General features: G+C 69.6%; 40 protein-coding genes and 5 pseudogenes (2 of these 45 only partly in view). 19 read left to right on the top strand and 26 right to left on the bottom strand.

Annotation, left to right across the window (positions count from 1 at the left end):
• Positions 1 to 127, top strand: partial view of a ricin-type beta-trefoil lectin domain protein gene (locus ACO0M4_RS30165; RefSeq protein WP_430374247.1) — the end only. The gene continues 1550 nt to the left of window position 1, outside the view; only the last 127 of its 1677 coding nucleotides appear in the window; its start codon lies off the left edge, out of view; it ends in the stop codon at positions 125 to 127.
• Between the two features lie 216 nt (positions 128 to 343).
• On the opposite strand, the gene ACO0M4_RS30160 is transcribed toward ACO0M4_RS30165, so the two are convergent.
• Positions 344 to 1246, bottom strand: a complete 903-nt coding sequence (locus tag ACO0M4_RS30160; protein WP_430374246.1) for a phosphotransferase family protein — start codon at positions 1244 to 1246, stop codon at positions 344 to 346.
• 52 nt (positions 1247 to 1298) lie between these two features.
• Between ACO0M4_RS30160 and ACO0M4_RS30155 the strand changes: the two genes are divergently transcribed.
• Positions 1299 to 1466: a hypothetical protein gene (locus ACO0M4_RS30155; RefSeq protein WP_430374245.1), complete on the top strand. Its 168-nt coding sequence runs from the start codon at positions 1299 to 1301 to the stop codon at positions 1464 to 1466.
• Between the two features lie 373 nt (positions 1467 to 1839).
• On the opposite strand, the gene ACO0M4_RS30150 is transcribed toward ACO0M4_RS30155, so the two are convergent.
• Positions 1840 to 2412: a HutD/Ves family protein gene (locus ACO0M4_RS30150; protein WP_430374244.1), complete on the bottom strand. Its 573-nt coding sequence runs from the start codon at positions 2410 to 2412 to the stop codon at positions 1840 to 1842.
• 487 nt (positions 2413 to 2899) lie between these two features.
• Here ACO0M4_RS30150 and ACO0M4_RS30145 point away from each other — a divergent pair, with 487 nt between their 5' ends.
• Genes ACO0M4_RS30145 through ACO0M4_RS30135 form a run of 3 tightly spaced genes read left to right on the top strand, consistent with a single transcriptional unit; the run spans position 2900 to position 7919 of the window.
• Entirely contained in the window at positions 2900 to 3631 is a 732-nt protein-coding gene (locus tag ACO0M4_RS30145) for a WXG100 family type VII secretion target (RefSeq protein ID WP_430374243.1), read from the top strand.
• Complete coding sequence (locus ACO0M4_RS30140) at positions 3628 to 7461, top strand: RHS repeat-associated core domain-containing protein (protein ID WP_430374242.1); 3834 nt, start codon at positions 3628 to 3630, stop codon at positions 7459 to 7461. Before ACO0M4_RS30145 ends, ACO0M4_RS30140 begins: the two co-directional genes overlap by 4 nt.
• A complete protein-coding gene (locus tag ACO0M4_RS30135; protein ID WP_430374241.1) occupies positions 7458 to 7919 on the top strand; it encodes an SUKH-3 domain-containing protein in 462 nt (153 codons plus the stop codon). Before ACO0M4_RS30140 ends, ACO0M4_RS30135 begins: the two co-directional genes overlap by 4 nt.
• A gap of 136 nt (positions 7920 to 8055) precedes the next feature.
• Here ACO0M4_RS30135 and tatC read toward each other — a convergent pair whose 3' ends face one another.
• The 7 genes from tatC to ACO0M4_RS30100 all read right to left on the bottom strand — a co-directional run bounded on the left by tatC (position 8056) and on the right by ACO0M4_RS30100 (position 13682).
• Entirely contained in the window at positions 8056 to 8958 is a 903-nt protein-coding gene (gene tatC, locus ACO0M4_RS30130) for a twin-arginine translocase subunit TatC (protein WP_430374240.1), read from the bottom strand.
• Between the two features lie 246 nt (positions 8959 to 9204).
• Positions 9205 to 9486, bottom strand: a complete 282-nt coding sequence (gene tatA, locus ACO0M4_RS30125) for a Sec-independent protein translocase subunit TatA (protein WP_430374239.1) — start codon at positions 9484 to 9486, stop codon at positions 9205 to 9207.
• 2 nt (positions 9487 to 9488) lie between these two features.
• Positions 9489 to 9812 (bottom strand): hypothetical protein, encoded by a 324-nt coding sequence (locus tag ACO0M4_RS30120; protein ID WP_430374238.1) that lies wholly within the window; start codon positions 9810 to 9812, stop codon positions 9489 to 9491.
• Positions 9813 to 10343: 531 nt separating this feature from the next.
• A complete protein-coding gene (locus ACO0M4_RS30115; RefSeq protein WP_430374237.1) occupies positions 10344 to 10760 on the bottom strand; it encodes a hypothetical protein in 417 nt (138 codons plus the stop codon).
• Between the two features lie 286 nt (positions 10761 to 11046).
• Positions 11047 to 11469: an ATP-binding protein gene (locus ACO0M4_RS30110; protein WP_430374236.1), complete on the bottom strand. Its 423-nt coding sequence runs from the start codon at positions 11467 to 11469 to the stop codon at positions 11047 to 11049.
• A 796-nt stretch (positions 11470 to 12265) separates the two neighbouring features.
• On the bottom strand, positions 12266 to 13054 hold the full coding sequence (locus ACO0M4_RS30105; RefSeq protein ID WP_430374235.1) for a zf-HC2 domain-containing protein: 789 nt from the start codon (positions 13052 to 13054) through the stop codon (positions 12266 to 12268).
• A gap of 25 nt (positions 13055 to 13079) precedes the next feature.
• Positions 13080 to 13682, bottom strand: a complete 603-nt coding sequence (locus ACO0M4_RS30100; RefSeq protein ID WP_430374234.1) for a sigma-70 family RNA polymerase sigma factor — start codon at positions 13680 to 13682, stop codon at positions 13080 to 13082.
• A 736-nt stretch (positions 13683 to 14418) separates the two neighbouring features.
• Here ACO0M4_RS30100 and ACO0M4_RS30095 point away from each other — a divergent pair.
• The 4 genes from ACO0M4_RS30095 to ACO0M4_RS30080 all read left to right on the top strand — a co-directional run bounded on the left by ACO0M4_RS30095 (position 14419) and on the right by ACO0M4_RS30080 (position 16958).
• Entirely contained in the window at positions 14419 to 14733 is a 315-nt protein-coding gene (locus tag ACO0M4_RS30095; RefSeq protein WP_430375318.1) for a plastocyanin/azurin family copper-binding protein, read from the top strand.
• Positions 14733 to 15734, top strand: a complete 1002-nt coding sequence (locus ACO0M4_RS30090) for a metallophosphoesterase family protein (RefSeq protein ID WP_430374233.1) — start codon at positions 14733 to 14735, stop codon at positions 15732 to 15734. The genes ACO0M4_RS30095 and ACO0M4_RS30090 overlap by 1 nt, the downstream gene beginning before the upstream one ends.
• A complete protein-coding gene (locus tag ACO0M4_RS30085) occupies positions 15731 to 16189 on the top strand; it encodes a hypothetical protein (RefSeq protein ID WP_430374232.1) in 459 nt (152 codons plus the stop codon). Before ACO0M4_RS30090 ends, ACO0M4_RS30085 begins: the two co-directional genes overlap by 4 nt.
• Positions 16190 to 16685: 496 nt before the next feature.
• Complete coding sequence (locus tag ACO0M4_RS30080) at positions 16686 to 16958, top strand: hypothetical protein (protein ID WP_430374231.1); 273 nt, start codon at positions 16686 to 16688, stop codon at positions 16956 to 16958.
• Between the two features lie 354 nt (positions 16959 to 17312).
• On the opposite strand, the gene ACO0M4_RS30075 is transcribed toward ACO0M4_RS30080, so the two are convergent.
• Together ACO0M4_RS30075 and ACO0M4_RS30070 are read right to left on the bottom strand one after the other, a co-directional pair.
• The gene (locus ACO0M4_RS30075; protein ID WP_430374230.1) at positions 17313 to 18518 is read right to left on the bottom strand and encodes an MFS transporter; all 1206 of its coding nucleotides are present in this window, start codon (positions 18516 to 18518) and stop codon (positions 17313 to 17315) included.
• A 531-nt stretch (positions 18519 to 19049) separates the two neighbouring features.
• The gene (locus ACO0M4_RS30070; protein WP_430374229.1) at positions 19050 to 19619 is read right to left on the bottom strand and encodes a TetR/AcrR family transcriptional regulator C-terminal domain-containing protein; all 570 of its coding nucleotides are present in this window, start codon (positions 19617 to 19619) and stop codon (positions 19050 to 19052) included.
• Here ACO0M4_RS30070 and ACO0M4_RS30065 point away from each other — a divergent pair.
• Positions 19618 to 20451: pseudogene (locus ACO0M4_RS30065) on the top strand (alpha/beta fold hydrolase); the annotation flags it as partial. The gene ACO0M4_RS30070 and the pseudogene ACO0M4_RS30065 sit on opposite strands and share 2 nt — an antisense overlap.
• A 53-nt stretch (positions 20452 to 20504) precedes the next feature.
• Here ACO0M4_RS30065 and ACO0M4_RS30060 read toward each other — a convergent pair.
• Complete coding sequence (locus tag ACO0M4_RS30060) at positions 20505 to 22379, bottom strand: right-handed parallel beta-helix repeat-containing protein (protein WP_430374228.1); 1875 nt, start codon at positions 22377 to 22379, stop codon at positions 20505 to 20507.
• A gap of 98 nt (positions 22380 to 22477) precedes the next feature.
• Here ACO0M4_RS30060 and ACO0M4_RS30055 point away from each other — a divergent pair, with 98 nt between their 5' ends.
• Positions 22478 to 23422: a TetR/AcrR family transcriptional regulator gene (locus ACO0M4_RS30055; protein WP_430374227.1), complete on the top strand. Its 945-nt coding sequence runs from the start codon at positions 22478 to 22480 to the stop codon at positions 23420 to 23422.
• A gap of 23 nt (positions 23423 to 23445) precedes the next feature.
• Here the strand turns inward: ACO0M4_RS30055 and ACO0M4_RS30050 are convergent.
• A pseudogene (locus ACO0M4_RS30050) lies at positions 23446 to 23593 on the bottom strand (IS5/IS1182 family transposase); the annotation flags it as partial.
• A 424-nt stretch (positions 23594 to 24017) separates the two neighbouring features.
• Between ACO0M4_RS30050 and ACO0M4_RS30045 the strand changes: the two are divergent.
• The 4 genes from ACO0M4_RS30045 to ACO0M4_RS30030 all read left to right on the top strand — a co-directional run bounded on the left by ACO0M4_RS30045 (position 24018) and on the right by ACO0M4_RS30030 (position 33536).
• Positions 24018 to 25634 carry a beta-ketoacyl synthase N-terminal-like domain-containing protein gene (locus tag ACO0M4_RS30045; RefSeq protein ID WP_430374226.1) on the top strand — a complete coding sequence of 539 codons (1617 nt, stop codon included), beginning with the start codon at positions 24018 to 24020 and terminating at the stop codon, positions 25632 to 25634.
• 28 nt (positions 25635 to 25662) lie between these two features.
• The gene (locus ACO0M4_RS30040) at positions 25663 to 31584 is read left to right on the top strand and encodes an SDR family NAD(P)-dependent oxidoreductase (protein ID WP_430374225.1); all 5922 of its coding nucleotides are present in this window, start codon (positions 25663 to 25665) and stop codon (positions 31582 to 31584) included.
• 13 nt (positions 31585 to 31597) lie between these two features.
• Positions 31598 to 32947, top strand: a complete 1350-nt coding sequence (locus ACO0M4_RS30035) for a cytochrome P450 (RefSeq protein ID WP_430374224.1) — start codon at positions 31598 to 31600, stop codon at positions 32945 to 32947.
• 433 nt (positions 32948 to 33380) lie between these two features.
• On the top strand, positions 33381 to 33536 hold the full coding sequence (locus tag ACO0M4_RS30030; protein ID WP_430374223.1) for a hypothetical protein: 156 nt from the start codon (positions 33381 to 33383) through the stop codon (positions 33534 to 33536).
• Positions 33537 to 33704: 168 nt separating this feature from the next.
• Here the strand turns inward: ACO0M4_RS30030 and ACO0M4_RS30025 are convergent, their stop codons facing one another.
• The 7 genes and pseudogenes from ACO0M4_RS30025 to ACO0M4_RS29995 form a co-directional block, all read right to left on the bottom strand.
• On the bottom strand, positions 33705 to 34091 hold the full coding sequence (locus tag ACO0M4_RS30025) for a hypothetical protein (RefSeq protein ID WP_430374222.1): 387 nt from the start codon (positions 34089 to 34091) through the stop codon (positions 33705 to 33707).
• On the bottom strand, positions 34081 to 34293 hold the full coding sequence (locus ACO0M4_RS30020) for a helix-turn-helix transcriptional regulator (RefSeq protein WP_430374221.1): 213 nt from the start codon (positions 34291 to 34293) through the stop codon (positions 34081 to 34083). Before ACO0M4_RS30020 ends, ACO0M4_RS30025 begins: the two co-directional genes overlap by 11 nt.
• A gap of 388 nt (positions 34294 to 34681) precedes the next feature.
• Entirely contained in the window at positions 34682 to 35554 is an 873-nt protein-coding gene (locus tag ACO0M4_RS30015) for a GNAT family N-acetyltransferase (protein WP_430374220.1), read from the bottom strand.
• A 300-nt stretch (positions 35555 to 35854) separates the two neighbouring features.
• Entirely contained in the window at positions 35855 to 44278 is an 8424-nt protein-coding gene (locus ACO0M4_RS30010; RefSeq protein WP_430374219.1) for a type I polyketide synthase, read from the bottom strand.
• Between the two features lie 326 nt (positions 44279 to 44604).
• On the bottom strand, positions 44605 to 45432 hold the full coding sequence (locus ACO0M4_RS30005) for an SDR family oxidoreductase (RefSeq protein WP_430375317.1): 828 nt from the start codon (positions 45430 to 45432) through the stop codon (positions 44605 to 44607).
• A 135-nt stretch (positions 45433 to 45567) separates the two neighbouring features.
• Positions 45568 to 45891, bottom strand: a pseudogene (locus ACO0M4_RS30000) (transposase); the annotation flags it as partial.
• Positions 45892 to 46061: 170 nt separating this feature from the next.
• A pseudogene (locus tag ACO0M4_RS29995) lies at positions 46062 to 47057 on the bottom strand (amidase); the annotation flags it as partial.
• Positions 47058 to 47100: 43 nt separating this feature from the next.
• Here ACO0M4_RS29995 and ACO0M4_RS29990 point away from each other — a divergent pair.
• Positions 47101 to 47379 carry a hypothetical protein gene (locus ACO0M4_RS29990; RefSeq protein ID WP_430374218.1) on the top strand — a complete coding sequence of 93 codons (279 nt, stop codon included), beginning with the start codon at positions 47101 to 47103 and terminating at the stop codon, positions 47377 to 47379.
• A 363-nt stretch (positions 47380 to 47742) separates the two neighbouring features.
• On the opposite strand, the gene ACO0M4_RS29985 is transcribed toward ACO0M4_RS29990, so the two are convergent.
• From ACO0M4_RS29985 to ACO0M4_RS29975, 3 genes are read right to left on the bottom strand one after another with little or no spacing between them, the layout of a single operon-like run.
• Positions 47743 to 50502: an alkaline phosphatase family protein gene (locus tag ACO0M4_RS29985; RefSeq protein WP_430374217.1), complete on the bottom strand. Its 2760-nt coding sequence runs from the start codon at positions 50500 to 50502 to the stop codon at positions 47743 to 47745.
• A gap of 4 nt (positions 50503 to 50506) precedes the next feature.
• Positions 50507 to 51874, bottom strand: coding sequence for an ABC transporter permease (locus ACO0M4_RS29980; RefSeq protein ID WP_430374216.1), 1368 nt, complete (start codon positions 51872 to 51874; stop codon positions 50507 to 50509).
• On the bottom strand, positions 51871 to 52812 hold the full coding sequence (locus tag ACO0M4_RS29975; protein ID WP_430374215.1) for an ABC transporter ATP-binding protein: 942 nt from the start codon (positions 52810 to 52812) through the stop codon (positions 51871 to 51873). The genes ACO0M4_RS29980 and ACO0M4_RS29975 overlap by 4 nt, the downstream gene beginning before the upstream one ends.
• Before the next feature lie 319 nt (positions 52813 to 53131).
• On the opposite strand from ACO0M4_RS29975, the pseudogene ACO0M4_RS29970 reads away from it, so the two are divergent.
• A pseudogene (locus ACO0M4_RS29970) lies at positions 53132 to 53749 on the top strand (serine hydrolase domain-containing protein); the annotation flags it as partial.
• 68 nt (positions 53750 to 53817) lie between these two features.
• Here ACO0M4_RS29970 and ACO0M4_RS29965 read toward each other — a convergent pair.
• Positions 53818 to 54207 (bottom strand): TetR-like C-terminal domain-containing protein, encoded by a 390-nt coding sequence (locus ACO0M4_RS29965; protein WP_430375316.1) that lies wholly within the window; start codon positions 54205 to 54207, stop codon positions 53818 to 53820.
• Positions 54208 to 54254: 47 nt separating this feature from the next.
• Here ACO0M4_RS29965 and ACO0M4_RS29960 point away from each other — a divergent pair, with 47 nt between their 5' ends.
• Positions 54255 to 55070 (top strand): hypothetical protein, encoded by an 816-nt coding sequence (locus ACO0M4_RS29960; protein ID WP_430374214.1) that lies wholly within the window; start codon positions 54255 to 54257, stop codon positions 55068 to 55070.
• 228 nt (positions 55071 to 55298) lie between these two features.
• On the opposite strand, the gene ACO0M4_RS29955 is transcribed toward ACO0M4_RS29960, so the two are convergent.
• On the bottom strand, positions 55299 to 55751 hold the full coding sequence (locus ACO0M4_RS29955) for a VOC family protein (RefSeq protein ID WP_430374213.1): 453 nt from the start codon (positions 55749 to 55751) through the stop codon (positions 55299 to 55301).
• 239 nt (positions 55752 to 55990) lie between these two features.
• Positions 55991 to 56896, bottom strand: a complete 906-nt coding sequence (locus tag ACO0M4_RS29950; protein WP_430374212.1) for a LysR family transcriptional regulator — start codon at positions 56894 to 56896, stop codon at positions 55991 to 55993.
• 195 nt (positions 56897 to 57091) lie between these two features.
• Between ACO0M4_RS29950 and ACO0M4_RS29945 the strand changes: the two genes are divergently transcribed.
• Positions 57092 to 57671 carry the 5' portion of an alpha/beta fold hydrolase gene (locus ACO0M4_RS29945; RefSeq protein WP_430374211.1) on the top strand. Its footprint extends 209 nt past the window's final position, so the window shows 580 of its 789 coding nt (coding positions 1-580); its start codon is at positions 57092 to 57094; its stop codon lies off the right edge, out of view.

Here is a 57671-nt window from a genome sequence, read left to right as displayed (position 1 = left end):
CACCGTGCGCTACCGCAACGAGGCCAACCACCTCTGTCTGCTGGCCCCCGACGCCGACCGCGGCAGCGTCCGCCTCGCCCCGTGCAACGACATCCTGGCCCAGCGCTGGAGCGTGGTGAACCCCTGAACCTGTGAACCCCACCAAGCCGCCCGAGCCGACATACAGCCGGCCCGGGCGGCCCGGTTCCCCCACGGCCCCGGCCCACGCGAGACCTACCACGCCTTCGCCGGCAGCACCGCCTCCAGCACCCCACCCGCTCGAAGCCCCACCCAGCCTCGGCACAGGCCCGGCGCGTCACCTCAACGCTTCGGAATCGCGCGGCGCGCCCCGGACCGCCTTGCCTCAGCCAAGCGCGTCCATCAGGGCGGTGACATAGGCATCCAGTCGCTCCTCCACGGCTCGCGTCGTCAGCTCTGTCCTCCCTGCCTCCCGCCATGGCCGCGCCACCAACTGCACTTCTTCTGAGCACGCCAGTCCGTCCCGCACCTGCCAGTACAGCCGCTCGCTCGCGGCCGCGGCCAGCACCCCGCCGGCCTCCTCATACGCCTCAGCGAACCGCAGACCCCACGCCGGACCGTGCAGTAGCGCGAGATTGGTGGAGCAGTGCGCCACATCGAGATCCGCCGGGCCCCAGGAGGTCGCGGCCCAGTCGACGACGCCGGTGATCCGGGCGCCTGCCGGCCTTTGGGGTGGCACGTCGAACAGCACGTTGCCAGGTTGGAAGTCCCGGTGCAGGAATCGCCCTTCATAGGGCGGCGCGGGCTTGCGGATCACCTCGATCGCCGCGGCCCATGCCGTCGCGTCGGCGCCTTTCGGAGTCACGACCGTGTCGGCGGTCGTCAACGCCACATACTCCCGGGGCCGCTCGGCGGGTCGCAACGCGTGGATCGCCACGAGTTGACGCGCCAGCAGAGGGACGCGCGTCTCCAACCCTTCATCGTCGAGGACCGTCCGGCCCGCCAGATGTGTCATAAGGAGCGAGGGAAACTCGCAATGCGCGGCGGTCGGATCAACCGCGACCAGTCCAGGAGCCGGCACGCCGGTCCCCGTGAGCAGGGTCAGGGCACCGGTCTCCCTGCTCAGCCAGTCCTCGGCGTGCTCCACGTTGACGAAGGTCCGCAGCACCAGGTCACGGGTGCCTCCGTCCCGCGTGCCGATGGTCAGCCGCCGCATTTCGGCAGTGATGCCGCCGTGTAGCGCCTCGGTTCTGACGATCCGTTCGCCGACCTCCAGGTGCCGGCTCACCCAAGCCAGCGTCAACGGTCGGACGGCCCCCGCCTCATCGTGGTCTATCACCGTGCCACCTCATCATCCGGCCGGCAGCACGCGCAAAAGCTTTCAGCGGCATGACCAGCACCTGGCCAAGACGCTGAGTATCGACCCCTACGGCCACGGCTCCACCACGGTCAAAGGCGGCGGCCGTGCCTACCGTGAGGTCACCGTCGCCGGCACCTTCGTCGTCTAGTACGTCAGCGCCCCGATCCTCGTCGTCACCACGGTCCGCATCGTCCACTGAGGCCGGCTGTGAGCGCGGTCAGGGCCATGGGGAACACGGTGATCAGCACCAGGGCTGGCATGCCCATCTTCGGCATCCGCACCGCCCACCCCCGACAACGCCGCCTCCCGGGTGTATTGGGCGGCCACCGCGAACATGAACCGCCAGCTCACCGCTCTCCCCGACCTGGCGCGACCTGGGGCTGGCCGTGTGAACGTCGCCGAACTCCTGCGGCAGCGCAGGCCGAACACGCCGGGCCGGTCGCGCTCGGAGCGGTGGACGGGCTGCATCGCGGCCTCGGTGGCCAGGCGATGAGCACCGGTGGGGCAACCGGCCCGCCGGGTCAGTCCGAACCGCGGTCGGTGATGGTGACCAGTGCGAGATGCCCGTCGACGTCGATGTCGTCGGCGTCCCCCTCGGCGAGCAGTGCGGCGTCCAGGCGGTCGAGGCGGATGGACTCCCGGCCGAGGGCGGCCGACCCTTTCAGGACCACTGCGAGCACGCACGTTCCGGCTTCCGGCCGCACCGCGACGCGGTCGCGCACGATCCGGACCCGCGCCGTCGCATCGGCGCGCCGCACCATGACGTTGAAGTCGACGATCGGGCCGCCGAGCAGCTCGCACTGCGTGTCGGAGTCACCGGAGAAGGCGAACGGCTCGTACGGGGCGGCCATCACGTGCGGGGTGCCGTCGACCGTCAGAGCCATGCCGGGGCCGTCGACGACGGTGATGGTCCTGTCCACGCCCTCGAAGACGGAGAACGGTCCGCTCTGCGCGACATCGGCGATGCTGACACGCCAGAGGAAATCGCCGGTCCCCGTTCCCTCGGGACGGGCGGCCACCTCGGTGGTGACACCTCCGCCGTTCTTCCACGGCGCGGGTGTTCTCTCCTGTGCCCGCAGAACCTGTAGTGCCATGTGCTTTCCTTCCGGATCGGCCGGCCGCAGAGCCGTTCCTCACGGCTCGGCGGCCCGGACAACAGGAGAGGGCCCCGCGGGTCGGGCTGCGAACCCGGACCTTGAGGCCCTCGCCCCCGCACCCTACGCGACGGCCTCGTCGAGGTCCGTGTCGAGCTTTTGGAGATCAGGGTGGCCGAGGAGTTCAGCCATCTCGTGCTCGCGCATCTTGGTCCGTACACGGCCCGCAGCTCCTCCGGGGGCACCCCGAACATCTCGGCCGGGTGGGCGGACTGCGGCGCTACGAGACCTCCTGCCGTAATGGGCTGACCGAGGGCATATAGGAAGGCGGTGGCAACGTCGACGGGCGAATAGTCCTGGGCGGAACAGAAGGCCATTCCCGGTAGGTGCATTTATGGCCGTTTCTGGGGTTCATTTTTGCATTCCTATTGCGCATTCTTGAATGACGCCTGATGTGCTGTCACGGCAATGACCAGGGGGGAGCCGCATGGCGATCGAGCTGCCGGATGAAGTGGTGACGTTCCTTCAGTTCATCGGGGTGAACTGGCCGAGCGTCAATGAGGACAAGGTCCGTGAATTCGCGTCCCATGTGCGGGACTTCGCGCAGAAGCTGGATGAGACGCACAAGGACTCGACGTCGACGATCCATCAGCTGGCCGAGGTGTATCAGGGGGCGTCGTACGAGGCGTTGCTGGCCAAGTGGGGGCAGTTGTCGGACGGGCATATGACGGAGCTGGTCAATGCCTGTCACACGGTGGCCACCGCGTTGGATGTCGCGGCGGACACGATCGTGGCGATGAAGGTGGAGGCGATCGGCGAGCTCATCGTGCTGGCCATTACGTTTGTGGCCGATCAGGCCGCTGCGGTGGCCACGTTGGGGATCGCGGAGGCGGCCGAGGTGTTGGTCATCGCGGCGGGTAAGAAGCTCATCAAATTCCTTGAGGATCAGCTGGAGCAGTACATCATCGGTCAGGTCATCGAGGCGGCGATCAATCCGTTGGTGGAGGTGGTCGGCAAGGCGGTGAGCGGCATGGTCTTCCAGGCCGCCGAGTCCGCGCTGGGTGTTTCCGGTGGGGGTGGGGGTGGTGCGGGGGAGAGTTTCTCCATCCATCCCGAGGAGTTGCACAAGCGTGCCGAGGTGTTGCGTGGGCATGCGCGGACGGTGGCGTCGCACGCCGCTGACTTCGAGTCGAAGGCTGCGGGAGTGAGCTTCGAATGAGCAACCGGATCGTCAAGGCGCTGGAGGACGGTGCCCAGAAGGTCGGCAAGACCATCGCCAAGGATGCGAGCAAGGCCGTCCAGGACCTGTACCACGATGCCGGGGGCCGGCTGAAGAAGGTCGCCACCAACCACGCCGAGAACGACGCCAAGCACGCCGGGGAGCTCGACAAGCTCCTCAAGGGCGGCAAGGGGGACATGCCGCGCGCCCCGCACGCCATGGGGGGCGGCGGACGTCGCGGACACGGTACGCCGACCCGCGGCCGTGGCCGCGATCAGGTGGGAAACCCACGCGAGGCCGGCCGGCCGCAGGAGTCCGTCTGTCCCGGTGGTGAGCCGGTTGACATGGCGACCGGGCGGATGTTCATCGACCAGATGGACGTGTCGCTGCCCGGCGCGCTGCCGCCGCTCTTCAGGCGGTCGTTCGAGTCCGGTTACCAGGCCGGGCGCTGGATGGGCCCGCGCTGGGTCTGCACCTTCGACGAGCGACTGGAATTCGACGGCGACGGTGTCGTCTACCTCAGCGCGGAGCGGACCGCGCAGGCATACCCGCACCCGACGCCCGACGAACCAGCCCAGGCGACGGCCGGCGCTCGTCTGGACCTGGAGTGCGACGGCCCGACGGGCGACTACACCCTCACCGACGTCACCACTGGCCTGGTCCGGGAATTCACCCGCCAGCCCGATGGCGAGACGGCCCTCCTGACCGGAATACGTGACCGGGCAGGCCACCGCGTCGAGTTCGCCTACGCTGCCGACGGCGCACCGCTGAGCATGACGCACTCCGGTGGCTACCGCATCCTGGTCAGCGTGGACGCCGGCCGCATCAGCGCGCTGCATCTGGCCGGAGCGGACGAGGACGGCCGCGATCTGCTGCTCACCAGGTACGGCTACACCGACGGGCACCTGACCGCCGTCTACAACTCCTCCGGGCGCCCACTGCTCTTCGCCAACGACGCCCAGGGCCGGATCCTTTCCTGGACGGACCGGAACGGCACCCGCTACCTCTATACCTACGACGATTCCAACCGGGTCGTGGAGGAAGGGTGCGCCGACGGCACGCTCAAGTTCCACTTCGAGTACGGCGACCCGGATCCGGACACCGGCGTCAAGGTCCACTCCGAGACCAACGCGCTCGGCCACACCACCCGGTACCAGGTCAACGAACACGCCCAGATCGTCGCTCAGACCGACCCGCTCGGGAACACCACGTATTTCGAACGGGACGAGTACGACAACCTGCTCTCCCAGACCGACCCCCTCGGCCGTACCACCAGGTTCGCCTACGACGACACCGGCAGCCTCATCTCCGTCACGCGCCCGGACGGCGAGCAGGCCACGGCTGCCTACTTCGGTGATGCGAGCCTGCCCACGCTGATCACACGTCCCGGCGGGCTGACCTGGCGGCAGACCTACGACGAGGCGGGCCGCCGCACCTCGCTCACCGACCCCACCGGGGCCACCACCCGCTACGGCTACGACGAGTCCGGGCATCTGGCCTTCGTGACCGACGCCCTCGGCCACTCCACGCGCATCCGGTGCAACGCCGCCGGCCTGCCCATCGAGGTCACCGACCGGGCCGGAGCCACCAGCAGGTACGAGCGCGACGCCTTCGGCCGGGTCGTCGCCATCACCGACCAACTGGGCGAGATCACCCGGCTGGCCTGGAGTACCGAGGGCAAGCTGACGTCGTACGCGGCGCCCGACGGAACCGTCGAGACCTGGACGTACGACGCCGAGGGCAATCTGCTCACCCACACCGACCGTCTCGGACAGACCAGCACCTTCGAGTACGCACCCTTCGCGACCCTCGCTGCCCGCACCGACCCGGACGGTACCCGTCTCACCTTCAGCCACGACGCTCATATGCAGCTCGTGGAGGTCACCAACGCCCTGGGACAGACCTGGAATTACACGTACGACCCCGCCGGCCAGCTCATATCGGAGAGCGACTTCAACGGCCGGACCGTTGGCTACCAACTGGACGCCTCCGGCCAGGTCATCTCGCGTACCAACCCGCTGGGACAGCGGATCCAGTACTCCTACGACGTACTCGGTCAGCTCGTGGCGAAGAACTCAGACGGGGCGATCACCAGCTACGCCTACGACAGCGCCGGGCACCTGATTCGGGCCGCCGGCCCGGACGCGGACCTGCTCCGCACGGTCGACGTCCTGGGCAACCTGATCAGCGAGACCGTCAACGGCCTCACCCTCACCCACACCCTCGATGCCCTCGGCCGGAGCACCGGACGCACCACCCCCAGCGGTCACACCAGCGCCTGGACCTACGACCGGGTCGGTCGCCGCACCTCCCTGGCCACCCCCGGTGGCAGGCTCGACTTCGCCTACGACGCGGCCGGGCGTGAAAAAGAGCGAAGCATCGGCGAACGTCTCACCCTGGCCAGCGCCTGGGACGCCGAGCATCGCCTCACCGGCCAGATCCTGAAGTCCGAGCAGTCGGTACTGCAACGCCGCGACTACACCTACCGGGCCGACGGTGCCCTCACCGGTGTGGAGGACCAGCTCAGCGGTGCCCGTACCTTCGCTCTCGACGCCGCCGGACGCGTCACCGCCGTCCACGCCGCCACCTGGACCGAGAACTACGCCTACGACCCGGCCGGCAACCTCACCTCCGCTGACTGGCCCGCCACCAGTGCCACCCAGGGTGCGGTCGGCACCCGCACGTACAGCGGCACCCAGCTCAGCACCGCCGGCCGCGTGCGCTACGAGTACGACACCACAGGCCGCATCACCCTGCGCCAGGTCACCCGCCTCTCGAAAAAGCCCGCAAGCTGGCACTACGCCTGGGACGCCGAAGACCGTCTCACCCACGTCATCACGCCCGACGGAACACACTGGCGCTACCTCTACGACCCCTTCGGCCGCCGGATCGCCAAGCACCGCCTGGCCGCGGACGGCGTCACCGTCGAAGAGCGGACCGACTTCACCTGGGACGGTTCAAAGCTCGTCGAGCAGACCACACACGCCCCGTACCTTCCCGGGCCCTACACCATGAGCTGGGACCACCGAGGACTTCATCCGCTCGCCCAGACCGAGACCATCACGACCCCCGCGACGGCCGACACCCCGCAGGACCAGATCGACCGCCGTTTCTTCGCGATCGTCACCGACCTCGTCGGCACCCCGACCGAACTCGTCGACACGGCCACCGACACCATCGCCTGGCGGGCCACGACGACCCTCTGGGGCGACACCACCTGGGCCACCGGCAACACCACCCAGACGCCGCTGCGCTTCCCCGGCCAGTACTTCGATCCCGAGACGGGCCTCCACTACAACCTCAACCGCTACTACGACCCCCAAACCGCCCGGTACACCAGCCCCGACCCGCTCGGCCTCAGTCCCGCGCCCAACCCCGACGCCTACGTCCACAACCCGCACACCTGGTGCGACCCCCTCGGCCTCATGGCGCAAAACCAGGTGAACCCGCTCAAAAAAGAGCTGATGGACCTGGCGAAACAGCGGAAGCAAAAGGTCATGGATGACCTCGCCGAGGACCAGAAGCCCCCCGGCGCCTACTCTGCGGGCAAGGACCGGACCACCGGTAAGGTCTATTACGGGGAGAGCGGCCCGGGCACCGGGCACGAGAAGGCCGTGAACGACGCACTGCCCGAGGAATCGCACCACAAAGATGGCCGCCCGGCGAATGTCTGTGCCGAACCGCGGATGTTCACCAACGCGATCAAGGACGGCGCAGACCCGAAGAACATCGACCTGGTGACCATCAACACAAAGGGAAAGAAATTCGGGATGTGCGACAACTGCAAGACATGGGTGCCCGGTTTCGGAGGAGAGGTCCTGACAGGATGAACAACACCCCTGACCGTCCAGCGGTGCAGCGGCTGCGAGCTGTCGTTGCGGACGAGGCGCGACTTGAGGCCGGTCCGCTGGACATCGAGGATGTCTGCCGTCAATACGCCGAAGAGGGCTATGAAGTCACCTCCCGCCTCCGGGACTTCCTGGCCGACTACGGGGAGCTCACCGTGACTTGGATGTGGCGGCAGCGCGAAGTCGAGCTCACGACCTCGGTGGAGAGGACCCTGGAAGCCACGCACGCCATCCCAAGGAACGTGCGCATCGACGCGAAGCGCATCGGCCAGTCCCTCGTGCTGATCGGTACGGCCTGGGATACCGAAGACGTGGTGCTGCTGGCCGAGAACGATGACATCTTCATCTCCGGCGACGCCGGGATCCAGCGGATCGCCAACGGCTTCGAGAACGCCATCCGCGCCATCGGAACAGACAGCTGGGACAAAACCTTCTTCTGAGTCACATGTCGTCGCATCCAGCGCCGGCGAGCCGGACGGCCTGGACGTCATGACGGCGAAGCCGCTGGCGATGCGGATCAGCCTGACTACGCGACTTCGCTGATGTGCCGTCAGCTCTACTGAAGGCCCCCTCAGGTCACGTCGTCTCACCGTCGGCGCGGTCGTCGTCAGCGTCCGGCTGCGCGGGCAGGGCCTGGCTGGCGGACACCGATTCCACTTCGCCGATGTCGTGCGGCGTGAGGTCGAGGTCGGAGATCTCGCCGTCGCCGGGCCCCTCTGCTTCTCTTCGGGTCTTGCGCCGGTCATTGAGAAGCGAAAAGACAACGGCGGCGAAATAGAACCCCCAGATCGGCGCGGCCAGCGCCAGCATGGTCAGCGGGTCCGTGCTCGGCGTCGCCGCAGCCGAAAAGACTGTGATCCCCATGATCATGCCGCGCCACCAACCGAGCATCCGCCGGCCGGACAGCACTCCGGTGAGGTTCAGCATCACCAGCAGCAGCGGCATCTCGAAGGAGAGACCAAAGACGACGACCATGCGGGTAATGAGGTCGAGCAGATCGTCCAACGGCAGCAGGTTGTCCACCCCGTGCGGGGTGAAGCCGATCAACACCTTTGCGGTCGTGGGCAGCAGCTTGTAGGCGACGAAGGCGCCGCCGAAGAACAGCGGGACGCCGGCGCCGACGAACGCGTAGGCGTATCTCTGCTCGTGCTTGTGCAGGCCGGGGGCAACGAACGCCCACAGCTGGTACAGCCATACTGGCGAGGCCAGCACGACGCCGGCCATCAGGGACACCTTCAGCGTCAGGGTGAAGGGCGCGAGCAGACCGCTGATCGTGATCCGCGCGCAGGTGGTGTCCGCGGTCTGCTTGGCCAGATCGGCGAAGGACGTCGGGCAGCCGACCGAGTCCAGTACCGGCCTGGTGAAGAAGTTGACGATTCCCTTGTAGTAGAAGGCCGCGGCGATCGTGACGACCAGGATGGCAAGGACGGCCTTGGCGAGCCGGTTGCGGAGCTCACGAAGATGCTCCGCGAGCGGCATCCGCCCCTCGGGATCCTTCTCCTTGTTGCAGGCCGACTGGGACACGCCACGTCCTCATCTCGTGCGGCGGACCGGAGACTACCGGCCCTGCGTTAGTACTTGATCGTCTCCGTCACCCGGTGGGGCGCGGGCTCGCCACGGCGCCGGTTGCGGCCGGTAGCGCGTCCAGGAGGCAGTTGGTCCAGTTCGGCACCACTTACTGCGAGCTGATCTGCGGCGATGGGACAGGAGCGCGCAGGACCGGGCTCAGCCTCCGTGGCTGGTAGTGCTGTCCGTGGGCGCGGTGCGGGCGGTGGCGGTGTCTCCGGGAGCGCCCGAGATCGTCCGCTGTTCCGGTGCAGGCTCGGGCTCGGGGCGTGGCTCGTTTGCGGCGCCGTCGTCCTTCATGGCCTTGGTCTCGCTTTTGAGGATCCGCATGGACTTGCCCAGTGCCCGGGCCGCGTCGGGGAGTTTCTTCGAGCCGAAGATCAAAACCACCACCGCGACCAGGATCAGCAGGTGCCAGGGCTCCAGCGCATTGTGGAACATCGTCACACCACCTCTTCGAACGCGTCGGCCTTCATACCGGCCTCGGCGATCCGTGCCACTTGTTCCTGCGCGGCAGCGGTGGGAGCGGGAGCGCCCGCGGTGCATCGCGTCTTGCCGCCCCGAGCACGCCCCCATCGCTCTCCGGGCGCGCGCAGAGCCTGGGACGCCGTCCAAAGAGGCGTCCCGCCCACGACCGGGACATCACGCTGCTGGACGCGGTCGATGTCCACGACCCGGCAGGGCTCTGCACCGACGGATGGTCGGCACTCGTCGTCGCAGAGGGGGATCCGCAGGAGGTGGCCGGGCAGGCCGGCGTCCGTGCCCACGCCCGCGGTCTCGTGCGCGGGCGCCTGGGAGGAGGTTTCCCGGTGCACTTGGCACGGCGGTTTCACCGGTGTCCGCCGCCCGCGCCATCGGGAGATTCCCACGGCGTCGTCCAGCCAGGCATTGCCAGTGCATTCGTCGCCCGTCGCCGCCGCAACCGCGGGGAGCTCGACCGGCAACGAGCATACGGCGAGGCGCAGTTCGCCACCTGTGACATGCATGGCCACCTGCGCCGGCTGCCCGGCCCGCGGAGTGTGCGGGGGCGCTTGGGCCGGATGGAGGCCCAGCCGCTGCCCCTGGGAGCAACCACGTTGGGGCACCTGGAACAGTCGATGGGTCTTCGCGTTCGACCACGGTGCGTTCATCGGCTTTCCCCGGAGTGACCGTTCCTGTCGCCGACTGGCGCGATGTTCACGCGTGACTGTCGGGCGTGGAAGGCGAAGCGAGTGGAGTTGGCCGGCTGCTGCGGGGGCGTGCCGGGTGTCGATGTCCTTGCGGGGCATGGCTCCTTCTTCCTGTCGGTCGGGGTCGATTCAGATCCCGGGGCGCCCGGCGGCCGTCCAGGCGGCGTACTCCTGGCGGACGTAGCGGCGGCGGCTGGGGGCGAGCGTGATCGCGTCGGGGTGGTGCGGGCCGGCCACCAGGTCGGGATGGCGGCGGTCGTGCAGGACGAGTTGTTCGGCGGTTTCTGCGGCGGCTGCGACCGGGCCGGGGCCGGGGTCGTCCAGGGCCATCCGGTCCATGAGGGCGGCCTGGCGTAGCCGCCAGGCACGTTCGGCGGCCGTCGCATCGACTGGGGGGCCGGTGACGGATCTGGCCTGGCGGCCGTCGCGTTCAGCCCCGAGAGCGAGCACTTGGTGCATCTCGCGGCGCAGGTCTGGCGCATTCACGTACGCCTCGTGCGGGGGCGGGGCGCTGATGCCCTCGCCGCTGTTCGGGGTGGCGTTCACGCTCACACCTCCGCCGGTACGTAGGGGCTGGCGCCGCAGCGTTGACACAGCACCGTGTCGTGGCCGGGGCCGCCGTGATCAAGGGCCGATGGGTGTGCCGCGGACCGCCTGGGCACCTGGGGCCGGGCTCGGGCAGCCGTCGATGGGGCACGGCTTGTGGGTCGCGCAGGCCCACTCGGCGGGTCGTCGGGGGACCCGGTATCGCAGCCGCCCCCGGTGACCCGTCGCTGTGCGGCAGTGCCGGGCCCGGTAGGGGGTCGCAGCTCATGCGGAACGTCCGGCCCGGTCATGGCGAGCACCTCAGGCAGGCGCGCACCTCGCGGCCGCTGCGTGTCTGGTGGACTTCGGTCGACTGGGCGAGGTACTGGACGATGCCGGTGCCGCGGCCGTGTTCGTCGGGGGCGATGTCGGGGCGATGGTGTTCCACGGTCGTGCCGGAGTCAGTGACCACAATGTGCAGAGTGCCGTGGTCGAGGACGAGCAGCAGGGTCATGCGCTCGTGGCCGTACTGCGCGGCGTTGGCGGCGAGTTCGTCGACGATGAGAACGGCGGAGTCCCGCTCCCTTGCGGGCACTTTCCAGGTCTCCAGCAGATCGGCCGCGAAGTGACGAGCGGCGGAGACGTGCGCCTCCTGCGCGGGCAGGGTGAGCAGCGCCTGGTGGCGGCAGGGCTGGCCGAGCGGTGAACTCGGGCTGGGGGAATCGGTCACATACATGGTCTTCTGGCTCTTCTGTGGATGTGCGAGGGCCGGAGCGGGGGAGACCGCCAACAACTTCGGGACGGTCGGTAGGCGAGATCCTGCATGGGCGCGCTCATTGAGTTCCACGGGCGACGCGCGCCAAACGGTTCGAGTGATTCGCCCCTTTTATTCGACTTCTCGTGAGTCATGTCGATGCCAGCCGCCTGGCTGGACTCACTCGCCTCTGCCAGAGCTCGATGCCGTACTCGGCCGGACCAGGCACCGACAGCCCGGTCTCCTCGCCCGTGGTCTTCCGGACGGCCTTGCGGGAACCTCACGCCGTAGAGCCGGACGAACCTCCCTGCCCTCACCTCGGCTTGGTCGCGACACTCGGCGTGCAGACATCCTGGATCCTCTTCTCCGGGCTGCACGGACTTCGGAGGAAAGGAGAGTTGAGGCCGCCGGTCGATTGACGAACCGCATACCGCTGTTCGCGCGGGGGAGATCGAGGCCGCCGCCGCGCTCATCCGCCGGGTGCCTTGTTGGACGAACTCGCCGATCCTGGAGCCGTGCGGCGTGGTGGCATCGGTCGACGACGGTGATCACGAGCGTGCCTGTGCAGCCGATGTCACGAGCACAAGCCTTCTCGACGGCCATCGGCCGGACGTGCTCAGCGCGCTCCTCCAGCCTGGTCCACCGGTCTTGAGGTGGCGCGCTTCTTGTCGACTGGTCAGCCCCCTCTCCGCCCGCGGCACGGCTCTTCGGTGGCGACGTCTTCTTGGCCTCTTGTGCCGCCGTGCGCTCACACCCGACAGCTGTGGTCGCGTCACGCCCGGATTGTGACCAGCTTCTGACCGTTGCCTGCGTGGATCTCGAAGTGCTCGATGGCTCCCGGGGACATGGCAACCGCCCCTGGGATTGTGGTGCCGGGAGGGTACGTGCCTGCCCGCCAGGTAGCGACGTCCGTCCTGGCTCCGCCGGGCCCGACCGCCTGCAGTCGGCAGGTGATTCCGGCGGGTGCCCCCTTGGCGGAGACCTGCACGACACTGCCCCAGGCGGAGGGCGAGACCTTCACCGAGGCGGAGACGCCGGTGGCGGGATCGCTTCCGGAGAAGGTGCGCCAGGCAGTCGGCGCGGTCGGCCCAGGCGGAGTCGCCTGACTACCCACGGATCCGATAGCCGCCAACCAAGTGCCGCCGACCGCCGCCGCGAGGAACGTCAGCGAGGCGGCAGCGCCGGCCAGTTGCAGACGCCAGGTCCTGCGGCGCCGGGACGCGGCCTGCTGGATGAGCCTCTCCAGCACACCCCCCTCTGGCGCCTGCGACACCGCGGGCGCGGCGGGCCGTTCGGGCAGGGAGCCCTGCGCGCCTTCGGCTGCCCGTGCCACCAGCCGGTCGGCCAGGTCCCCGTCGGCCGTCGGCACTCTCTGGCCTGAGGCTTCGGCTTCGGTCACCGTCGCCATCAGCGCAGACAATCCCGCCAGCTGGGCGTGTTCGGCCTGGCATGCGGCGCATTCCGAGAGGTGGACGCGCACCCGTTCCATTTCCGCCGGGGGCAGCGTGCTCAGGACGTATCCTCCCAGCGCCAGCCTGAGGGCGTCGTGCTCCGCACTCATGGTCGCCACCTCCTGCCCGCCGCGGTCACGGCTCGAGCCCCCGTTCCTGCAGCGCCAGCCGCAGGGCGTGCAGGGCGTAGTACGTCCGCGACTTCACGGTGCCCAGCGGGATGCCCAGCACCTGCGCGGCCTCCACCATGGTCCGGCCACGGTAGTAGGTCTCCAGCAGGACGGCGCGGTGGTCCGGGGACAGCGACCGGACCGCGTCGGCAACCGCCCAGCTCTGCAGTGCCTGCTCGATCTCGTCCTCGCCGGGTTTCTGCTCGGCGGCTCGCTCCAGCACCTCGCCGCTGGCCTCGGTCGGCCTGGCCTGCCGGGCCCGGTGGGCGTCGATGACCAGGTGCCGGGCGACCGTACACAGCCATGCCCGGGCCGGGCCGCGTGCGGGGTCGAACGCGGCGGGATGCTGCCACGCTCGCAGCATGGTCTCCTGCACCACGTCCTCCGCCCATTGCCAATCTCCTGAGGTCAGTCGCAGCACGTAGTGGAACAGGGCTCCTGCGTGCTCCGCGTACAGAGTGCGCAGCAGTTCCTCATCTGCGGTCGAAAGGGTCCCTTTACCAGAGACACGGTGCGCGGAGCGATCCGGATCGGTCCTTGGACCACGCTTTCGGGAACTCCAGGGCATAAGCCGATCATCGCGTAAATGTGCCGCTTTGTCCTGTAACGCATGGCGCAGTACAGGTGACACTCTGCGAGCGCCGTGGGCGATACGTCCCTGCCAGGCATTGCGGCACCACAAGGACCCAGTGTGCGCGGTCCCAGGAGGCCAGCTGATCCGCGGCAATACCAAGAGGTCTCACAAAAACTGCATATCTACCGAACCGTGGGAACCCCGCCGTCCGTGGAGCCGGACAAGAGCCGACTTACGCGCAATTCCTCATCGATTCCCCAAGCGGCAAAGGATGGACCAGGAGGTGACCGAAAAACACCACGCGACGCACGCACTCCTGGCGCCTGCCACGCTCGCCCCGGCCGCGTGCATCGAAGTCGGCGCCTCGGCCGGTGCTCGATCGCTGGGTCTGTAAGGGACCCGCGCCCATGAATACGGCATCCACACACATCCCTGCGGTTGCGTCCGGCCGGACCAGTCCCCGCCTCCGCCTGATCAGTGAGGAACGGACACCATGTACCTGAACTTTCGCACACCAGGCCGTCGATCACGGACTGCGGCCGGGCTGGCCGTCGCCACCATCGCCACTGCCGGCACGCTGGGGCTCCTCAGCTCATGCGGCCAGTCGTTGCATTCCTCGTCCACCGGAGCCGGCGCCATCACACCCGGACCGGGTCAGCACCAGACGGCAGGCATGCCCGGAGCCACGGGGCCGGGGCACACGACAGGCCCCGCGTCCGGCGCCTCGCCGATGCCCGGCATGAGCATGCCCACGACTCCCTCGAGCACGGGCGCGCCAGCCGCACCGGTGACCGGGACCGCCGTGGCGATCAAGAACTTCGCCTTCTCCCCGGCCACGCTGAAGATCAAAGTGGGCACGACGGTGACCTGGACCAATCAGGACACCGACGCCCACACCGTCACCAGCGCCGGATCGGGCGGCCCGTTGCATTCTGCCGCCCTGGCCACCCACGCCACCTACAGCTACACGTTCACCAAGCCCGGCACCTACGCCTACCTCTGCACCATCCATCCGTTCATGACCGGCACCGTGGAGGTGACGTGATGACCGACTACTACGACAGTCACGACGGGGCATCGGCCGGAGACGCGGGTCAGCCCGATGCCGAGCATGGCATGAGTCGGCGTCAACTCCTCCGGCATACAGGATGGTTCGGCGGCGCGGTGGTGCTGACCGTGGTCAGTGGAGAGGTGATCAGCCACATCGCGGACTCCCGGGGCACCAACGCGGGGGCCGCCGCCGGGGCCGTTGCGACTGGAAGCGGCGCGCTGCGGTTCGTGCAGGTCTCCGACAGCCATATCGGATTCCGGGGTCCGGCGAACCTGAACGTGGTCGGCTCGTTCACCGAAGCGATCAACCAGGTCAACTCGCTCGGATTCAGACCGGACTTCGTCATGCACAGCGGCGACCTGACCCACCTGTCCACGGCCGGGCAGTTCGACCAAGTCAAGCAGCTGATGGCCGGAATGAAGACAGACCGCATCTTCACCGTGCCGGGCGAGCACGACTCCATCGGCGATGCAGGCCGCGCCTACCGGCGGACCTTCGGCATGGGCACGCTCGGCGATGGCTGGTACAGCTTCGACACCCACGGCGTGCACTTCATCGCCCTGGTCAACACCCTGAGCCTGGAGAAGCTCGGCCACCTCGGCAACGAACAGATCGACTTCGTTCGCAAGGACATCGCCGGACTGTCGTCGGACACCCCCATCGTGGTCTTCAGCCACATCCCACTGTTCGCCATGTACCCGCAGTGGGGCTGGAGCACCGACGACGCCCTCAAGGTCATCGCCCTCCTGCGCCGCTTCTCCTCCGTCACCTGTCTCAACGGGCACGTCCACCAGCTGTTCACCAAGACAGACGGCAACATCACCTTCCATTCCGCCACCACCACCGCCTACCCCCTGCCCAAACCGGGCCGCGCCCCCGCCCCCACCCCGCAAGTCGTCCCTGCCCGGCAGCTCAAAGACGCACTCGGCATCCGCAGCGTCGGCTACCGCCAAGGCGACCGCGAACTGGCCATCAAGGATCAGAGGTTGGCATGAACTCCCGAAGATTCCTCGCCCCCACCCTGCGGTCGGCGACCGCCGCAACTCTCGCTGCCAGCGGATACATCCACGCCCAGCTCTACATCGACGGGTACCGCTTCATCCACATCATCGGCCCCCTGTTCCTGCTCCAGGCCAGCGCTTCCTTCGCCCTCGCCGCCCTGCTGCTGGTCGGGACACCACCCCTGCTGCTGCGGACCGCCGCGGCAGTTGTCGCCCTCGGCGCCCTCGGCGCCCTCGGCGGCTTCACCGCTTCGCGTACCGTAGGCGTGTTCGGATTCACCGAGCACGGTCTGCAGCCCGAGCCGCAAGCCGTCCTCAGTCTCCTCGCCGAAACCGGCACGCTGCTGCTCCTCGCCATCTGGCAGGTGACCGTGACCAGACAACCCCGCGCTGCCCGACCGCCCGTCAGGACACCCAACTGGGCCACCACCCGCACACCACCCAACTGAACCACCACCACGAAGCCGCCCAGGATGCCTGCGTCCCGGCTCGGGGTGCGGCGGGACCGGCAAAGCCACACATCGCCGCACGGGCTACCACGGCAGAACGAGATGGCAGCGCAGGGCGATCGTGCGGGCGCTCACCGGCTGCCTGGATTTCGTGTCGGCCCAGGCACTGCACGCCCTGCTGCCTGCCGTAGCCGCCTCGCTCGGACTGACCACCGACCACTCGCTACCACGCTGCGCGAGCCGCAGGCGGACAGCGATGTGGATGCGGTACGCGAACAGACAGGCCGGCAGGGCGCACCGGCTGCGTCCCGCCGACCGGCACCGCCACCCCCAGCCGTGCCGCGGCTGCAGCACACCCCGCCCGCGGACACCGACATCGTCGAGAGGCGGGCCAGTCGCAACGCTCGCGACATCGGCTTCGCCGCCGAACACACCGTCGACCGCACCGGCGCTCTCTGCGCCGCCCGCCCTCATTCCGGAACCAAGGAGTACCCCCATGCACCTGGAACCGCGCCCAGGAATCGCCTGGCCGAGCCCGCACCTCCGCGAACTGAAGGATGCCGTACGCGCCCTGCTCGGCCTGGACGACGACACCGCCGTCATCATCCGCCAACTCATCTGTGGCCAAGTCGGCTACCCACGGCTGGAAACCGTCGTCGAGGTGCTGCCCATGGACGGCAAGGCCCATCGCTGGACGCTCCACCGCCCCGCTGAGCAGATCACCGAGAACGAGCTACGGGCCAGCCTGCTTCACCACCGACCGATCTGACCGGAACCTGACCTGACTGCCCCTGAATCCCGAGGCTGCGCGACGAGCGCCTTGCGGTCACCGCACTGACCGGCGTCCGAGGCTTCGGAAACACCACCCCTCAACCTCATGCCCATCAGGACGAGTTCAGCGAGGACGAGGTCGCCGCGAACCCAGTCGCCGTCGTGCTGGACGGCCAACGCCGCCAGGAGGGTCAGACCGGCGGTGGTGCTCAGCCGCCACAGCCGCTCCAGCTCATCCGCCGCGCAGCCCCGCTCTACCGCTGGGACAACCGCCCCACCACGCGCAGGCTCAAGTACCACCCACTGACCCGCCCCCCAGGCTGCAGTACCAGCGATCACGGGGCGCCGATGATCAGGCCGGCCCTGGTGAGGTAGCCATCGATTCGGGTTGGGTCGGTGCTGGATCTCCGGCGGCGTCCACCGCGTGACGCCGAAGTGTGAGCGGCGTGCAGATCAGCGTGCAGACACCGAGCAGTCCAGCTGTCACGGCGAAGGCTGTTGGTGAACCGGAGCGGTCGACGAGGACACCGCCGACGGCCGTCCCCATTGCTGCCCCCAGGTTGTAGGCGGTGTTGATCCACGCGCCGGCTTCGGTGCGTGAGCCCTCGGGGACGAGCCTGTCGACGCGTTGGTAGGCCGTGATCAGGAGGACGTCGGTGCATGCTCCGGCAAGCAGCAGGGCGATGCCTGCGGCTGGTACGGAGTACACCAACGCGGGGAGGGCGTAGCAGACGCTGGAGGAGGCGGCCAGTACCAGTGGTCTGCGTGCGACGGCGCCGCGCCAGCGGCGGCGGCCGTACACCAGGCCGCCGAGTACGCCACCGACTGCGAATAGGGTGGTCAGCACCCCGGCCACCAGCGTTCCCCAGGCAGCGAGAACCGCCACCTCGAAGAGGCTTAGAGCATCTGCGACAGCCAGCGTGAGCAACAGCAGCGGTGCGAACCCTGCGGCTCGCAGGGGGCTTCGAGGACGAGCGGCGGGCGAGCCCACACGCACGCTCGCAGGGGTCCGACGCAAGCCCGTCGCCAGCAGGCCGAAGCCGGTGATGACCAGTGCCGCGCACACCGTGAGCACGGCCGGTGCGGAGGAGGCGGCGATGAGGAGTCCACCGAGGACGGGACCGAGCGCGAAGACGGTGGACTCCGCTGCCGTATCCAGGCTCAACGCACACTGATGCTGCGCCTCGTCCGTCGTCAGCTTGCCCCACAGTGTCCGCATCAGCGGGCCGACCGGGGGCGAGCACGCCCCCGCCAGTACGGCGAGGGAGACCGTGAGTAGGGCTGGCACGTGGGCGGCGCAGGCGGCGGCCAGTGCGGACAGAAGTAGGGCATAGCAGACGGCCAGGAGCATCAGCGCGGCGTCATGACGCTCGACCAGTCGGGCCCTGACGGGTCCGAGTACGGCGGCGACCAGTCCGAACAAACCCGTGGCCGCACCGGCCACGGCGTAGGAGCTGGTGCCCTCCCGCAGCGAGAGCAACAGTGGGAGGCCGAGCAGTCCGTAGCAGAGCCGCGCGAGCATAGCGGCGGCGAACAGGCTGCGGGCATGGGGCAGCATGAGGACGGCGCGATAGGACGCACCGCCCCTGTCAGGGCTTGGCATAAGGCTCTCCGAAGTGGGCGTGCCGGCGCCTGGCCATGGCCTCGTCCGGTCACGCGCGGGCATGACGGATCAGCGTTCCGCCCCTCCGGCCAACACTCGTCACGAGGAGTCGGCGCGGGAGCGGACAGGCGATCTGTCAGTGCGGATCGGAGGTATGCATAAGCGGCAGAGTAACCGTCTCCGACATCCGCACACCAGCCATTTCAGCCCCGCCCAGGACCCAGGTCGACGTCAACTTCCTTCCTGAGCAAGTAACTACTTCGCCCCGACCACAACGGCCGTGACGCTCCGTGAGCTCATCTCCTTTGCGCCCGTTCGCCCGCTGCCTCAACCTCGCCACCACCCGCCGCATCCTGAAACGCCTACTGCCGGGCGGTCTTTGAGGCCGCGCAGAGAGGCGGCGGGCGGGGCCGGCCGCCAGCCGAGACGGGCACAGGTTCCGTGACCACCGTGCTTCATGCTGGAGACCGTCTCTTCCGGTACGCCCTATGCGCGGTCGGCGCGTTCCACGAGTCCCTGGATGCCGTCGAGTACGCAGGTGAGGCCGAAGGCGAGGGGGTCGTCATCGGTGGGGATGAAGGCTCCTTCGGTGACGGCCCGGGTGAGGGCTGGGAATCGGTCGGCGTGCGCGGTGAGTTGGTGGGTGGTGAGGCGGTCCCACTCCTCGTTGCCCTCCTCGGTGGTGTCGAGTGTCTCCTGGGTGAGGTTGCGTACGAGGCTCACGACGAGGATGGCGGCGTCGTGACGCTGGCGGGCGGAGAGCCGGGTCGGTTCGAGGGCAGCCAGGACCGTGTCCAGCCAGGCCACTTGGTGCGGACCCATGGCCTGTCGTCGTAGTCCCGTCGCGGTCAGGATCCAGGGGTGGGCGCGGTAGACATCCCAGCAGGCGCGCGCCCAGGCTTCCAGACGGGTGCGCCAGCCGCCCGGGATGCTGTCCAGGTCGGGTGGATCGCTGAGCACCGTGTCGACCATCAGGTCGATGAGGTCGGGCTTGCCGGGGACGTAGCGGTAGAGGGCCATTGTGGTGACGTCGAGCATCTCGGCCACCCGCTGCATGGAAAGCGCCTCGAGACCTTCGGAGTCGGCGATCTCGATGCCGCGGCGGGCCACTTCGGCGGGCGAGAACTTCGGCTTCGGCCCTCGACGGGGCGCCACCTTCGCCGCCCCTGTCGCCGGGCTCCTCGCGCGCCGCGCGATCGTCCGCTCCCGGAACGCCCACCGGCTGCGCATCACCAACGGCCACGGCATCGACGAGCGGTCCTACGTACGGATTGGCGGACTCGACCAGTGGCTCTCCATCCGAGGCGAGGACCGCACCAACCCCGTCGTGGTGGAAGTGCACGGCGGCCCCGGCTCGTCCAACTCGATCCTGGCCAACGTCTCCCGCGACTGGGAACGGCACGTCACCCTGGTGCGCTGGGACATGCGCGGCACCGGAAAGACCCTGCGCCGCTCCGGCGCGGACGGTCAGGGCGAGATGACATTCGACCGGCTGGTCCAGGACGCCGTCGAGGTGGTGGAGCAGGTAAGGGCGCACCTCGGTGTACAGCGGGTCGTCCTGCTGGGATGCTCCTTCGGTAGCGCCATAGCAATGCGCATCGCGCGCAGCCACCCCGAACTCGTCAGCGTGTATATCGGGACCGACCAGAAGATCTTCGACGGCGGCCGGGACACCTCCGACTACTACGCCGCGCTGGACCGCATCGAGCAAGCAGGCAAGAAGAAGGAGCTGGCCGCGGTACGGGACATGGGCCCAGACCGGTGGGCCTGGAGCGCCGAGCAGTTCAGCCACTTCAGCCGCTTCGCTTCCGCCACCGACCCGCACACCTTCGCCGCGATGAAGTCCCTGGTGATGAAGTCACTGTGGTACTCGCCGCTGCACTCCCTGCGAGAGATCATCACCTTGATGTGGTGGCGCACGAACTGTCTCCAGGGGGAGGGTCACACAGCCGGGCTGGGGCTCGGGCCGAGGGGCGGAGTGCCCCGGCCTGCGGAAGCCAGTATGGCGGCGCCGGCGGGGTCGGCGGCCAGAGCCTCCTCGAAGCCGTTCTTCGGCAGCACCTTGTTCCTGGCGAGGGTGACTCCGCTCGGCGGGGTGTCGGCCTCGGCGGGGTGGTCGTCCCAGAAGTTGTCGAGGAAGGCCACGTTCTCCAGTGGGGGCGTCACCCGCAGCACGATCGGGGTGTCACTGCGGTGGACGACGTTGCCCTGCACGGTCACCCAGGCGGCTCCGTAGTCGGTGTAGAGGCCGAAGTTGTAGGGGGTGACGGTGTCGCGGATGACATTTCCGCGTACCAGGGTGCCGTCAGCATAGGAGGTCCCCTGTCGGCCGTTGAGGTAGATGCCGCCGCCGTCGGCCAGCACCGTCATGGTGTGGTGGATGAGGTTCTCGATGATCTGGACCCGGGCGGCCTGACTGCCGCCGGTGACGACGATCCCGCTGTAGGGCACGTCGTGGATCTCGTTGTGAGCCACCGTCACCTCGCGCGCGTCCATCACCCAGAGCGCGGGTGAGCCGTGGTACTCGCGGCCGATGCGGTGGATCAGGTTCTGCTGAATCCGGGTACCGGTGCCGGAGGCGACAGTCACGGCGCTTCCGGAGACGTCCTCGATCTGGTTGCCGACGATCGCGTTGTCGTGGCCCGGGCCGGCGAAGCCGATCGCCCCGGCGCCGAGCCGGGTGAACCTGTTGTCGTGAAGTGAGACCCGCACGGCGGCAGTGAACTCGACGTTGGCCGGCAGGAAACGGGGTTCTGTCGGGATCGTCAAATGGGCTTTTCCTTCGGCAAGTTCGACCTTCTGCAGCTCCCCGCCGCTGTAGTAGGTGTTGGCGAAGAAGTGCAGGAACCCGTGGGGTCCGTCCGGTTCGGTCCAGCCGGCGTGGGAGAAGGTCAGGCCACGCAGCGTCACATCGTGCAGCGGATTCCCCTCGGTCCCCTGGCCGACGACGAGCTTCTCCAGGACCGGGGCGATGATCTCGGCTTCGTCCGGGTTCTCCCCGGGCAGTGGCCGGTAGTGCAGGACGTGGCGCCCGGGGGTGCGCCGGTCGAGGACGAAGGTGCCCGGCTCGGTCAGGAAGCTCACGCTGTTCTCCGCCGAACTCGGCCGGGCCAGGCCGTCCCACTGTGTGTCCCGGCGGCTTTCGGGGCTCTCCGGCTCGTCACCGGCCCAGGTGGCGGTGTAGAGCTCACGCGCCCAGGTGAAGGCGGGCTGGACGAGGGTGATGGTCGTGGATCGCGTGTCGCCGGTGATCTCGGCGACCCGGCAGCGGGCCTCCGACCACGGGTACACCCACGGGAAGACGAACTCGATGCTCGTCGGGTCCTGCCAGCTCTGCGGATCCGTACTGTCCGTGACGTAACCGGTCTCAGTTTTCGTCACGTTTCCCGGGATGCCGGGGCTGAGCGAGGCCCTGGGCGCTCGGCGGCCGTTCACGTACAGCTGCCGGGTTTCCAACGAACCCACCTCGGCCTGCCAGGCGCCGTCCACCTCGCCGGGATGCCACCCGGTGATCACACGGCCGCCACTGACAACGACCTCCTCCTGTCGGGGAGTTCCGTAGCCGTAGGCCTGGTAGACGACCTGGTGGCCGTTCTCGCCCGAGTCTCCTGCGTCGGCGTCCAGGGCGAAGGGGGCTGCCAGGAAGTATGTTCCGGTACGGAGGTTGACCACGAGGTCGGCGTGGAGTGACGCGGTGCGGGCGCGGACGGCCCGCTGTGCGGCGGGCAGGGTGGCGAACGGCTGGTCGAGCGTGCCCGGCCAGGAATCGTGACCCCAAGGTGCGACGTAGAGCTGGTCGGGCTGTTCGTTGAGCATGGCTGTGCCTTCCCCCGAGTAGGTTTATGCCGTACACGGCTGCGTACACCATAAACGCCAGGCTAGGGTGGAGGTCAAGGATGGGAAGGTGACTGAGCATGACCGACGAGAACGCGGCGGCGGACCCTGGACGGACTGTCGAACTGCTCTGGGGCGCCAAGGCGAGCCACGGTAGAACAGGGCTGAACCTGGCTGCGATCGTCGCGTCGGCGATCGAGGTCGCCGACGCCGAAGGGCTGCCTGCGCTGTCCATGCGGCAGGTGGCCGAGCGGCTGGGCTTCACAACGATGTCGCTATACCGGCATGTGCCTGGCAAGGCGGAGCTGATCGAGCTGATGAGAGACGCCGTGGTCGGTGAACTCCACGTGGCCTCACCCGACGGCCCCGAGCCCGAGGGTGGCGACTGGCGCAGCGGCATGGAGGCGTGGGCCCGCGCGCACTGGGCCCTGCACCTGCGGCATCCGTGGCTTGTGCACACCGCCGGCAGTCGCCGTTTGCCCGGTCCGAACATCATGGCCGACTACGACCGCGCGCTGCGGATCGCCGAGGGGACGGGGTTGCAGGCTTCCGAGGTGGTCGCCGTGGTCTCACTGGTCGGCGGATTCGTGAAAACCGCCGCCCGGCAGGTCCATGAAGTCCTCAGCGAAGAACGGGATTCCGGCGTCTCGAACGCGCAGTGGTGGCGCAGCCGGGAGGAACTGGTCGAGCGCATGAGCCCGTACCCCGCGCTCGGTCGCCTGTGGCAGGCCGGTGGCTTCGACGAGCCTGAGGACCCCTTCGACTTCGGTCTGGCTCGCACTCTCGACGGCGTTGAACTGCTCATCCGGCGCCGACGTGATGAAAAATGTGACGTAACGGCGTTGCAGTCCCATGCAGGGCAGTGCGCGGTCTGCGGCGCCGAGTTCGACGGGGCGCGCCGCGGGCGTCCACGAGACTACTGCTCCCGCGCCTGCCAGCAACGGGCCTACCGGCAGCGCCGATCGGCGACCTCGGCATCCGACGGTTCTGGGGCACCTGTCAGTTCTGCTGGTAACGCCCTCTAGAAGATGGGCAGGTGGGCGGCCGGTCATGGCCGGCGTCGAGGGCGAGTGTCCCAGCGGTGGGTGGTCCAGGCTCGGCGGGATGAGGCTGCGGACGGCGATGATCGTGTCGGTAAGGTCGAAGAAGGCTTCGATGATGCTGCTTCGTCGTTCGTAGCAGCGTGCGAGTCGGTGTCCCACGCGAACCACCTGCCCGCCTGACCAACGGGCGGCACCAGGGTGCTCAGGCGAGGCTGCCCCTCCTGAGCACCCGGCCAGTTGAAGCGGCAGGGCATTGCCTAGGAAACGGTCCCCCACAACGGTGAACTTGCTGCCGGGTCTTTCGGTCTGGCCACCTTTCCAGACCAACGAAAAGCCCTGTTCAGCGAGTTGACACCGAATCACCAGGCTGGTGCCGGCGCGGTCGGTGCGAAGTTGTGCCCTCTCGTGCCGCGCCTGGACTTCTTGGAGCATTGCACTGTCGGCACCAGTGGGCAGGAGCGATGCCGAGCAGTGCGCCCATAGTCTCCAGAGCGCGCCCTTCCACAGAGAAGTCGCGAGGCCCTCAGCGGCGCTTGCGTCCCACTACATCGCCCCCGGCACCGTGTGAGGAGCGCGCATGAGCGCCAGCAACGTCTCTGGCCGGTACCAGCCGATCGCTGTGGTGGGAGCCGCCTGCCGGTTGCCCGGTGGCATCACCGATCTGGACGGATTGTGGCAGGCGCTGGAAGAGGGCCGGGACCTCGTCGGTGAAGCGCCCGCCGAACGGTTCGACGCCACCCGATTCATCGATACGAGCATGCCGCGCACCGGCAAGAGCTACACCGCCGCGGGTGGTTTCCTGGCCGATGTCGCCTCCTTCGATGCCGAGTATTTCGGCATCACGCCGAGGGAAGCCGCGCAGATGGACCCCCAGCACCGGCTCCTGTTGGAGCTGGCCGCGGAGGCGTTGGACAACGCCGCGATCGCCCCGCGCACGCTGGCGGGTTCGAATACCGCGGTCTACGTGGGGATCTGCGACGCCTCTTACGGTGGCCTGCAGTTCATGAGTCCGCGCTCGGTGAACGCCTACACCATGGTGGGGGCCGCGTCCTCGCTGGCGGCGAACCGGCTCTCACACTGCCTGGACCTGCGCGGCCCCAGTATGGCGATCGACACGGCCTGCTCGTCCTCCCTGGTGGCACTGGACCGCGCATGCCGCACGCTGTGGGACGGCACCAGCCGTACAGCGCTCGCCGCGGGGGCGAACGTGCTGCTCAGCCCGTATCACTTTGTGGGGTTCTCGCAGGCGTCCATGCTCTCGAAGCGAGGCAGGTGCGCGGCCTTCTCCGCCGATGCGGATGGCTTCGTACGGGCCGAGGGCGGCGGACTGGTCGTCCTGAAGAGGCTGTCGGACGCACGGGCGGACGGCGACCGGGTGCACGGGGTGATCCTCGGCAGCGGCTCCAACTGCGACGGCCATACAGCGGGGGTCTCCCTGCCCAACCCCGAGGCGCAGGAAGATCTGTTGCGCGGGGTGTACGAGCAGGCCGGGATCCAGCCCGATGAGTTGGTGTATCTGGAGGCGCACGGCACCGGCACTTTGGTCGGAGACCCGGCCGAGTGCCGGGCCATCGGCCGTGCGCTGGGAACCCGGCGGCAGACGGGGGTGTTGCCGATCGGTTCGGTGAAGTCGAACCTGGGCCACCTCGAACCGGCCTCCGGAATCGCCGGCCTGCTCAAGGCGCTACTGGTACTCCGCCACGGCACCGCTCCGGCTTCACTGCACAGCCAACCGGCCAACCCCGACATCGATTTCGCCGGACTGAACCTGGCTCCGGTGGCGAACCCCCTGCCCCTGCCGGCCACGTCGCGACCGGTGGTGGGCGTCAACTCCTTCGGCTTCGGTGGTGCCAACGCCCATGTCATCGTCGGCGCCGAGCCGGCGGTACCGGATGCCGCGGGGGCGGCCGAAGAGACCATGGCCGCCGCGCGCCCGGTTCTGGTCTCGGCACGTACCCCACAGGCCCTGCGGGAAGCAGTGTCCTGTATGGCCGAACGGCTCGCGCGGACCGAACCGGATCAGTTCTACGACCTCGCCTACACCGCGACCAGGCGACGGGGCGCACACCGGCACCGGGCAGTGGTGATCGCGGAGGGGCCGGCTGGCGGCGATCTTCCCGGGCGAACCGGGCGAAGAGGAGCAGGGAGGAGGAACCGGGGAGGCGCACGGGCAGCGCGGCGGGGCGGTCGGTGAGGCGGCGGAGCACGGCCGGGTTGCGTTCGTGTTCTCCGGCAACGGGGCGCAGTGGGCGGGTATGGGCGCCGATCTCCTGGACGGTGCCGGGCCCTTCGTCACCGCGCTCGCGGCAGTGAATGCGGCGCTGCTGCCGCATCTGGGCTGGTCCGTGGCGGAGAAGCTGGGTGCGGTCACGGAGGCCGAGTTGGCGGCGACCGAGGTTGCCCAGCCACTGCTGTTCGCCGTACAGATCGCCGTGACGGCCGTGCTGCGTGCGGGCGGCATCACCCCGTCCGCCGTATTCGGGCACAGTGTGGGTGAGGTGGCTGCCGCGCACGTCGCCGGGGCACTGAGTCTTGAGCAGGCGGCGCGGGTCATCGCTGAGCGGTCCCGGGCCCAGGCGGAGACCGCCGGCCGCGGGCGGATGGCGGCCCTCGCCCTTCCGCCGGAGAAGGCCGCCGAGGTCCTTGCCGACTACCCGGAGCTGGAGTTGGCGGCGGTCAACTCGGACCGTGATGTGACCGTCTCCGGCCCCCAGGATGCCCTCCTGAGCCTGGCCGCCGACATGAGCGCACGAGGCACCGTCTGCACGGTGCTGGAGCTGGACTACGCCTTCCACTGTGCCGCCATGGATGCCCTGCGCGAGCCGCTGCTGCGGGCCCTGGACGGTTTGGCGCCCTCCCCGGCCCACCTGCCGCTGTTCTCCACGGTGACGGGAGCACGGATCGACGGCACCGAGCTGGACGCCGCCTACTGGTGGCGGAACGTGCGCGAGCCCGTGCAGTTCGGCCGCACGGTCGGGGCCGCCATGGAACACGGCGTGGACATCTTCCTGGAGCTGGGGCCGCATCCCGTCCTACAGCCTTACCTGCGCCGAGCCACCGGCCGGCCCCGCGCGGGGGCCCAGGCCGTCGTGCCCACGCTGCGCCGCGCGACGGACGGCGGCCAGGCACTGCACACGGCAGTCGAGGCCGCCATCGCCGCCGGCGCCGACATCGACTGGAGGAGGTACTTCCCCCGCCCGGGCCGGGTGGTGGACCTCCCCGCCTACCCCTGGCAGCGCGAGCACCACTGGAGCGGAACCCCCCACGACTGGGTGTCCAGCAGCGGCAACGGCCAGGTGGAGCACCCCCTGCTGGGGGAGCGGATGCCCGGCCCGCATCCGCTGTGGCACGGTGCCGTGGAACCGGCGCTGGTGCCGTGGATCGCCGATCACAAGCTGGCGGGGTCCGTCGTCGTACCCGCCGCCGCCTATCTGGAGATGGCCCTGGCGGCGGGCGAACGGACCCTGGGGACGGCGGTGTCGGTGGACCGTATGGACATCAGCAGCCCGCTGACCATCCCCTGGGCCGAAGCCTCCAGCGTCCACACTCAGCTCGCGGTGAACCCGGATGACGGGGTGGTGACCATCACCAGCACCGAAGAGGGCACCGGCGATCCACGGCCGCATGTGCGCGCACGAGTGCGGCGACGCATCGGCAGCGCCCCCGGCCCCTTGGACCTGGCCGGCCCCCGGGCCCGCTGTACCCGCCGCATCGCCGCCGCCGAGCAGTACGCGGAGCTGGCGGAGAGAGGATTGGGTTACGGACCCTCGTTCCAGGTCCTGACCGAGCTGTACGTGGGGCCGGGCGAGGTGCTCGCCAGCTACCAGCAGGACGGCCCGAGGCGACAGTTCACGGTGGACCCCACTCTGCTCGACGGTGCGCTGCAGTCCGGCGCACCCTTGCTGGAGGGGATCACCGTCGACGGCGATGCCTACCTGCCCTCAGCCTTCGAAGCGGTTCGTGTCTGGCGCGCTCCCGCCGCCACCGGCCTTGTGCACGTACGCGAGCGGTCCTGCGCCCCGGTCGAAGTGTGCTGGGACATCACCCTCACCGACGAGGACGGCACGGTCACCGTCGAGCTGGAAGGCTGTCGTCTGCGCCGCCTCGCCAGCCCCATGCACGCACCCGTGAGCCGGCATCACACCGTACTTCGTGCTGCCCCACATGCCGCCACCCCGGCCGTGCCGAGCCCACTGCCCGCCTCCCAGCTCATCGCCGCCGCCTCCGAGGAGCGGATCGCGGAACTGCACAGGGACTGGCGGCCGTTGAGGATCTCCGAGGCAATGGAATGGGCCCAGAAGGGCATCGCCGCAGTAGTCGCGGCAGCCCTGACGGACCTCCTGCCCGACCCTTCGGAGTCCTTCACGCTGGCCGAGTTGACCGCGGCAGGCATGCTGGCCAAGTACGTTCCCCTGATGGAGGTGGAGCTGCCGGCGCTGGAGCGGCACGGTTACGCCACGCGCACGGTATCCGGCCACTGGACTCTGACTTCCGCCGGACGGAATTCTTCGGACACAGTCAGGTCAGCATTGCGGGAGTTTCCCCGCTCGATCAACGAGACCGCGCTGGTGGTGCGCAACGGCACGCGAATGCTGGCGACGCTCCGCGGGGAATGCGACCCGCTGGAGGTGCTGACCAGCGAGGGAGCGGCACACGCCCTGGAGCAGTTTTTCGACACCGCGCCCTTCTGCCGCTTCCACAACCGCATCGCGCAGACTCTCGTCGACGAGATGGCGCGGCGCTGGCCGGCCGACCGCCCGCTGCGCGTCCTCGAAGTCGGCGCCGGCACCGGCGGTCTGGCCGGCGCCCTGCTCCCCGTTCTGCCGCCTGACCGCACCACGTACGCGTACACCGACGTGTCGGGGTTCTTCCTCCCGCGCGCCCAACAGCGCTTCGCGCATTACGACTTCGTGCAGTACCGCACCTTCGATCTCGACGTGGATCCGGGAGACCAGGGTCTGGCCGAGGGCAGCTTCGACTTGGTGGTGGCGGCCGACGCCCTGCACACCTGCAAGGACCTCACCGCCACCCTGGAGCGGATCGCCGCCCTCCTGACCCCCGGTGGCCGTCTGCTGAGCTTCGAGAACCACAACCCCGAAACGCTGATCCCCTGGTACGGGACCGTGGACGGCCTCTGGCACCACCACACCGACCGTGGGCTCCGCCCGTGCTCCGCCCTGCTGCTCCGGGAGGAATGGCCGCCGCTGCTGGAGCGATGCGGCTTCACCGACATCGTCCAGACCGGGGACGACTCCGCATCGGCCCTCACCTCCGCCTCCGTCGTACTGGCCACCGCACCCCAGAGGCCCCGTGCACTTCCGCCCGCACCTCGTGTCGGTCCGGAGCGTGCGACATTCGTCATCGTCACGGAAACGCCCACCGAGGAGCCGCTCGCCGGCTCCGTGGCGGAGTTGCTCGCGGCGGGGGGACGGCATTCGGTACACCTCCTCCAGGCCGAGGAGGACGTACGCGCATGGCGAGGCGACGCCGGTGAGACGGCGGCGGAACTCCATCTGGTACTGATCCTGGCCGACAGCGCACCCTGCGACGTCAGCGAACTCACCGGGTGTACCGCTCAACGGGCAACTCTGCTGTGCAGTTTGGCGCAGGCCGATGAAGGCCGACGACCACACGGCCGCACCTCGCTGTGGCTGGTGACCCGTCCCAGCGGCGCCCTCCCCGCTCCCGAGCGTGCCCGGACCCCCGCCGACGCGGCGGCCTGGGGCATCGCCCGCACACTGGGCAACGAGTACCCGGACCTGTCCGTCCGCCGCATCAGCCTCGAGCGGTCCGACTCACCGGCTACGGACGCGTCCCCGCTGGCCCGCGAGCTGCTCACGCCCTCGGACGAAGACGAGATTCTCCTCACCCGCGAGGGGCGATTCGTCCCCCGCGAGATGCCGCTACCCGCCACACCCGCCCGCGCTCCGGGCCATTACACCCTGGACGTTCACAGCCCCGGCCTCTCCTACACCCTCAGCTGGAAGGCGGCCGAGCCCCGGGAGCCGGGCCCCGGGGAGGTCACGGTGGCGGTGCGGGCCGCCGCGCTGAACTACCTGGACGTCATGTCGGTGACCGGTTTGCTGCCATCCGAAGCCAGCGAAGGGACCCTGTACACGGCGCCCGGCATGGAGTGCGCCGGCATCGTCACCGCCGTGGGGCCCGGGGGCAGCGCACTGGCCGTCGGCGACCGGGTCTTCGGCCTCGCGTCCGCGACACTCGCCTCCCACGTGACCACACCGGCTCGGTCGATGCGGCACATCCCGGACGGCATGACCTTCGAGTCCGCGGCGACCCTTCCGGTGGCCTTCTCCACCGTGCACTACAGCCTGGAGCACCTGGCCCGGCTCCGGCCGGGTGAGACGGTCCTGGTGCACGGCGGCGCCGGTGGTGTCGGGCTGGCCGCGCTCCAGTTCGCCCGGATGCGCGGTGCGCACGTCATCGCCACCGCGGGCAACGAGATCAAACGCGATCTGCTGCGGGCCCTCGGCGCCCAGCAGGTGCTGGACTCCCGCACCCTCGACTTCGCCGGTCAGGTCGGCCCCCTCACCGGCGGGCACGGCGTCGATGTCGTCATCAACTCCCTCGCCGGTGAAGCCATCGACCGCAGCTTCGAACTGCTCAGGCCCGGGGGGCGGTTCATCGAACTGGGCAAGCGCGACATCTACCAGAACAAGCCACTCTCCCTCGCACCGTTCCGCAACAACCTGGCCTTCTTCGGCGTGGATCTGCTCTGTCTGATGCACCGGCCCGACGAGGCACTCGCCCTGGTCGAGGAGGTCGGCGAGCGGGTACGCGAGGGTGCTTACCGGCCGCTGCCGCACACGGTGTTCCCGGCGGCGCGCGTGCGCGAGGCATTCGAGCTGATGCAGCACTCCCGCCACATCGGCAAGGTCGTGGTCGCCTTCGACCCCCTCGACGAACCCGTCACCGTCGAAGCGGCCCCCGCCCGCCCCGCCCTGGATCCGCGGGGTACCTACCTCATTACCGGAGGGCTCAGCGGCTTCGGGGCCGCCACCGCACACTGGCTGGCCGACCGTGGAGCCCGCCACCTCGTCCTGGTCGGCCGGCGCGGGGCGGCCACCCCCGAGGCCCCTTCTCTTCTTGACGCGCTGACCCGCCGCGGCGTGCAGGTGACCGCGCACGCGGCCGACTGCACGGACACCGAGACCATGCGTGCGCTGCTCGACGGCATCGACGCCGGAGGTCAGCCGCTGCGCGGCGTGGTGCACTGCGCCATGCACCTCGACGACGCGCCCCTGAGCGAGCTGTCCGAGGAGCGCTTCGCCGCCGTGCTGGCCCCCAAGGCGGGCGGCGCACTGGTGCTGGACCGGCTCACCCGCGACCGGAGGCTCGACCTGTTCCTCCTGATCTCCTCGGACGCCGCGTACGTCGGCAACCTCCACCAGGCCCCGTACGTCGCGGGCAATCTTTTTGTCGAAGCCCTGGTCCGGCAGCGACGCGCAGCCGGACTCCCCGCCCAGGCCATCGCCTGGGGCGCGCTCGGCGAAACCGGATACGTCATCCGCAACGACCTGGCCGCCCAACTCTCCGCCATCGGCTTGGAACCCCTCAGCCTCCGCGACGCATTCGCCGCCATGGACGATCTGCTCACCCGCGACACCCCGGTGGCCGGAGTCTCTCGCTGGAACTGGGGCCGGGCCCGCGCATTCGCCTCCACCCTCAGCTCCCCGCGCCACAGCCTGCTGATGCCGTCGCACGGCCAGACGGGCGGTCGATCCCGTGAGGAGCTCCTCGCCCAACTGGCCGGCCTGCCCCCGGAAGAGGCGCGCGTCGCGGTACAGGCCGCCATCACCCAGCTGCTGGCCAACGTCATGCAGATGGACCCGGACGCCCTCGATCCGCAACGCCGGCTGGACGAGTACGGGCTCGACTCCCTCATGGCCGCCGAACTCCTGACTTCCACACGCCATCAATTCGACATCGACATCCCCCCGATGGAGTTCCTGCGCAGCGGCCGCACCATCGACGGCCTCACCACCCTGCTGCACCTGCGCCTCGGCCTGAACAACGACCAGGCCACGGTCGCCGAGCCCACAGTCCCGCCCACCGACCTGCCCAGCCAGCGGCCCCTCACTTCCGAAACTCCCGAACCTCCCGCACTGCCCGTACCGCGAGCCTGAGAGGAATAGCGATATGCCACAGCGGCCACCGGCGCGAGCGTCGGTCCTGGAGATGATTCTGCTGGGCGTCACCGTCTTCGTCCCCACCCTGGCCCAGGGGGCGATCCTGCGCCGCCCCCGCATGGTCCGCCTCGCGGCCAGATTCGACACCAACCGCAGCGCCAACCGCACCCTCGCACGCCTGCGCCGACGGCACGGACCAGGCCCGGTCTCGGTCAACGTCCTTGGGCGCCGGGTACTGCTGCTGCTCTCCCCGCAGGACGCCCGCCACATGTTCACCGCCACTCCCGCCTCGTTCACCCCCGCCAACCGGGAGAAGGCCGGCGGCCTGCGCCACTTCGAACCCGACGGAGTCCTGATCTGCCCCACCGAAGTCCGCCCCGAGCGCCGCGCGTTCAACGAGGCGATCCTCGACTGGGGCGCCCCGGCCCATCGGCTCTTCCCAGCCCTCACCCCCCGCGTCCGCGAAGAGGCCCAGGCCCTCCTCGCTCTCCACCACGGCTCGGGCCGGCCCCTGGACTGGGACGCCTTCTCGGCGGCCTTCTGGCGCGTCATCCGCCGAGTCGTGCTCGGGGACGCCGCTCGCGACGACCACCGCATCACCGAACTGCTGGCCGCACTCCGCGCCGACGCCAACTGGCTCAACCTGCTCAGGCCGAAGAACCGGACCCGCGAGGCGTTCCTCGCCGGCGTGCGCGCGTATGTGGACCGCGCCGAGCCCGATAGCCTGGCCGCCCTGGTCGCCGCCACCCCAAGCAACAAGGCGACCGAACCCGCAGGGCAGATCCCGCACTGGCTCTTCGCCTACGATGCCGCCGCCATCGCCACGTACAGCGCCCTCGCCCTCCTGGCCAACCACCCCGAACACGCCGCCCGGGTGCACACCGAGATCGACGGCACCGAACCCGACCGGCCGGCCACCGCCGACGCGCTGCCCCTGCTACGAGCCTGCGTCCTGGAGTCGCTGCGGCTGTGGCCCACCTCGCTGGCCATCCTCCGCGACACCACCGCGGAGACCACCTGGCACGACGGCACCACCACCCCGGCCGGCACCGGCGTCGTCTTCTACAGCTCCTTCTTCCACCGCGACGCCCGGCACCTGCCGTACGCCGACGAGTTCGAGCCCGACGCCTGGCTCGACGGCCGCAACCAGGAAAACTGGACACTCGCCCCCTTCAGCCACGGCCCCGCGAAGTGCCCCGGCCAGGACCTCGTCCTCTTCACCGCCGCAACGTTCCTCGCCGCTCTGCTACGCGACCACCGGGCTCTCCTGCTGCTCCCCCGGCGCCCCCTCGCTCCACCGGCCCCGCTGCCCCACACCATCGACCACACCACCCTCCGCTTCGCGCTGCCTCCCAAGTAGCCGCGGCCGCAACGGCGTTCTCACCGTGCGCACCACGGACCTGACCACCCACCGTGTCACCCCAGCGTGGCTGCGGCGTGCTTCTTGATGAGTTCGAGGTGCCGGGCGATCTCCCGCAGGCCCAGCCGCTGGCGGCAGCGTCCGCGTAAGCACCGGCCCGGCCCGCCAGAGCCAGTCCGATCACGTCCATCGCCGAACGCAGCCGCTCGGTGAGCGGGCCATGGCGTCGAGTCACCTCCGGCACCTGCTCTACGAACGTCCTGCGCGGACACGGCTGTCCGGGGCAGAGAAACCGCCGGACCCGCAAGGACAGCACGATGCGTTGGCCCGCGCTGGGCAGGTCCGCAGGAAACCGCAGGTAAGAGGCGTGCACCCGATCAGACCAGGTGCCACAGTCCGGGCAGGACGCGCCGGACGCGGTGCACTGGCCTCGATGCGTATCGCCTCGCTGCCGGTATCGACGGTCGCGACCGCGACCGCGACACTGTCGACCGACGGGAACAACAACTCCTGCACCAGCGACGACACTTCGTTCACGGCGACCGAATGTCAGCCACGTCAGCCGAACGAGGAGCGAAATCTTCTCTGAACCTGCGTTGGCTTTGTACGAGCCCTGCAGCACAAGCACGGAGTCTTCTTCCGCACGGTAGACCGCGACCACGTCGGTGTGGCCGGCACCGACCTCCGGTGACCAGGTTGATCGCGTTGCCTGGTCGGACGTACGGCGGCGAGCCATTCGGTTCGAGGTGATGGCTTCTCAGGTACGCCGAGACAAGAAGGCGACGAACGCGATGTAGGTGATGGCGGCGGTGGCCACGAACCAGAAGTACGGATCGCCGCTTCTTCCGGATGCCAGTTCACCGATGAAGGCGCTGAGATTCCCCACGGTAAGCACGATGCCCGTGCCGGCCCAGGCCCACCCTCCGATCCGGGCGAAGCGCTCGTCGGGAGCCTTCTCCGTGAGGCCCTGATAGGTCTCGCTCCGGCGTCCCAGCAGCACTAAGGCGAGACTGCAGACCGCCAGGATCCCGAACGTCACCAGGCCGAGAGCGAGGTGGCCGCCGACAGTCGCGGCCACGAGGCAGGCGACTCCGACAGCGAGGAAGAAGCCGGGGACGGACCGCCTGGCTGCATTACTGGTCATCCGCTGGGCTCTTTTCGACATGAAACATCTCCTCAACGCTGACTTTGAAGAATTTGGCCATGGACAAGGCGAGCGGCAGGGAAGGTGTGTACCGCTCGGTCTCGATGGCGTTGATCGTTTGCCGTGAGACCCCGAGGGCTGTGCCTAGCTGGCCCTGGGAGAGCCCTCGTGACGACCGCAGTTCTCTGACGCAGTTCCGCACATGTAAAGCTTACTTGTCACCCATCGATGGTTGTCAAGCTTGCTTTACAGCAAGGGTAGGGCTCGCATTGCGCCTTGGGCACCGTGTTCACCGTGCTGGTGGCCAGCCCGGTATGGAAGGGCGAGTGCATCCCTGTCCGCCGACTCCGGCTCCGAGGTAGTGCCACTTCTCGCCAACATTTCGCGGCGCCACGATCGACAAGCGGTGTCAGATCTCGCCTACAAAGAAGCATCCCCTCCCGCCAGCAGCCCCGCCCTCATCGACCGGCAGAAGTGACGATCACGGTGCCACTGCCTTGGGACCGCCTCGACTTGGTGTTCGAGACCCACGCGCCCAGCTTCACGACCACCGGCTTTGCTTCGCCGTCGACCGAGATCTCTTTGCTGACCTAACCGGCTTCTGGAGCGCCGTAGGAGAACTTGTACCCGGTGAAGTCGGCGACGTGGACGTACCCGATGCGCTGGTAGAGGGCGTTGCTGGTGGGGTTGGTCGGATCCGCGAACAGGACGATGTCTGTCGCGCCCGCAGCCAGCGCGGCCCTGCTCACCTCGGCCGTCACGGCCCCCGCATAGCCGCGGCCCCGGAGGTGGGCCGGGGTGTACACGGGGTCCACCCGGATCATGCCGCCGACGATCGAGGTCGCGGCCGCCATCGAGACGGGGGTGCCGTCCGGGGTCTCCCAGAACGTGAAGTGCCTGTCGCCGAAACGCGAGTTGGCCCAGGAACCGGCGTCAATCAAGTCGATGGAGGGCTGCTCCCCGACGTCGACGCAGAACTCACGGCACCAGCGCACGACTTGCTCACGGTCCTTCCCGCCCGTGATGCGACCGCGGCCCTCTGGGCGCGGCTGCGGTGGGGTGAGCGTGCCGAGACGGTAAAGATGCGTCCGCCAGTAGGGCACCGGTGCCGCGCCCGTGTGCCGCTGCCATGTCTGGGCGAACGCGGTGGCGGTGTCGTGGTCCGCGATGACGCCGTTGGGGGAGTGGCTGAGGCTGGCCAGGTGAGCGGCGAGGGTGCCGGCCTGCTCGGCAGAGAGAGGGGTGACGCTCAGGAAGCCGCGCGGAGTGCGGTAAAAGATGGCACGGACTTCGCCTCCTGACTCCAGTCGGCCGAAGACGCTGGCTTCGGCGCGGTGCGTTCGCAGTTTCTCGATGTCCGTCAGCGGCGTGTTGTGCAGGGCGGGACGCGAGCGCAGGAAATCTCCGGCTCGGGCGAGGAAGTCGTCGACGTCTTCGGTGAGTTGCCAGTCATCAGGGAGCATGCTTCATGATGCCGGATGTCCTCGACTCGGGGCTCTGGGCCACTTCTTGTGGTCGCGTAGGAAGCGTGGCTGTTGTTCTTCTTCGTGCTACGGCGGTCGAGGTCGCCCGAAAACCGTCCCGATCGGATGAGGTGACGTCGACGGTTCTGTGTCGTGAACGCACGACGACCACCGCTGGATGAGCTGCTGTTCTGGATGGTGGAGAACGTGGTGGAGTTGGTCGGGGTGGCTGACGCGAGGGTGGCGGGCGCGGGGGACGGAGCCGTCCGCGCCTGCACCCGCGCCTCTCCCAGGACGTCCTCAGACCTGGCTGGCCCTCAGCCATTGGTGGATGGCGAGTGCGGTGGTACGGGCGTGTGCCTCCAGCATGGTGAAGTGGTCCCCGGGCACGGTGACCTCGGCGTGCGGCAGGCTCCAGTCCGGGGCGGGTTCGGCGCCGGGCAGTAGGTCCCGGGCTCGTACGTACAGGGTGGGACAGGCGAGCGGCGCGGGCTTCCAGCCACGGAAGAGCTCGAAGTATCCGGCCATGGCGGTGAGCCGGTCGGGGCTGGCAGAGGCGAATTCCGCCGCCCGGCGCAGCATGTCCGACGTCATCGCGGAGAGTGCCTGACCCCGGTCGCCGTGACCGGGGGGATAGGTGTCCACCAGGACGACGGCCGCCGGGGCGGCGCCCTCGGACTCCAGACGCTCGGCCACGGCATGGGCCACCCAGCCACCGGCCGACCGCCCCAGCACTACCAGGGGGCCTTCGGCCGCAGCTGCGCGGACGGCGCTGGCCTGGGCGGTGACGAGAGCATCCAGTGTGGCGGGCAGAGCCTCCCGGGGCTCGAACCCTGGGTGCCGCACCGCGGAAACCGGCCGCAGTCCGCGCAGCCCGGCACCGAGGCGCGCGTACTCCTGTGGTCCGGACACCGCGCTGAGCGCGGGGGAGCAGACCAACCGGGCCCCCGTGCCGCCCGCCGCGAGCATGACGGGTTCGTACGTCGCACCGGGCGCCCCGGTCCTGTGGAAGACCGGGCGCAGGCGCGCGGCGACGGTGAGGAGCACCATGCCGTCCCAGCTCTGTCCCCGGGCACATGCGGCACGGAAGAGCGCGCCCAGGGAGTCCGGAGCTTCCCCGGCGTGCGGTACGTCGGCGGCCTGCACCCGGGCGCCCGGCGGAGCGCCCGCCTCCGGATTGCCCTCCGGACCATTCCCAGCTACGTCGTCCGCCGGTCGGCCCAGCGAGCCCACAGGGCCGACGGCCTCAGGCCGAGCCGGACCGTCGGGCGTGGCGCCCACAGGAGGTGCCTCGGCGGTATACCGCCGCGTCAGCTCGGTGGCGAGCGCGCGCGGCGTCGGGAAGTCGAACAGCAGCGTGGACGGCAGTGCCAGCCCCGTCCACGCCGCGAGCTCATTGCGCAGATCGACCGCGGCGAGGGAGTCCAACCCCAGGTCCGCCAGCAGGGCGTCCTCGTCGATCTCGCTCGGCTCCTCCGCATGGCCCAGGACGCGGGCCGCCAAGGCCCGGACCTTGGTGAGCAGCACCCCGCCCTGCTCGCCGGGGGAAGCAGTCGCCAACGCCCGGCCGAGTCGGTTCCCGCCCCTGTTGCCCGCGTCGGCAGCAGGGGTTCGGAGCCGGTTCGCCGACGGGTCGCCGCCGTGGAGAGCCGCCGGGGCGAGGCGGGCCGCCACCACCACGGGTTCGTCACCGGCCACGGCGGCGTCGAAGAGGTCCAGGCCCTCTTCCGGCCCGAGCGGGCCGAACCCGGAACGGGTCATCCGCTGCCGGTCAGCGTCGCCGAGGTGCGCCATCATGCCGTCGTCCTGGCGCCAGGGGCCCCAGACGATCGACGTACCGGGCAGCCCGAGCCGACCGCGGTGCCGTGCCAAGGCATCCAGCACGCAGTTGGCCGCGGCGTAGTTGGCCTGGCCGGCGGAGCCGAAGGCACCCGCCACCGAGGAGAACAGCGCGAACACGGCCAAGTCGTGACCGCGGGTCAGTTCGTGCAGAGCCAGAGCGGCGTCCGCCTTCGGGCGCAGCACCCGCCTCAGACGGTCGGTGGTGAGCGCCGTGACGACGCCGTCGTCCAGCACCCCCGCGGTGTGCACGACGCCGGTCAGCGGGTGGGCCGCCGGTACCGCGTCGAGCAGGGTGGCCAGTGCGGTCCGGTCCGCGACGTCACAGGCCTGAACGGTCACCTGGGCGCCCGCCTCACGCAGCTCCGCGACGAGTTGCCTGGCCCCCGGAGCGTCCGGCCCGCGTCGGCCGGCGAGCAGCAGATGACGGACGCCGTGGGCGGTGACCAGGTGCCGCGCCACCAGCATTCCCAGCGAACCGGTGCCTCCGGTGACCAGGACGGTGCCCTCCGGGGCGAGCGGCCGTCGCTTCCGCGGCTCAGGTGCCGCCTTGGCCAGTGGCACCAGCTTCGGCACGTACGCCGTCCCCCGGCGTACGGCCGCCTCCGGTACCGAGGCGGCCAGCAGGGCGGGCAGGGCACGGTAGGAGTCGGGGTGTTCGTCCACGTCGATCAGGGCGAAGCGGCCCGGGTTCTCGCGCAGGGCCGAGCGGACCAGTCCCCACACCGGTGTGTGCAACGGTACGGACGTCCTCTCACCGGACCGGCCGTCACTGCCGCGACCGGCGGTACCGTCCGTGGGGAATCCGTCGTCGGCCGAGGTGACGACACCGGACGTCACGAGGACGAGACGGGAGCGGGACAGGTGCGGTGCGGCGAGCCACTCCTGCACGAGCCCCAGCGCCCGGTCCGCTGAAAGCAGCAACCCGGCAGCCTGGTCCTGCGCGCCGCCGGTCGTGTCAGGCGGTGGGCACGGTGCCACGACGACGGCCGACGACGCGTCGCACGCCGCCGGGCCGCGATACACCGGGACGCCGGAACCCGGGGGCGCGAGGGCGTCCACCAGCCGTGTGCCCGCCGTGCCCAGAACCCCCCAGCGGGGCATCGCCATGGGGGCGGGCGGCTCGGTCAGCGACACCCAGTCCGTCCGGTGGAGAACGCCGGTGACTGGACCGTGGAGAACACCGGTGACGGCGTCCGCCGTCGCTGAGCCGGTACGCGGTAGGGGCCGGAGCGTCAGCGAACGGACCGTCGCCACCGGTGAGCCCGTCTCGTCGGTCAGCTCCACTCCGGTCTGCCCGTTGGGCCCGGGGGCCACCCGTACCCGCAAGCGCTGTGCGCCGGTGGTGTGCACGTGCACTCCGGTGAAGGCGAACGGCAGGGACAACCCGCCGGCCGCCGGACCGGCCGCCCCGGAACAGTTCGTGACGAGGCCGTCCAGGGCCAGGGCGTGCAGCGCCGCGTCGAGCAGCGCGGGATGCAGGACGAACTCCGGGCCGTCCCCCTCCGGGCGCGACGCTCGGGCCGCCTCGGGCAGCGCGACATCGGCGTACAACTCCTCCCCGTGCCTCCAGGCGGCGCGCATGCCCCGGAAGGCGGGACCGTAACGCAGCCCGTCGGCGGCCAGTTGCTCGTACGGTCCGGTCCCAGGACCGTCGGCATGCAGGGGCACCGCCGCCTCCGGCGGCCAGGACGTCTGCGGCCGGGGCACGCCGCCGGGCCCGGCGGCAGCCGCGTCCCGGTCCGCGGTCGGCTGCGCCGGCGAAAGAGTGCCGACGGCGTTCCGGAGCCAGGGTTCATCCCCCGCCACGTTGTGCGGCCGGGAGTGGAAGAACACGCCCCGCCGTCCCGCGTCGTCCGCCCCGGCCACCTTCACCTGCAAGGCGAGCGCACCTTCCGAGGGCAAGGGCAGCGGCGCGGTCAGCACGAGCTCGTCCAGGACGGCCGCGCCCGCCAACTCACCAGCGTGCAGGGCCATGTCGACGAAGGCGGTCGCCGGCAGCAAGATCTCCCCAGCCACCACATGGTCGGCAAGCCACGGCTGGTCGTGCACCGAGAGCACCCCGCTCAGCAGCAACCCGTCGTCGTCGGCCGTGCGGGTGCACGACGGCAGGAACGGGTGGGCAGGCTCGGCCGTCGGGGACACGGGCGGATGCCCCGGGGTGGTCTCCAGCCAGTACCGGCGGCGCTGGAAGGCGTACGTGGGCAGTGCGGCGCGCCGCCCGCCGCGCCCGGCGAAGACGGCCCGCCAGTCGACGGGCACACCGTGGGCATGCAGCGCGGCCAGCGTGTCGAGCAGGGCGTCCGCTTCCGGCCGCGCCCCGCGCAGAGTCGGCAGGACCAGCGGCGCCGGACCCCGCTCGCCGCCGCCCGCCGCGCCCGCACCCGCGTCCGGGCCGGACGCGGCGAGGCAATCCCGGACCAGGCCGGTGAGCACCCCGTCCGGCCCCAGTTCGACGTAGTGTGCCGCGCCCCGCTCACCCAGGTGCGCCACCGAATCGGCGAAGCGGACCGGACGACGGACATGGTCCACCCAGAACTCCGGTGTGCACAGCTCCTCATCGGTGGCCGCCCGACCCGCCACCGCGGTGAGCAGAGGCAGCCGCGGCACGGCGAAGGACAGACGCCGGACCACGTCCGCGAAGTCGGCCAGCACGGGCTCCATCCGAGCGGAGTGGAAGGCATGGCCGACCCGCAGCGGCGTCACCGAACGGCCCCGCTCCCGGAAGTGCGCGGCGGCCTCCCACACCGCGGCCTCGTCGCCGGAGACGACCACCGAGGCGGGCCCGTTGACCGCGGCGATCTCCACCGCACACCCGGTCTTGGCGAGGTGGGCGGCCACCTCGTCCGCGCCGGCGGCCACCGCCGCCATCGCACCGCCCGCAGGCAGCGCGTCCATCAGCCGGCCCCGGGCCGCCACCAGTGTGCACGCGTCCGCGAGGGACAACACCCCGGCGACATGAGCTGCCGTCACCTCGCCCACCGAGTGCCCGGCCACCAGCGCGGGGCGTACCCCCCAGGCCGCGAACTGCCTGAACAGGGCGGTCTCCAGGGCGAAGAGCGCCGGCTGCGCGAACCGGGTCGTCTGCAGCAGCACTTCCGTCTCCGTACCGGGCCCGGCAAACATGACGTCCCGCAGGGGCACCGGCAGCAGCGGGTCGAGCAGGGCACAGCACTCGTCCAGCGAACGGGCGAAGGCCGGATGCAGATCCCGCGACTCGTACAGTTCACGGCCCATGCCGACGCGCTGGCTGCCCTGGCCGGTGAACAGCAGGGCCAGTGGCCCGTGGTCGCGGAACGTGCCCGTGTGGACTCCAGGACGGCCGTCGTCCTCCGCCACGGACCGCAGGGAGCCGAGCAGTTCGGCACGGTCCCGGGCCACCACCACGGCCCGGTGCTCGAAGGCCGCACGCGTGGTGGCGAGCGAGTACCCGAGGTCCACCAGGGACGCATCGGGAGCGGCGACCACATGGTCGTACAGCCGTCGTGCCTGGGCCCGCAGCCCCGGCACGCTCCTGGCCGACACCGCACAGGCCACCGCGGCCCGTCCGGGACGCCTCGCACCTTCCCGGACCGCCCCGGGCCCGACGCGGCCGCTTGCGGCCCCGCCGTCCGCCACGGCAGGCGGCGCGGCCTCCCCGTCGGCCAGAGGCTCTTCGAGCACCACATGGGCGTTGGTGCCACTGATGCCGAAGGAGGACACCCCCACCCGGCGCCGGCGGTTCGTCACCGGCCACTCCACCGCCCGGGTCAGCAGCGCGATCCGCCCCGGCGACCAGTCGACACGGGGGGTCGGCTCGTCGGCGTGCAGCGTGCGCGGCAGCACGCCGTGCCGCATCGCCTGCACCATTTTGATCACGCCGGCCACGCCGGCGGCGGCCTGGGTGTGACCGATGTTCGACTTCACCGAGCCCAGCCGGAGGGGACGCTGCCGCGCGTGGCGCCCGTACGTCGCGAAGAAGGCCTCCGCCTCGATGACGTCCCCCAGCCGGGTGCCGGTGCCGTGCGCCTCCACCGCGTCGATGTCCGCGGGATCCAGCCCCGCGTCCGCGAGCGCCTGCCGGATCACCCGCTGTTGCGCCGGTCCGTGCGGTGCGGTCAGCCCGTTGCTCGCCCCGTCCTGGTTCACCGCCGAGCCGCGCACCACGGCCAGGACCGGAAGTTCGGCGCGGCGCGCCTCGGACAACCGGCTCAGCAGCAGCATTCCGGCGCCCTCGGCCCACCCTGTGCCGTCGGCGGACGCGCCGAACGCCTTGCAGCGGCCGTCCGGCGCCAGCGCCCGCTGGCGACTGAACTCCACGAACGACGAGGGCCCCGACATCACCGTGGCGCCGCCGGCCAACGCGAAGGCACACTCACCCCGGCGCAGCGCCTGGGCCGCCAGGTGGAGGGCCACCAGGGACGAGGAACACGCTGTGTCCACGGTGAGGGCCGGTCCTTCGAGGCCGAAGGTGTAGGCGATGCGACCCGAGGCGACGCTTCCGGCGTTGCCGAGGCCGAGGTACCCCTCGACATGCTCGGGCGTCCTCGTCAGGCGGCGGGCGTAGTCGCTGTACATCAGCCCGACGTACACCCCGGTCGCCGAGCCGCGCAGGGTGGCGGGGACGAGACCGGCGTGCTCGAAGGCCTCCCACGCCACTTCGAGCAGCAACCGGTGCTGCGGGTCCATGGCCAGCGCCTCGCGGGGAGAGATGCCGAAGAAGCCGGGGTCGAAGCGGTCCGCACCGGAGAGGAAACCGCCCTCGCGTACATACGTCCGCCCGGGCCGCCCGGGGTCCGGGTCGTACAGCGCCCGGGTGTCCCAACCCCGGTCAGTGGGGAAGGGACCGATGGCGTCCCTCCCGTCGGCCACCAGCCGCCACAGTTCCTCGGGCGAAGTCACGTCTCCGGGATAGCGGCACGCCATCCCCACGATCACCACAGGATCGTCGTCCGACCGGGTCGCACTCCGGTGCACGGGCCTGGCAGCGGCCGGCGCCGCGACGTTCCGTTCTGCGAGGTGGGCGGCGAGCGCGGCGGCCGTGGGAAAGTCGAAGGCGACGGCCTCGGAGAGCGGCAGGCCGGTCACCGCCGACAACCGCTCCCGCAGCACCGTCGCCGTCAGGGAGTCCATCCCCAGGTCCCGCAGCGCCGTGCTCGGCTCCACCGCCTGAGGCGCACAGCCGAGCATGGCCGCCACCTCGCTCCGCACCAGGGTCAGCAGGTCCTGCGACGGCTTCCCGGCGGCCTCCGCACCCAGCGCCCGCGCGGGCAGGCCGGCGAGGTCCCGCCGCAGGATCTTCCCGGAGACGGTACGGGGAATGTCCTCCACCTCAAACAGTTCGACCGGCAACTTGAAGCCGGACAGTTCGGCACGGCAGGCGGCGAGGATGCGCCCCCTGTCCAGCACGCCGCCACCGGGCCCGGCGACCAGATAGCCGACCGGCACCTCCCCGAAGACGGGGTGCGGGCGTCCGGCCACGGCGGCGTCCGCCACCCCCGGGAGCCGCCGCAGCACCGCCTCCACTTCCGAAGGGTGGATGTTCACCCCGCCCCGAATGATCAGATCGCTCGCCCGGCCGGTGACCGCCAGTTCACCGGAGGCATCGATCCTGACCAGGTCACCCGTGCGGAACCAGCCGTCACGCAGTACCTCCGCGGTGGCTTCCGGCCTGCCGTGGTAACCGGCCATGACCCCCGGCCCGCTGATCCACAACTCGCCTTCGCCCGTGTCCCGGCCGTCGGAGCCCCCGCCGACCCGGACCCGGGTGCCGGGCAGCACCCGGCCGCACGCCCCGGACGCCGTCGCCTCGCCCGGCGCCGCCATGGTGACCGGGCCCGCCTCCGTGCTGCCGTAGTGCTCCAGATAGGGAACCCGGCAGATCGCCTCGAAGGACTCACGGAACCCGGGCCCCGCCGCGGCACCACCGCTGACGCAGCCCCGCAGCGCGGGGGCGCCGAGACCGACGCCGTCCTTGCCGCGCTCCTCGCCCCGGACCGCGTCGAGCAGCGCCGAATACGTGGTCGGGACCCCGCCGAGCAAAGTGAACGAGGCGTCCCCACCACGCAGTTCGCCGAGCACACCCGCCACCGAGAACCGGGGCAGCAGCACCGCGCTCGCCCCCACCGCGGTCACCCCGAGGAAGCACACCACCTGGCTCATCGCGTGATGGAGGGGCAACGGCCACAGCACGCGGTCCCGTTCGGACAGGCCCAGGACACCGACGAGGCCCGTCGCGACCGGCGAAAGGCGGTTGCGCTGGGTGGACAGGACGCCCTTGGGCGCGCCGGAGGAGCCCGAGGTGTAGAGCAGCCAGGCCACTTCGTCCAGTGCGAGATCGTCCCGGGCCGGCATCCGCGGCTCCGCCCCCGCCAACTCCTCGTACCGCAGCACACCGCCCGCGACCACGGCGGGCCGGCCCCCGACTGCGCCGGCCTCGTCCGCCGGCTCCTCGACGTCCGCGCACGAAGGCGAACTCCCGCCCCCGGCCCCGTCGCCGCCGTCGGCCACCACCACGGTCAGCCCGGGCCGGAACGACAGCGTCCGTCGCCGCGTCAGGCAGGCGCCGTCGGTGATGAGCACCCGTGCCCCGCTGTCGTCCAGCAGACGGGTCAGCTCCTCCTCCGAGCTCCCGGGGTCCAGCGGCACGCCCACGCCGCTTGCCCGGGTGACGGCGAGCAGGCTCTCGACCGTCTCGACACGGTTGCCAAGCAGGACGGCCACTCGGTCACCGCGCGCCAGCCCGAGTCCAGCCAGATGACCGGCCAGCCGTGCGGTCCTCCGTTCCAACTCCCGGTAGGTCACACGCCTGAGCCGGTCCTGGAAACAGACCTTGTCCCCGAGGCGACGGGCGTGGTATCCGAGCAGTTCCGGCAGCGGTCTGACGATGTCGGCGTGCGTACCCACTGCTCAACCTCCTTGTGACGAATTGTGGTTGAGGACGACGGTGCGATCCACCTGGTTGCCCGCCGACGGGAAGGGGCGACTATTTGGATCACGCTTCTCATGATGTGAGCTGCTCATTGCAGTCCTGGCGATTGAGTTTCCGGTAGGGGAACCAGAGGCGGTGGTGAAGGCTGTGGCGCTCCCGATACCTGCTTCTTGTGCACCGCCGAGATGGGACTCCGATGGTGAGGGGATGGCTGGTCGGGCTTGGTTCTGGCGCAACTTTGTGGCTGGTTCGGCGCGGCGTCTCGCACAGCCCGACTCTCCGCCTTGCCGGGGGTGGGGGATCAGGCTGTTGCCGCGAGGAATCTGCGGGTGCCACGGAGCGTGGTGTGCAGTTTCCGCTGGGTCTCGCGGCTGTCGAGGCGGACGTCGATGGCGCCTGGAAGCGCGCTGTCGGCACGCAAGCCCGTGGGCAGTCGGGAGGCGTCGAGGCCGTCACGTCTGGCGATGAGTGTGCCGAGTTCGTGTCGGCTCAAGGCGTCTGCTCCTGCAAGATGGTGAATGCCGCGGGCGTCGTGTGACGCCAGTTCCAAGAGGGCTGCGGCCAGGTCGGTGACGTGCACCGGGCACCGGATGTCGTCGGTGAACAGGACGCCGTCGCGGGTGCCGGCCGCGAGTTCGTGGACGGTGCGCTCATGAACGGATTGCCCGTCGCCGATGATCAGCGAGGTACGGGCGACGACGGCGTTCGGATGCACGAGCAGGACCCCGGTCTCCGCTGCGGCCTTCGCCGCTCCATACGGGGTGACAGGGTCGGGGAGGCAGGATTCGCCGTAGTGAACACGCGAACCGGAGAAGACCGCGTCGGTGGAGACGTGGACGAGGCGGCTGCCGTGCTTCGCCGCCGCGATCGCCAGGCGGACGGGGCCCTGGGCCGTGATCTCCCAGTCTGCCTTGCCGCTGGATGCGTTGACGACGAGATGGGGACCGACCTCGGTGATGATCGCGTCCTCCCGCCCAGGGGTCCGTAGGTCCAGGTGGCGCCACGCGACTCGGGCCGTGTTACCCGGTCTGGTCGTGTACGTCGCGACTGTCGGTTGCCCGGCCGCTGCTGCCTGCCGGACCAACTCGGTGCCCAGGAAGCCGCTTCCACCGATGATTAAAATCGTCACGATGCGACACCGTAGACCCGCCCGGTTGGCTTTGATGCAACACCACAGCTTGTTTTTGAAGACCCAGTCTCCGAACCCCTTCTGGTCGTCGCTGCGTTTGACGATCAGCAGTACCAGGGCCAGAGCGGTGAAGCAGTACTCGATGAGGCCGCCGGTGTAGCCGCCGTCGGCCCAGATGAGCCCCAGCAGGTGGTGCGCATCGGCTACTTGGGCGAGAAGGGCCTGAGCGGCGGCACGGTCGCCGGTATCTGCCGGCGTGACCGCCACCACCAGCAGCAGGCCGAGTGTGTCGACGACGACGTGCCGCTTGCGCCCGTTGATCAACTTGCCGCCGTCGAAGCCGCGGCTGTCGGCGCTGACGACGGCTTCCGCCTTGACCGACTGCGGGTCGATCACGCCAGCGCTCGGCTCGGCGCCCCGGCTTGCCCGGGTGCGGACCGGTCGAGACGCCCGTTCGATCGGCTAGCGGCCTGATCGGTACGACATCGGCTACTGACACCCAGCGGGCCGACCGTCACAGGGTTTGGGCTCCTGGCCCAGCACTGCCTCCCGCCGCAGCCGCCCGCAGCACCGACGAGGGTGCTGCGGGCCCAAACCCTTCCCCGGCCAACCGGGGCCAGCGGCGTGGTTCAGGCGGCCGGGAGTGTGCCCGCCCATACGGGGGGCGTGCGCCGCACCCAGGGAGCGGCCCTCTCCAGTTGCCCGGCAAGGCGGAACAGCACGTCCTCGCGCCCGCACCCGGCGGCGAACTGGATGCCGATGGGCATGCCGGTGGCCGGATCGGCCGACAGCGGCACCGACATGGCGGGGGTGCCGGCGACGTTGAAGGCTGCGGTGAACGGCGACCTGTGGAACAGGTGCTCCAGCCAGCCCCGGCCGTCCGCCCCCTCCGCGCCATGGTGGTAGGTGCCTATGGCTACGGGAAGTTCGGGAAGGGTGGGTGTCAGCAGTACGTCGTGACGGTCGAAGTGCGCGCCGATCGACCGGGCAACCCGGTTGCGCACATCGAGGGCCTGCACGAACTCCACACCGCTCACCCGGCGCCCCCAGGCGTAGCTCGCCAGCATCTCGGGCTCGACGGTCGTCTCGTTCGCGGGGCGGCCGAACGCCTCGGCGAAGCCGTCGATCCATGTCACCAGGTTCGCTGTCCACAGTCGGGCGTTGGCGAGGACGAATTCCTCCCAGCTCACCCCGAGGTTCACGCCGGTGGGCTCGACCCGGTGGCCGAGCGAATCCAGCAGGCGGGCGGCGGCCAGGGTGGCTTCGTGTACGGCCGGCTCCACGGCGCGTCCGTTCCAGGGGGTGGTGAGCAGTCCGATGTGCAGTCGCCCGGGGTCGCGGGTGCACTCCTCGGCGTACGGGCGTCGGGGAGGTGCCGCGAAGTAGGGATCGCCGCTCTCGGGGCCCTGGACCAGGTCGAGGAGGGTCGCGCTGTCGCGCACGGTCCGGCTGAGGGCGCCGTGCACGGCCAAGCCGTTGAAGACCTCGTCGGCGTCCGGACCCATGGAGACGCGGCCGCGGGTGGGTTTGAGCCCGAACAGCCCCGCACTGGCGGCGGGGACGCGGATCGAGCCGGCCGCGTCGGTGGCGTGCGCGATGGGGGTGATGCCGGCGGCGACGGCTGCGGCCAAGGCCGGCCAGTTCTCCACGACGGCGTTGATGTGGGGATTGACGGCAGTCATCGCGTCCTGGGCCGCGGAGGTGAGTTCCGCGGCGGTGACCCGCCGGCTGATCGAGGACCACAAGGCCACCCAACGGCGCCGGCTCACGGGCATGTGCGAGAGGGCCGGTGTGCGGGCTCCCGACGAGGCCGCCGCAGAGATCACCTTCCTCATGGAGGGTGCTCAGGTCAGTGCCCAGAACGGGAGCGTCGACCGTGTGGGGGAGCGGCTTCTCGCTGCGGTCGAGGCCGTCCTGGAGCGTGGCGGGACGGTCGGCGGACGCTGAGTCGACGCCCGGCACCGGGGCAACCTGATCGGCACGCCAGTCACCCGCTCGCTGATCGCCTACGACCAGGGCCTCCTGGGACCTCGGACGGCTTCGACAACCTCCGAGCCACCAAGGGGCCTGCCGCTATGCGCCTACCACCCCGCCATCACCCGATCGGGATCCCACCTGATCGGGATCCCTGATCGATCCACAACCCCCTTGGTATGTGCTCGGTGCCATTCCGTCCCTGCACCGACTGCCGAAGCCCAGGGACGCGCGGTGTCGTTCAGGCCGCGCCCGCCAGAAAAGGCGGCCCGACGGCCCGGACCAGCTGTGCTCCGGGCCGCGGTGAAGCCACTCGCCGTCAGCCTCCAGCAGGCATCAGCCGTCGTTCTCCGAGGAAGGAATGTAGGCCCCCGGCACCTCCTGCGGCGCGAAGATCTTGTTCTCGCCCGGGTACGGCTTGTTCCAGTTGTGCGTCTCGTACCAGGTGAGGTGGTTCATCTGGGCGGGGTTGGCGTAGTCGGGGACGGCGTGGGGGCCGGTCAGCCGCTGCTTGGACTTCCACTTGTCCCAGGTTGCCGCCAGGTCCTGCTTGTCAGCGGGTACCTTCGCAGGCGAGATGGCCGCTGCCTTGGGGCTCTGCGGTGCCGGGTTGTCCGAGCCGCAGGGGGGCTGGGTCTTGAGGCCGTCGGTGAGGGGGACGCGGTTGGGCTGCGCCTTGAACGGGGTGGTGTCCGGGTTACGGGTGAAGGCGCCGCTCATGGGGGTGGCCGCGCTGTCCTTCTGGTTCATCGGGTGGATCCCGAGGATCTGCTCGATGGTCCGGATCATCGTGATCTGGGTGTAGTAGTGGCTGTCGGTCTTGCCGTGCTGTGCCCAGGGGCTGATGATCTGGATCGGGGCCCGGTGCCCGTCGACGTGGTCGAGGCCGGCCTGGGAGTCGTCCTCGACGACGAAGATGGCCGAGTCCTTCCAGTACTTGCTGTGCGAGATCCTGTCGACCATCTTGCCGACCGCGAGGTCGTTGTCCGCGACCTGGGCGGACGGGCTCGCGGGACCACCGGTGTGGTCGTTGGAGAACCAGAACATGTTCAGGTTCGCCGGCCCGTTCTTCTCGAAGTCCTGCTTCCAGACCTGGTACTTGTAGATGTCCGGGACGTCGAGGTCGAACATCGGGAAGCCGGGCACCGACACGTCGTTGAGCGAGGGGATCGCCGACCCGGTCTTGATGGGGTAGGCCGTGGGCCGCCCGGTTGCGTCCATGGTCTTGGCGTCGCAGTACAGGTTCTGCCAGGACGCTCCGGACGGCTTGCTCTCCACCGACTGGAACTCACCGAAGTCCTTGACGGACTTGCCTGCCGCCTGCGCACCGGTCCACAGAAAACCGGACTTCTGGTGGCCGAGAGCGTCGTTCTCGGTGTCGTAACTGCGCTGGTACTCACCGGCCGAGGACTCGGTGTACTCCGGATTGTCGCTCTGCATCAGCCAGTTGTGGCCCTCGGCGGAGTTCGTGCCGATGTCATAGGTGTTGTCGTACAGCCCGAACTGCCTGGTCATCGCATGCTGGTTCGGCGTCACGTTCTCGCCGAACTGCGCCAGCTTCGCATCGCCGTTGCCCTGCGGGATGTCGCCGAAGAGCTGGTCGTAGGTCCGGTTCTCCTTGACGATCAGGAAGACATGCTTGATCGTCGAGGGGTCGCCGAGCCGCCGCGGGACCGCTGTCGGCTTCGCGCCCTTGCCGTCGGTCTTCTTGACCGAGCCGCCCATCCAGCCGTTCTGCTTGAAGACCTTGGCCGTCTCGGACCTGATGACGCTGTCGTCCGGCAGGGTGAACCGCTGCAGGCTGGAGGTGGTGTCGTGGGTGCCGTGCGCGCCGCTGGCATTGGGGCGGCGGGCGTCGACACCACGGGTGTTGGAGACCAGCACCTGCTTGCCGACGGTGGCGATCTCCGAGGGGAAGTAGTCCGTGGGGAGCAGGCCGACGTAGCTGACCGGCTCCTGCGGGCTCTTGTACTTGTATACGGCGACCGCGTTGGCGCGGCCGAGCGTCACCAGCAGATGACCGTCGTCGGTGAGCGTCACCGCGTTGGGCTCGTAACCCACCGACGCCTCCGGCCACGGGCGGGTGGCGATGGTCTGCACGACCTTGTCGCCGGCGGTGCTGATGACCGACACGTCGTTGCTGGCGGTGTTGGTGACGAACAGCGCCCCGCCCTTGGCGTACAGGGCGGTCGGGTGCAGACCGACGCCGATGCTCTTGACGGCGGCATCCGGCTTCGCCAGGTCGATGACGCTGACCGTGCCGGTGGTGGTGGCACCGGTCTTCGGGTCGGCAGGCACCTGGGTGTCGTAGGAGTTGATCGTGGTGTCGCCGGGCTTGGCCGGACGCCCGCCCTCGTTGCTGACGTAGAGCTTGTCGCCGACCTTGACCATGTCACGCGGGGCGTTGCCCACGTCCCAGCTGTGCTTGACGGCCCCGGTCGCCGCATCGAGGGCAACCACCTTGTTCTGGCCATTGACCGCGGCGTACACGGTGGAGCCGTCGGACGAGAACACCGGCTCACCCACCAGCGCGTGCTTGGATCCGTCCGCCGGGATGCGGACGAACACCGGGTCGGTGACGCTGCCGTCCGGGCTCACGGTGAACTTGGTGTAGCCGTCGGTCTGGCCCAGCCACAGCTGCTTGCCGTCGGGCGAGTACGTGGGGCCTTCCTGGCCCACGGAGTTGCTGCCGATGCGCGGGTTCGACGATGCGGAGGCGCTGACGAACTGCTGCACCTTCCACTTCTTGCGGTCGACGATGGCCAGCGCCGCTCCGCCGTCGGTCAGCGAGGCGGCGACGTGGGTGCCGTCCGGACTGACCGAGGACGACATGATCTTGCCGTTGTCGATGACGAGGCGGTCGCCGTATGGGGCGATGTACTGGTCGCTGGAGATGACCTGGCCATCAGCCGTCTTCTGGCCGACCTGGTCGGTGCCGAACTGGTGCGTCTGGGCATAACCGATGCCGGCGGTGGCGGCGAGAACGACCGCGGTGGCCGTCGCCAGGGCACTGCGGCGGCTGAAGCGTGTGAACCGTCTGTCGAGAAAGCCGGAACGGTCGTTCTCGTCATGCCGACGGCGGCGTATGACCTGCATGGAGTCATCCCTTCGAGGTGGAGAGAAGTTCGACATTGCCGTCGAACTGCCAAAGCGGGTTCGGTGCGTCCCCCTCCGGGGTCCGCACCAGGAAGTAGCCGTTGACTTCCTTCGGCCCATCGCCATCGGCCATGAACCGCCCGTCCGGAGTTACGTCGAGCTGATAGATGGCCTGCCCAGCGGCCTGGACGCCGGGGAGATACCAGGACACGACGCAGCGCCAGTCGTTGCCCGGCCCCTGCGCGGCGACCTGGAGGCTGCCCTTGTCGCACGTCGCCGTGGCTTTCAGCTGGGCCTCGGTGACGGCGGGCCGGTGGAGCTGCTCGGTCTGCATGCGGTACAGGTGGGCGAATGCCGTGGCGACCGAACTCTGCACCTTCTCCTGCCCGATCCCGGAGCCGGTCGCCGTGGCCGTGGTCGACGTGGTGAGGACCGCCACCGTCATGGCGAGCAGCCCGACCAGCGGCAGCACTCCGACCGTCACCGCGCGGCGCCCCGAGCCGTCGTAGCTCACGTTCGTGAAGTCGCGCCGCAGGAACAGCAGGTAGGCCAGCGCTGTCGCCAGCACGGCCCACGCCAGGCTGACACCGATGCCGATCAGGAGCGGGGCGAGCTGTGCCGGGCCGGTGAACAGACCGTTCCAGGCGAAGAAGGCGTAGCTGGGCAGGGCGAGGCGTACGGCGACGGGCAGTGGCATCATCTGGGCGAGCTGCATCGCGAGGGCGACGAGGACGGGCAGCAGCAGTCCCATCGGGGAGCGCCCCAGCGCGACGGACCCGAGCAGTCCGATCCCGGCGAGGGCGAGGGTCGGAGCGAGGACGCAGACCCAGGCAAGCAGGACCTTCACGGCGGCGTCCGCCGACGTCAGCAGGTGGCCGTCGAGGCCGACCAGCGGCCGGCTGCCGACCGCCACGACCCCACCGACCGCGCTGGAACAGGCCAGCCCGGCAACGAGCAGCAGGAGGACGGTGAGGCTGGCGAACGCCTTCGCGGCGAATATCCGCCTGGGCGACCGGACCGCCACGAGCAGGTGCCGCCAGGTGCCGAGCCGGTCCTCGGCGGCGAACACGTCGCCGGCGACCACCGAAGTCAACAGCGGAAGCGCCCAGGCGCCCGCGAAACCGAGCATCACCAGCGGCCCGGCCCATCCCGTGGCGTGCATCCAGCGACCGAAAAGGGTGTCGACGGGGAGCGTGCTCTGTTGGCTCACCGCGGCGACGAAGAGCGCCGGCGCGAACCAGCAGGCAAGAACCAGCAGGCGGATCCGCCACTGCGAGACCAGCTTGACCAGCTCGAAGCGGTAGCCACGCGCCACCGAGGCGCGGCGGGTACCGGCACCGTGGGGCTGGGCGTGGGTGAGGGCCGCGGTCATCGTCCGGCCTCCTCAGGCTCGGTGAGGGCGAGGAACGCTGCCTCGAGCGGCGATACCACGGGGGAGAGCTCGCGTACCGCGACGCCCGCCTGCACCAGCCGCACCACCAGTTCGTCGAGGGCAGGCGCCAGCGCGCGCACGACGAGCACCTGAGCGTCGTGCCGCGCCCCGGCGTCGTCGACGAGGCGGATGCCGGCCGTTTCGGCAGCCAGTTGACGGGCGGCGTGCGCATCGGTGGTGCGTACCCGGTAGTCGAGTTCCCGCTCCTCGGTGGCCAGCTTGCTCAGCGGACCGGAGAAGACGACCCGCCCGGCGGCAAGGATGGTGACGTCGGAGCACAGGGCCTCGAGGTCGTCCATGCGGTGACTGGAGAGCACGACGCTGGTGCCGTCCGCCGCGAGCCGGGTCAGGACCCCGTGTACGTGCTTTTTGCCGGCCGGGTCCAGACCGTTGGACGGCTCGTCAAGCACGAGCAGCTGGGGCCTGGTGAGCAGCGCCGCGGCCAGCCCCAGCCGCTGCCGCATGCCGAGGGAGAAGCCGCGGGCTCGTTCGTCGGCGACACAGGTGAGCCCGACCTGCCCAAGCGCGTCGTCGATCGCCGTCGTCCGCGCGTCGTCACCGCGGAGGGCGGCCAGCGCGGCGAGGTTCTGCCGGGCGGTGAGCGAGGGGTACAGACCGGGTCCGTCCACGAAGCCCGCGACACCGTCGGGAGCGTCGAGCGCCCGCCCGACCGGCGTACCCCGGATGTCGAGGCTGCCGCTGTCGGCGACGGCCAGACCCAGCAGGAGGCCGAGCAAGGTCGTCTTGCCGGCGCCGTTCGGTCCGACCAGGCCGTGAATCTGCCCCTGCGTCACATCCAGGTCGACGCCGTCGAGTGCGACGACATCGCCGAACCACTTGGTGATCCCGCGAGCCCGGACTGCGAGGAGTGCGTCCATGAGTCCCTTCCTTCGAAAGCCTCAAGGACCGTAGACGCAGTGCACAACGAGATCAGGGGCAGTCAGTTGAATGCTCACGAAACGGTTGACGACCGGCATGCACCGCGACGATGCCCGGGCGGGCGCCGAAGAGCGCCGGGGTGTCGACAGCGGCGGGCGCGGTTGACGGCGCGGACGCGTAGGCCGTTTAAGGGGGAAAGCTCCCCCAGGGCCTGCCTCCCGTCCCCCTGCGGCGTCGGCAGCCGTCGCGGTGGCCCCAGCGGTCTCCAGATACAGCTCGCGTGGCCGAGAGAAGTCCGGGAACCTGCTTGCACGAGACGACCTCGCTCTCCAACACCAGGCCGACTTCGCCCCCGGGACGAAATGGGCGTACAGCAGCACGAACTACGTGGTGGCCGGTTTGATCATCCAGAAGGTCACCGGCCGGCCTCTCGCCGAAGAGATGGACAAGCGCATCATCAAACGCGTCGGGCTGCGCCACACCTACTTCCCCGCCCCCGGTGGCATGACCATCCGAGAACCCCACCCGAAGGGCTACCACAGGACTTCAGCAGGCACGCCGCTGCGCGACTTCACGGAAATCGACCCCTCCGCGGGCTGGGCGGCAGGCCAGATGATCTCCACCAACTCCGACCTCAACCAGTTCTTCACCGCGCTCCTCGCCGGCCGCCTCCTCCCGGCGGCCCAGCTCACGCAGATGCGCACCACCGTCCCCATTGGGGACACCGGCGCCGGCTACGGACTGGGGCTCATGAGCAGGCCACTGTCGTGCGGCGGCGTCTACTGGGGCCACGGCGGTGACATCACGGGATATGAGACCCGGGGCGGCGTCACCGACGACGGTCGCGCCGCCAATGTCGCAGTGACCAGCGTCCCGACCGACGCGGCGGCCACGAAGCACGTCGAGAGCGTCGTGGGCACGGCCCTGTGCCGCTGAACCGTGCCTCGGAACCCCGCTCAGGGTCCGGTCCAAGGCTCGGTCCAGGGCTTGCTCCGGAGTCTGTTTCAAGGGAGTTGTCCCCGCTGGTGTGTGACCAGCGGGAGGAACAGCTGGTCCACGATTTCCTCCAGGTCGGCATCGGTCGGGGTCCGGTGGGCCATGAAGAGGTCGTGGACGACCAGCACCACCGGCAGCGTGACCAAGCGGTCGGGGAGGGCGTCCGGGGCGTCGATCTGACCGCGTCGAGCCGCCCGTTCCAACGCTATCCGCATCCAGGCGTGGCCCGGTCCCTGGTTGCGTGAGGCCAGGTAGGCGGAGAGTTCCGTTGCCTGTCCTTGTTCCGCGGCCAGTACCTCGCGGACGGGAGCGAGTTCCTGCGTGCGCGTGACGACGCGATGCAGCAGGGCCAGGACGTCGCCGCGCAGGTCGCCGGTGTCGGGCGGTTCGTCCGGCAGGGGCGGCCGTCGGCCTGGAAGTCTGGTTCTCGCCGTTTCCCTGCGAGTTGACGAACGAGCAGATGCTTCCGTACTTCGTCGACTGCGCCGAGCGCGCCGAACGGCTGCGTCGCGACGGCGCCGACGTCGTCCTGGTCACCGGCTGCGAACTGAGCCTGTTCGCCCGCGGATACCTGCCCGGCGACACCTTCAACGCCCGCGTCCCGGTCCTGGCCGGCCCCGGTCGCGAAGCCGCGCTCCAGGGTATCCCCGACAAGGTCAACGCCTTCCTGGGAGACGTCGTCACCGCCGTGCGGCCCGTCTTCGCCGGCCCGGTCAGCTACGCCTCCTGCCCCTTGGACGGCGTGGACTGGAGCCCGTTCGACATCGTCGGCTTGGACGCCTTCCGGAGCCTGCGCAACGCCGCCACCTACCGCGACGACCTGCGCAAGGAGTTCGCCCACGGCAAGCCCGTCGCGATCACGGAGGTCGGCTGCTGCACCTTCCGGGGAGCGGGCGGCCTTGGCGGCGCGGGCTGGTACGTGGCCATGGGACCGGACGGGGTCACCCCCAAACCAGACCTGGTGCGCGACGAGAGCGAGCAGGTCCGCTACCTCGACGACCTCCTACCCGTATTCGAGGAGGAGGGCGTCGACTCCCTCTTCTGGTTCAGCTTCGCCGGCTATGCCACCCCCCACCGCTCCTGCGGACCGGCCCCGGACCCCGACCTGGCCTCCTACGGCATCGTCAAGATCCTCGACGAACAGAGCGGCATCTCCGCCTCCGCGCGCAGATACCCCGACTTACCCTGGGAGCCAAAGGAGGCGTTCCACGCACTAGCGGACCGCTACCGGGCCCTCGGGCAGCAAAACACCGCCGAGTAACACCATTGGTAGCCGCCCCGCCGCGCACATCGGGCCGGGCCCCTACTGCTCGTTGGCTTTGCTCCGACTCGCTGTTGCGCTTGCTACGGCTATAGGTACGGCCGTGGCTATGACTATCGCTATCGCTATGGCTATTGCTGTGGCTATGACTTGGGCTCAGGTGGGTGAGGCGTTGGCGCTCGCCGCCGGTCTGTTCGTTCGGCGCGGTCGAGACGAACGTGCCTTGGCCTACGCCGCGCAGAACTCATTGCCTTCCGGGTCCTGCATGACCCACCAGTGCCCAGCCGGTCCCTGGTTGACTTCGCGGACGCGGGTTGCCCCCAGGTCTTCCAGCCTGGCCACCAGTTCGGCGAGGTCGCCAGGCCCACTGTGGACGTCGAGGTGCAGGCGGTTCTTTCCGGACTTGGCTTCGGGCACGTCCTGGAAGAGCAACCGTCGGCCGCGGCCGACGCCGCTGGTTTCGTCGAACGGGTCCTCGGGGTGGCGGATCGCGGCGTAGCCACGGAAGGTCTTGCGGCCGCGATGCTCGACGACCGCCTCGTCAGTGAGCTGACCAGCGGCCAGCAACTGCTCGATGAGTGCGCCGGGATCCTCCACTTGGTAGCCCAGCGCAGCGGCCCAGAAGTCTGCGAGGGCAGCTGCGTTCGTGCTGTCGATGACCAGTTTCCAGTTCAATGTCATGTCGCTGGTTATATGACATGGACACCCCTCAGCGCTGCCTGCTCGACCCTGTGGTGCGGCAACGGCTCCAACGGACCGCGGGTCTACGGCTGGACCGGGGTTACACGCCGCCGAGAAAGTTGCCTGGGTTCTGACATCAACCTGAGGGCTGACGCCCCACCATCCTGCGGGTGGTGGGGCGTCGCTCTGTCTGTCGAGGTGGGTCGGTGTGGGGTGTGGCTGTCGGGTGGGGTGGTGAGTCAGTCGGCTGTTGTTGGTGTGTCGGTGTCGGTGTTGGTGTCTGGGGTGGGTGGGGTGTTGGTGGTGCGGTAGGTGTGCCAGGCAGTGTGGGCGAGGCGGGTGGAGAGGGGGTGGGTTCCGTGGGTGGGGAAGGCGAGATGGGTGGGGATGAGGGGTGCGTTATGGAGGGGGATGAGGCGGACGTTGGGGTGGGTGTTGCGGCGGGCGGCGGTCGTGGGGGCGGTGCCGAAACCGGCGCCGGCGGCGATTTTCTCAAGCCATTCGTCGTAGTTGCGGCAGTGGGCACCGATGGCGGGTTGGGCGTGGGACGGCCAGAGGTCGGGGAAGGTCGTGCCGCTGATGGTGTTGACGACAAGGGGGTGTTCGGCGAGTTGGTTCCACTCGATGTGGGGGAGTTGGGCGAGCGGAGAGGTGGCGGGGACGGCGGCGATGCGTTCTTCCTCGTAGAGCTGGATGCAGCGGATTCCCTTGGGGTTTAAGTGGCCGCGGAGGAGGGCGACGTCGGTGTCGCCGGTGTCCAGTCCCGCCAGGGGGGTGTCGTGGCGTACCCATTCGATGTGGGTGTGGGTTTCTTGGGCGAAGCGGTTGGCGAGGGTGGAGAGGGTTTCGGGGAGCCCCCAGGCGAAGCCGATGCGGAGGGTTTCGCTGCCGCGGGCGTCAGCCAGGGTGGCGTCGAGTTGCTGGATGATCGGAATGAGGGATTCCCGAAGGCGCGTGCCTTTGGGGGTGAGGTCGATACGGCGTGTGGTGCGGTCAAAGAGGCGGACGCCGAGGGCTTCTTCGAGGGTGCGGATGTTGCGGGTGAGTGTGGGTTGGGTGAGGTGGAGTCGTTTGCTGGCGGTGGTGAAGTTGCGTTCTTCGGCGAGGGTGAGGAAGTGGCGGAGGTGACGGAGGTTGATATTCATACGCCTGGAGCATAGGTGGGTGGGGTTTGGTATTTCCTTGGGGGTGTTGGGTTTGTTTAGTCTCGAGGTGCTGTTGTGGTTGTTGATGCCTGTGGGGGGTGGATTCTTTGCTGGGTGTGTAGATGTTTTTGCGTCACGTTGTGGTGTGCGTGAGTTGCGTTTTCTTTGCTGATGTTTGGGTTTAAGGAGGTTGTTGTGGCTGAGGTTGTGACGCGCGACGGTGTGGTGGAGTACACGTTTGTTGAGGGCGATGCGTCGTTGGCTCCGTTGGTGTTTGTGCATGGCGGGACCGGGTCGGTTGCTACGTGGAATCGTTTTCCACGGTTGTTGGCGGCGCGGACGGGGCGTCGGGCGTTGTTGTTTTCTCGTTTGGGGAATGGGTTTTCGTCCCCGTTGGTGATGCCGCGCACGTCGCGTTACGTGCATGAGGAGGGACAGGAGAGATTGCCTGAGTTGTTGGATCTGTTGGGGGTTGAGCGACCCGTGATGGTGGGGCATAGCGATGGTGGGTCGATGGCGTTGCTGTGTGCGTCGGTGCGGCCGGTGGAGGCGGTGGTGGCGCTTGGTCCGCATCTCTATTGCGAGGAGTCAACGGTGCGGGGGGTTCGGGCCGCGCGTACCTCCTTTGATGCGGGTGGGGCGTTTGCTAAGCGGGTGGCATTGATGCACGCCAATCCGCGGTCGGTTGTTCAGGGGTGGAGTGATGTGTGGCTGTCGCCGGAGTTTGCTGGGTGGAGTATCGAGCGGGATGTGGAGGTGGAGGCGCCGGTGTTGT

The organism is Streptomyces sp. RGM 3693 (genome assembly GCF_050471125.1).
GTDB lineage: Bacteria > Actinomycetota > Actinomycetes > Streptomycetales > Streptomycetaceae > Streptomyces.
The sequence above is the reverse complement of the archived record's forward strand: the minus strand, read 5'-3'. Positions and strand labels throughout refer to the sequence as shown.

Excerpts from the sequence above, each read along its gene's own strand:
- ACO0M4_RS30150 (WP_430374244.1), bottom strand. The coding sequence starts at position 2,412 with ATGGCACTACAGGTTCTGCGGGCACAGGAGAGAACACCCGCGCCGTGG.
- ACO0M4_RS30145 (WP_430374243.1), top strand. The coding sequence starts at position 2,900 with ATGGCGATCGAGCTGCCGGATGAAGTGGTGACGTTCCTTCAGTTCATC.
- ACO0M4_RS30140 (WP_430374242.1), top strand. The coding sequence starts at position 3,628 with ATGAGCAACCGGATCGTCAAGGCGCTGGAGGACGGTGCCCAGAAGGTC.
- ACO0M4_RS30135 (WP_430374241.1), top strand. The coding sequence starts at position 7,458 with ATGAACAACACCCCTGACCGTCCAGCGGTGCAGCGGCTGCGAGCTGTC.
- tatC (WP_430374240.1), bottom strand. The coding sequence starts at position 8,958 with ATGCCGCTCGCGGAGCATCTTCGTGAGCTCCGCAACCGGCTCGCCAAG.
- tatA (WP_430374239.1), bottom strand. The coding sequence starts at position 9,486 with ATGTTCCACAATGCGCTGGAGCCCTGGCACCTGCTGATCCTGGTCGCG.
- ACO0M4_RS30105 (WP_430374235.1), bottom strand. The coding sequence starts at position 13,054 with ATGAGTGCGGAGCACGACGCCCTCAGGCTGGCGCTGGGAGGATACGTC.
- ACO0M4_RS30100 (WP_430374234.1), bottom strand. The coding sequence starts at position 13,682 with ATGCCCTGGAGTTCCCGAAAGCGTGGTCCAAGGACCGATCCGGATCGC.
- ACO0M4_RS30095 (WP_430375318.1), top strand. The coding sequence starts at position 14,419 with ATGCCCGGCATGAGCATGCCCACGACTCCCTCGAGCACGGGCGCGCCA.
- ACO0M4_RS30090 (WP_430374233.1), top strand. The coding sequence starts at position 14,733 with ATGACCGACTACTACGACAGTCACGACGGGGCATCGGCCGGAGACGCG.
- ACO0M4_RS30085 (WP_430374232.1), top strand. The coding sequence starts at position 15,731 with ATGAACTCCCGAAGATTCCTCGCCCCCACCCTGCGGTCGGCGACCGCC.
- ACO0M4_RS30080 (WP_430374231.1), top strand. The coding sequence starts at position 16,686 with ATGCACCTGGAACCGCGCCCAGGAATCGCCTGGCCGAGCCCGCACCTC.
- ACO0M4_RS30075 (WP_430374230.1), bottom strand. The coding sequence starts at position 18,518 with ATGCTGCCCCATGCCCGCAGCCTGTTCGCCGCCGCTATGCTCGCGCGG.
- ACO0M4_RS30070 (WP_430374229.1), bottom strand. The coding sequence starts at position 19,619 with ATGCAGCGGGTGGCCGAGATGCTCGACGTCACCACAATGGCCCTCTAC.
- ACO0M4_RS30060 (WP_430374228.1), bottom strand. The coding sequence starts at position 22,379 with ATGCTCAACGAACAGCCCGACCAGCTCTACGTCGCACCTTGGGGTCAC.
- ACO0M4_RS30055 (WP_430374227.1), top strand. The coding sequence starts at position 22,478 with ATGACCGACGAGAACGCGGCGGCGGACCCTGGACGGACTGTCGAACTG.
- ACO0M4_RS30045 (WP_430374226.1), top strand. The coding sequence starts at position 24,018 with ATGAGCGCCAGCAACGTCTCTGGCCGGTACCAGCCGATCGCTGTGGTG.
- ACO0M4_RS30035 (WP_430374224.1), top strand. The coding sequence starts at position 31,598 with ATGCCACAGCGGCCACCGGCGCGAGCGTCGGTCCTGGAGATGATTCTG.
- ACO0M4_RS30030 (WP_430374223.1), top strand. The coding sequence starts at position 33,381 with ATGCGTATCGCCTCGCTGCCGGTATCGACGGTCGCGACCGCGACCGCG.
- ACO0M4_RS30025 (WP_430374222.1), bottom strand. The coding sequence starts at position 34,091 with ATGACCAGTAATGCAGCCAGGCGGTCCGTCCCCGGCTTCTTCCTCGCT.
- ACO0M4_RS30015 (WP_430374220.1), bottom strand. The coding sequence starts at position 35,554 with ATGCTCCCTGATGACTGGCAACTCACCGAAGACGTCGACGACTTCCTC.
- ACO0M4_RS29985 (WP_430374217.1), bottom strand. The coding sequence starts at position 50,502 with ATGCAGGTCATACGCCGCCGTCGGCATGACGAGAACGACCGTTCCGGC.
- ACO0M4_RS29980 (WP_430374216.1), bottom strand. The coding sequence starts at position 51,874 with ATGACCGCGGCCCTCACCCACGCCCAGCCCCACGGTGCCGGTACCCGC.
- ACO0M4_RS29975 (WP_430374215.1), bottom strand. The coding sequence starts at position 52,812 with ATGGACGCACTCCTCGCAGTCCGGGCTCGCGGGATCACCAAGTGGTTC.
- ACO0M4_RS29955 (WP_430374213.1), bottom strand. The coding sequence starts at position 55,751 with ATGACATTGAACTGGAAACTGGTCATCGACAGCACGAACGCAGCTGCC.
- ACO0M4_RS29950 (WP_430374212.1), bottom strand. The coding sequence starts at position 56,896 with ATGAATATCAACCTCCGTCACCTCCGCCACTTCCTCACCCTCGCCGAA.